Annotated in this window: 53 protein-coding genes (1 of these 53 running past the window's edge); 29 read left to right on the top strand and 24 right to left on the bottom strand. The window is 62.2% G+C overall.

Annotation, left to right across the window (positions count from 1 at the left end; genetic code table 11):
• Positions 1–16, bottom strand: the beginning of a protein-coding gene (locus D769_RS29785; protein WP_008652356.1) for a LysR substrate-binding domain-containing protein. 890 nt of this gene lie to the left of the window's left edge; 16 of the gene's 906 nt are visible here — the first part of the coding sequence; the start codon lies at positions 14–16; its stop codon lies off the left edge, out of view.
• Between the two features lie 248 nt (positions 17–264).
• Here D769_RS29785 and D769_RS29780 point away from each other — a divergent pair, with 248 nt between their 5' ends.
• Both D769_RS29780 and D769_RS29775 read left to right on the top strand, forming a co-directional pair.
• Entirely contained in the window at positions 265–1380 is a 1116-nt protein-coding gene (locus D769_RS29780) for a porin (protein ID WP_008652355.1), read from the top strand.
• Positions 1381–1470: 90 nt separating this feature from the next.
• Positions 1471–1914, top strand: coding sequence for a GFA family protein (locus tag D769_RS29775; protein ID WP_035883328.1), 444 nt, complete (start codon positions 1471–1473; stop codon positions 1912–1914).
• Between the two features lie 247 nt (positions 1915–2161).
• Here the strand turns inward: D769_RS29775 and D769_RS29770 are convergent, their stop codons facing one another.
• The 4 genes from D769_RS29770 to D769_RS29750 all read right to left on the bottom strand — a co-directional run bounded on the left by D769_RS29770 (position 2162) and on the right by D769_RS29750 (position 6147).
• Positions 2162–2716: a DUF3455 domain-containing protein gene (locus D769_RS29770; protein ID WP_008652352.1), complete on the bottom strand. Its 555-nt coding sequence runs from the start codon at positions 2714–2716 to the stop codon at positions 2162–2164.
• 630 nt (positions 2717–3346) lie between these two features.
• The gene (locus D769_RS29765; protein ID WP_008652350.1) at positions 3347–3787 is read right to left on the bottom strand and encodes a hypothetical protein; all 441 of its coding nucleotides are present in this window, start codon (positions 3785–3787) and stop codon (positions 3347–3349) included.
• A gap of 1341 nt (positions 3788–5128) precedes the next feature.
• Complete coding sequence (locus D769_RS29755; RefSeq protein ID WP_008652347.1) at positions 5129–5272, bottom strand: entericidin A/B family lipoprotein; 144 nt, start codon at positions 5270–5272, stop codon at positions 5129–5131.
• 524 nt (positions 5273–5796) lie between these two features.
• Complete coding sequence (locus tag D769_RS29750; protein WP_008652345.1) at positions 5797–6147, bottom strand: VOC family protein; 351 nt, start codon at positions 6145–6147, stop codon at positions 5797–5799.
• Between the two features lie 199 nt (positions 6148–6346).
• On the opposite strand from D769_RS29750, the gene D769_RS29745 reads away from it, so the two are divergent.
• Positions 6347–7336 carry a tripartite tricarboxylate transporter substrate binding protein gene (locus D769_RS29745; RefSeq protein ID WP_008652344.1) on the top strand — a complete coding sequence of 330 codons (990 nt, stop codon included), beginning with the start codon at positions 6347–6349 and terminating at the stop codon, positions 7334–7336.
• Positions 7337–7454: 118 nt separating this feature from the next.
• Here the strand turns inward: D769_RS29745 and D769_RS31560 are convergent, their stop codons facing one another.
• The 5 genes from D769_RS31560 to D769_RS29720 all read right to left on the bottom strand — a co-directional run bounded on the left by D769_RS31560 (position 7455) and on the right by D769_RS29720 (position 12244).
• On the bottom strand, positions 7455–7739 hold the full coding sequence (locus D769_RS31560) for a septal ring lytic transglycosylase RlpA family protein (protein WP_029309492.1): 285 nt from the start codon (positions 7737–7739) through the stop codon (positions 7455–7457).
• A 548-nt stretch (positions 7740–8287) separates the two neighbouring features.
• A complete protein-coding gene (locus D769_RS29735) occupies positions 8288–9151 on the bottom strand; it encodes an oxidoreductase (RefSeq protein ID WP_008652342.1) in 864 nt (287 codons plus the stop codon).
• 172 nt (positions 9152–9323) lie between these two features.
• Positions 9324–9989, bottom strand: coding sequence for an NAD(P)H-binding protein (locus tag D769_RS29730; protein ID WP_008652341.1), 666 nt, complete (start codon positions 9987–9989; stop codon positions 9324–9326).
• Positions 9990–10008: 19 nt separating this feature from the next.
• Entirely contained in the window at positions 10009–11019 is a 1011-nt protein-coding gene (locus D769_RS29725; protein ID WP_040011344.1) for an AraC family transcriptional regulator, read from the bottom strand.
• A 337-nt stretch (positions 11020–11356) separates the two neighbouring features.
• Entirely contained in the window at positions 11357–12244 is an 888-nt protein-coding gene (locus tag D769_RS29720) for an oxaloacetate decarboxylase (protein WP_008652339.1), read from the bottom strand.
• Positions 12245–12426: 182 nt separating this feature from the next.
• Here D769_RS29720 and prpR point away from each other — a divergent pair, with 182 nt between their 5' ends.
• Positions 12427–14364, top strand: coding sequence for a propionate catabolism operon regulatory protein PrpR (gene prpR / locus D769_RS29715; RefSeq protein ID WP_008652337.1), 1938 nt, complete (start codon positions 12427–12429; stop codon positions 14362–14364).
• A gap of 426 nt (positions 14365–14790) precedes the next feature.
• On the opposite strand, the gene D769_RS29710 is transcribed toward prpR, so the two are convergent.
• Positions 14791–15252: a hypothetical protein gene (locus D769_RS29710; RefSeq protein WP_051705426.1), complete on the bottom strand. Its 462-nt coding sequence runs from the start codon at positions 15250–15252 to the stop codon at positions 14791–14793.
• 354 nt (positions 15253–15606) lie between these two features.
• Complete coding sequence (locus tag D769_RS29705) at positions 15607–15999, bottom strand: carboxymuconolactone decarboxylase family protein (protein WP_008652333.1); 393 nt, start codon at positions 15997–15999, stop codon at positions 15607–15609.
• Positions 16000–16181: 182 nt separating this feature from the next.
• Here D769_RS29705 and D769_RS29700 point away from each other — a divergent pair, with 182 nt between their 5' ends.
• Together D769_RS29700 and D769_RS29690 are read left to right on the top strand one after the other, a co-directional pair.
• Positions 16182–16532, top strand: a complete 351-nt coding sequence (locus D769_RS29700; RefSeq protein WP_008652332.1) for a YggL family protein — start codon at positions 16182–16184, stop codon at positions 16530–16532.
• Positions 16533–17746: 1214 nt separating this feature from the next.
• Complete coding sequence (locus D769_RS29690; protein WP_008652329.1) at positions 17747–17932, top strand: hypothetical protein; 186 nt, start codon at positions 17747–17749, stop codon at positions 17930–17932.
• Positions 17933–18074: 142 nt separating this feature from the next.
• On the opposite strand, the gene D769_RS29685 is transcribed toward D769_RS29690, so the two are convergent.
• The 5 genes from D769_RS29685 to D769_RS29665 form a co-directional block, all read right to left on the bottom strand.
• Positions 18075–18452: a DUF427 domain-containing protein gene (locus D769_RS29685; protein ID WP_008652328.1), complete on the bottom strand. Its 378-nt coding sequence runs from the start codon at positions 18450–18452 to the stop codon at positions 18075–18077.
• 308 nt (positions 18453–18760) lie between these two features.
• The gene (locus D769_RS29680; protein WP_008652327.1) at positions 18761–19453 is read right to left on the bottom strand and encodes a GntR family transcriptional regulator; all 693 of its coding nucleotides are present in this window, start codon (positions 19451–19453) and stop codon (positions 18761–18763) included.
• Between the two features lie 247 nt (positions 19454–19700).
• Positions 19701–20303 (bottom strand): PAS domain S-box protein, encoded by a 603-nt coding sequence (locus D769_RS29675; protein ID WP_008652325.1) that lies wholly within the window; start codon positions 20301–20303, stop codon positions 19701–19703.
• A gap of 166 nt (positions 20304–20469) precedes the next feature.
• Complete coding sequence (locus D769_RS29670; RefSeq protein ID WP_008652324.1) at positions 20470–22554, bottom strand: ParB/Srx family N-terminal domain-containing protein; 2085 nt, start codon at positions 22552–22554, stop codon at positions 20470–20472.
• 220 nt (positions 22555–22774) lie between these two features.
• Complete coding sequence (locus D769_RS29665) at positions 22775–23548, bottom strand: SDR family oxidoreductase (RefSeq protein ID WP_008652323.1); 774 nt, start codon at positions 23546–23548, stop codon at positions 22775–22777.
• Between the two features lie 126 nt (positions 23549–23674).
• Here D769_RS29665 and D769_RS29660 point away from each other — a divergent pair, with 126 nt between their 5' ends.
• On the top strand, positions 23675–24574 hold the full coding sequence (locus D769_RS29660) for a LysR family transcriptional regulator (protein ID WP_008652321.1): 900 nt from the start codon (positions 23675–23677) through the stop codon (positions 24572–24574).
• A gap of 61 nt (positions 24575–24635) precedes the next feature.
• Here the strand turns inward: D769_RS29660 and D769_RS29655 are convergent, their stop codons facing one another.
• Complete coding sequence (locus tag D769_RS29655; protein ID WP_008652320.1) at positions 24636–25397, bottom strand: TerC family protein; 762 nt, start codon at positions 25395–25397, stop codon at positions 24636–24638.
• A 195-nt stretch (positions 25398–25592) separates the two neighbouring features.
• Between D769_RS29655 and D769_RS29650 the strand changes: the two genes are divergently transcribed.
• A complete protein-coding gene (locus tag D769_RS29650; protein ID WP_008652316.1) occupies positions 25593–26600 on the top strand; it encodes a 2-dehydropantoate 2-reductase in 1008 nt (335 codons plus the stop codon).
• Positions 26601–26848: 248 nt separating this feature from the next.
• Complete coding sequence (locus D769_RS29645) at positions 26849–27571, top strand: GntR family transcriptional regulator (protein WP_008652314.1); 723 nt, start codon at positions 26849–26851, stop codon at positions 27569–27571.
• A 112-nt stretch (positions 27572–27683) separates the two neighbouring features.
• On the opposite strand, the gene sucD is transcribed toward D769_RS29645, so the two are convergent.
• Together sucD and sucC are read right to left on the bottom strand one after the other, a co-directional pair.
• Complete coding sequence (sucD, locus tag D769_RS29640) at positions 27684–28556, bottom strand: succinate--CoA ligase subunit alpha (RefSeq protein WP_008652312.1); 873 nt, start codon at positions 28554–28556, stop codon at positions 27684–27686.
• A gap of 1 nt (position 28557) precedes the next feature.
• The gene (gene sucC / locus D769_RS29635; protein WP_008652308.1) at positions 28558–29769 is read right to left on the bottom strand and encodes an ADP-forming succinate--CoA ligase subunit beta; all 1212 of its coding nucleotides are present in this window, start codon (positions 29767–29769) and stop codon (positions 28558–28560) included.
• A gap of 395 nt (positions 29770–30164) precedes the next feature.
• On the opposite strand from sucC, the gene D769_RS29630 reads away from it, so the two are divergent.
• The 6 genes from D769_RS29630 (at position 30165) to D769_RS29605 (ending at position 40449) form a co-directional block, all read left to right on the top strand.
• Positions 30165–31919, top strand: coding sequence for a thiamine pyrophosphate-binding protein (locus D769_RS29630; protein ID WP_008652307.1), 1755 nt, complete (start codon positions 30165–30167; stop codon positions 31917–31919).
• Between the two features lie 54 nt (positions 31920–31973).
• Entirely contained in the window at positions 31974–33206 is a 1233-nt protein-coding gene (gene frc, locus D769_RS29625) for a formyl-CoA transferase (protein ID WP_008652305.1), read from the top strand.
• Positions 33207–33373: 167 nt separating this feature from the next.
• Positions 33374–35503, top strand: a complete 2130-nt coding sequence (locus D769_RS29620) for an acetate--CoA ligase family protein (RefSeq protein ID WP_008652304.1) — start codon at positions 33374–33376, stop codon at positions 35501–35503.
• A gap of 139 nt (positions 35504–35642) precedes the next feature.
• Positions 35643–36419, top strand: a complete 777-nt coding sequence (locus D769_RS29615; RefSeq protein WP_008652303.1) for a fumarylacetoacetate hydrolase family protein — start codon at positions 35643–35645, stop codon at positions 36417–36419.
• A 784-nt stretch (positions 36420–37203) separates the two neighbouring features.
• Complete coding sequence (locus tag D769_RS29610; RefSeq protein WP_008652301.1) at positions 37204–39174, top strand: phosphatidylserine/phosphatidylglycerophosphate/cardiolipin synthase family protein; 1971 nt, start codon at positions 37204–37206, stop codon at positions 39172–39174.
• A gap of 3 nt (positions 39175–39177) precedes the next feature.
• Complete coding sequence (locus tag D769_RS29605; RefSeq protein ID WP_081596884.1) at positions 39178–40449, top strand: sel1 repeat family protein; 1272 nt, start codon at positions 39178–39180, stop codon at positions 40447–40449.
• On the opposite strand, the gene D769_RS29600 is transcribed toward D769_RS29605, so the two are convergent.
• Positions 40442–40750, bottom strand: coding sequence for a hypothetical protein (locus D769_RS29600; RefSeq protein ID WP_008652298.1), 309 nt, complete (start codon positions 40748–40750; stop codon positions 40442–40444). The genes D769_RS29605 and D769_RS29600 overlap by 8 nt on opposite strands.
• 112 nt (positions 40751–40862) lie before the next feature.
• Complete coding sequence (locus D769_RS29595; RefSeq protein WP_008652296.1) at positions 40863–41813, bottom strand: LysR family transcriptional regulator; 951 nt, start codon at positions 41811–41813, stop codon at positions 40863–40865.
• A gap of 216 nt (positions 41814–42029) precedes the next feature.
• Here D769_RS29595 and oxlT (D769_RS29590) point away from each other — a divergent pair, with 216 nt between their 5' ends.
• The 5 genes from oxlT (D769_RS29590) (at position 42030) to D769_RS29570 (ending at position 47881) form a co-directional block, all read left to right on the top strand.
• Complete coding sequence (gene oxlT, locus D769_RS29590; RefSeq protein WP_008652295.1) at positions 42030–43373, top strand: oxalate/formate MFS antiporter; 1344 nt, start codon at positions 42030–42032, stop codon at positions 43371–43373.
• Positions 43374–43405: 32 nt separating this feature from the next.
• The gene (locus D769_RS29585) at positions 43406–44335 is read left to right on the top strand and encodes a LysR family transcriptional regulator (protein ID WP_008652294.1); all 930 of its coding nucleotides are present in this window, start codon (positions 43406–43408) and stop codon (positions 44333–44335) included.
• 218 nt (positions 44336–44553) lie between these two features.
• Positions 44554–44772: a hypothetical protein gene (locus D769_RS29580; protein ID WP_008652293.1), complete on the top strand. Its 219-nt coding sequence runs from the start codon at positions 44554–44556 to the stop codon at positions 44770–44772.
• Positions 44773–45383: 611 nt separating this feature from the next.
• Positions 45384–46709, top strand: coding sequence for an oxalate/formate MFS antiporter (gene oxlT / locus D769_RS29575; protein ID WP_008652292.1), 1326 nt, complete (start codon positions 45384–45386; stop codon positions 46707–46709).
• Between the two features lie 155 nt (positions 46710–46864).
• The gene (locus D769_RS29570; protein ID WP_008652291.1) at positions 46865–47881 is read left to right on the top strand and encodes a zinc-binding alcohol dehydrogenase family protein; all 1017 of its coding nucleotides are present in this window, start codon (positions 46865–46867) and stop codon (positions 47879–47881) included.
• A gap of 107 nt (positions 47882–47988) precedes the next feature.
• Here the strand turns inward: D769_RS29570 and D769_RS29565 are convergent, their stop codons facing one another.
• Positions 47989–49020 (bottom strand): alpha/beta fold hydrolase, encoded by a 1032-nt coding sequence (locus D769_RS29565; RefSeq protein WP_040011351.1) that lies wholly within the window; start codon positions 49018–49020, stop codon positions 47989–47991.
• Positions 49021–49217: 197 nt separating this feature from the next.
• Positions 49218–49838 (bottom strand): TetR/AcrR family transcriptional regulator, encoded by a 621-nt coding sequence (locus tag D769_RS29560; RefSeq protein ID WP_008652289.1) that lies wholly within the window; start codon positions 49836–49838, stop codon positions 49218–49220.
• Between the two features lie 282 nt (positions 49839–50120).
• Here D769_RS29560 and D769_RS31550 point away from each other — a divergent pair, with 282 nt between their 5' ends.
• The 9 genes from D769_RS31550 to D769_RS29510 all read left to right on the top strand — a co-directional run.
• Positions 50121–50492, top strand: coding sequence for a helix-turn-helix transcriptional regulator (locus D769_RS31550; RefSeq protein WP_081596883.1), 372 nt, complete (start codon positions 50121–50123; stop codon positions 50490–50492).
• A gap of 455 nt (positions 50493–50947) precedes the next feature.
• Positions 50948–52276: a homogentisate 1,2-dioxygenase gene (gene hmgA / locus D769_RS29545; protein ID WP_008652287.1), complete on the top strand. Its 1329-nt coding sequence runs from the start codon at positions 50948–50950 to the stop codon at positions 52274–52276.
• Between the two features lie 38 nt (positions 52277–52314).
• Positions 52315–53577 (top strand): fumarylacetoacetase, encoded by a 1263-nt coding sequence (fahA, locus tag D769_RS29540; protein ID WP_008652286.1) that lies wholly within the window; start codon positions 52315–52317, stop codon positions 53575–53577.
• Between the two features lie 211 nt (positions 53578–53788).
• Entirely contained in the window at positions 53789–54574 is a 786-nt protein-coding gene (locus D769_RS29535; RefSeq protein WP_008652285.1) for a beta-ketoacyl synthase chain length factor, read from the top strand.
• Positions 54567–55346 (top strand): lysophospholipid acyltransferase family protein, encoded by a 780-nt coding sequence (locus D769_RS29530; protein ID WP_008652284.1) that lies wholly within the window; start codon positions 54567–54569, stop codon positions 55344–55346. Before D769_RS29535 ends, D769_RS29530 begins: the two co-directional genes overlap by 8 nt.
• Positions 55333–55602 (top strand): phosphopantetheine-binding protein, encoded by a 270-nt coding sequence (locus tag D769_RS29525; RefSeq protein ID WP_008652283.1) that lies wholly within the window; start codon positions 55333–55335, stop codon positions 55600–55602. Before D769_RS29530 ends, D769_RS29525 begins: the two co-directional genes overlap by 14 nt.
• Before the next feature lie 52 nt (positions 55603–55654).
• Positions 55655–55912 carry an acyl carrier protein gene (locus tag D769_RS29520; protein WP_008652282.1) on the top strand — a complete coding sequence of 86 codons (258 nt, stop codon included), beginning with the start codon at positions 55655–55657 and terminating at the stop codon, positions 55910–55912.
• A gap of 7 nt (positions 55913–55919) precedes the next feature.
• Entirely contained in the window at positions 55920–56477 is a 558-nt protein-coding gene (locus tag D769_RS29515; protein WP_008652281.1) for a hypothetical protein, read from the top strand.
• The coding region (locus D769_RS29510) for an AMP-binding protein (protein ID WP_008652280.1) at positions 56470–57671 on the top strand (1202 nt) is incomplete at its 3' end. The genes D769_RS29515 and D769_RS29510, both read left to right, overlap by 8 nt.

The raw sequence follows: 57671 nt of genomic DNA, 5'->3' as shown, positions 1-57671 counted from the left end.
GGGGATTCAGTTGCATAGGTAGCTAAGGCGAAGACTGATGCCGTGACTTTTGGGGGCGAGCCTACAACGTAGCACGCTGCCGCGCCCATAAATTTCTCTTATGCGCGTCCAACCGTGGCTGGGGTTGTTCGTCATGAGGGACCAGCGTCAGAATTTTGTCATGGGATTCCAAAGTCCCATCGAGCCATAACAACAATGAATTCACGGCGCGTACGCCGTCCTTCTTTGGGACGGAGCCGTCCCCATTTACGAGGAGACCATTGAATGAAATGCAAGTACCTTGCTATTGCGGTGGCAATGCTGACTGCGAGCAGTGTCCAGGCGCAATCGAGCGTTACCCTGTATGGCGTTGTTGATGCCGGTATCGAGTACCTGAACCATGCTGTCGCATCGACGGGAACCGTTGCACCGGGTGCCAAGGGTTATAGCCTGGTGGCCTTGCAATCAGGCAACCAGTCCGGATCACGCTGGGGGCTGCGTGGCATCGAGGACCTGGGTGGCGGCCTGAAGAGCCTCTTTGTTCTGGAAAGCGGATTCTCCATCGACACCGGCACGAGCACCCAAAGCGGTCGCCTGTTCGGACGCGGTGCCTACGTCGGACTCGAGAATCAATGGGGCAGGCTGACGTTGGGCCGCCACACGGTGCCGTTCTATGACTTTGCGGTGACGTACGATCCGATGGCGATTTCGAGCCGCTACTCCATCGGCGCGCAGGATCCCTTCATGGGAGCGGCGCGTGCCGACAACTCTGTCAAGTACATGGGCACCTTTGGCGGCCTGAGCGTGACGGGACTGTATAGCTTCAACTACAACAACCAGGAAGTTCCGGGCAACTTCACGAACGGCCGCGAGTACTCTCTCGGCGCGAACTATTCTGGCGGCTCGTTCTCGATTGGGGCGGTCTACGATCAGATCAACCAATCGGCCGCCACGGCATTGCAAACAAATAGCCTGACGCAACGGGCAGCGGTGGCCGGTACGTACGCCTACGGCAACGCCAAGGTTTACGCGGGCTACCGTTATGCGCACGCGTTCAACGGTGCCAGCCTGCCTGGGTCCACAGTGGCTAACACTGCGTCGAACCTGGCCTGGGCAGGTGTTGGCTATCAGGTGACACCTGCGCTCTCATTCACTGGCTCGGCCTATTACCAGAACCTTCGCAACTCCCGATCCGGCAACCCATGGCAGTTTGTCATGGTGGCCGACTACGCGCTGTCGAAACGTACCGACCTATATACGGTAGCGTCGTATGTGCTTAACAAGGGCAAATCGAGCCTGGGCGTGAATGGCTTCAACAGCCAGTTGGGGACGACGAGCGAGGCCGTACAACCTGGCGCCAATCAATTTGGGGCTGTAGTCGGTGTTCGACACAAGTTCTGAGCCGACCGGTACGGCGACCTGCCTCTCAAGCGGTGCCACATGCCCGTGCTATATATCTGTCCTTTCGACAGCATGGCGAGGTAGGTCCGCATGGCAAAGAAATCGATTCGGGTACCGTGTTCCGTGCATTGCCTGTGTGGCGCCGTCAATATCAAGCTGAATGGCCAACCTCAGGCAAGGGCTAATTGCCACTGTCGGTCGTGCCAGGATTTCTACGGGACTTCAATGTTGTCGGCGACTGCGTGGCTAGCTGAACAAGTCACCGTCGCCAGTGGTAGCGTGTCGAGCTTTTCGCACCCGTCAAAAGACTTGTCGCGAACATTCTGCTCCGGTTGCGGTGAGACGGTGTTTGGCACGAACCGGCTCGGCATGCGCGTCCTTCCCAATACCATTTTCGCCCGAGCCGCTGGCGGTGAAGTGCCCGACGAAATGCGACCAACGATGCATCTTTTTTACCGGCATCGGATTATCGACATACAGGACGAGTTGCCGAAGTACCTCGACGGATGGGACGGCCCGACTTACCAAGCTTAGTTATGCGTCGAACCTCGACGTGTCTTCGGAACTCGGCGCCGAGTGTGAGCGATTTGCGACACGTTTGCGAGAGACCGCAATGGTCGGCTATCGACGGTCCGGCCTAAGATAGATCCCAGTGCACTGCCTCAGTACTCGTCGATGTGGACTATCGGTCGACCTGCACCGCGAGCGATCCGGCTTTCACGACGGCTGCGCCAGTGGCAGCACAGCGCGGCCACACAGTACACGTGCACTCGCACTACGTTCATTCGAGGAACACGTACTCCGCGAGATAGGGGCTACGCCCTTCCTCGCCCTCGTGCACGCAGGCTTGCGCGGGGGCCGCGCCGCCGTGCGTGGCAAGCCGCTGCACATAGTGCACCGTGCTCAGGAGGCCCGGACCGCCCGCATTGGTGGAAGAGAGGAGCAGCATTGGAATCGCCGCGCTGTCGTCGGGATTGGTGGCGTGCTGCAGCAGCTTGCCAGTGATCCGGCTGCCGTCCAGCGCTTCCCACGACGGCCCAGCGCCGTGCCTGACGACGAGCCGGCCGGAGGCGTCGTAGAGATCGGCTTGTGGCGCCAGAAAGGTCCATGTCAGTTGATTGGCGGCGTCGCGCCTGCAGACGTAGATCTGCACGCCCGATGCCTCGAGCGAGGCCACCACGTGAGTCATGCCGGCGGGCTGCAGCACGCCCGGCACCGGCGACTGGGCCAGGGCCAACGAAAGCGCCACGCTACCGGCCAGCGCCGTCGCGATCGCAAAGGCGCGTCGCGTTGCCAGGCGGACGCCACGGCTGCCTCTACGAATCGATTGGTCCATGCGTGTTGTCCTCGATGAATGTCTCAGCGTGCCAGCCGATCATACCGGGAAACCGCGGCGAGACGCGGGCGCCGCCGTGCACGTCACTTCGGTTCGTGCACAACGGGGCGCGTGCGTAATCCACAACATCGGTCGATCAGGTGTGCAACTTCAAGCTACTGACGCATTCGACCCTTCTCTGTCATTGGCCAATGGTTGGATGAGGGGCAGAGTCCCACCACGAAGCGTCATCCATGTAAGGATCGGGCAATCTGCGCGAGCGTGTCACCTTTGCGCCACCGCTCCCACATCAGTGCCTTTTTGTGTCTCGGTGTAGTAGATCCGCCGTCTTTGTTTCATTTGCAGCACCCCTCAGGCTCGCAAAGCCTTAAGTGTGTTGCATTGACCGGTTGAATCCGCGGCCGGCAAGCGCCCGATTGCCCAGACGGTCGGAGAACCCCGGGGCGACAGGCGGTAGCCAGCCCATTTGAGACGATCGCCGCTAGGCCGCTATCAGGCTGAAGGTTGCGCGAGAACGGCCACTCAAGCCGAGGGAAGCTGATTCAGCGAGCGTTCCTGAAATATGGCTTGCGATCTTAGTTCGCGACTGCGACTGAAGCTTGGGGTTGTGCCGGACGCAATCGCTGACGGTCAATCGTGATGTTTGCCGTTTTTTTTGTGCTTGTGATGGTGCTTGTCGTGGCCACTCTCGCTGGAATGTGAATTGTTGCGGGAGATGTTGCCGCCCAGTGCGGCACCAGCGCCGCCGCCCACTGCGGCACCGACGAGCGAGCCGGTCGTTCCACCCATCGCATTACCGGCCGCAGCGCCAGCACCGCCGCCAATGGCGCCTCCAATCACGGCGCCCGTGCGCTCACGACCATTAGACGTCGCGGCGCCGCCAGCAGCGCCACCCACGGCGCCACCGATAACGGTGCCCGTGCTGCCGCCAATTGCGTTGCCGACGGCCGCGCCGGCAACGCCGCCTAGCGCACCGCCCGCTGCGTTCTTCATGTCGCTAGCCGTGGCAGAGACCGACGCAGCAGCGACAGCGGTAGCAATTGCCATTCGGGTTGCAATCTTCTTGTGCATTGATTTGTCCTAGTTTTTGAATGAGTTCGAACAAGCATAACATGGGATGTAATCCGCACATTTACGTAATTTTGCTTATAAAATGCTAACGCCTGTTATTGCCGGTCATCATCTGTTTTGCCAATTGCGCAATTATGTCTTACAGAAGCAAATAATCGCTGCGAAGTGGTCAATCAGGCTTGTTCCAGCACAAAGTTGTGTTGCGCACGCCGGGACTGTCGGTGCGCAGACGAGGACAAATCTCTCCTCAACAAATGGAAAAGTGGCGGATCGCCAGCAATTGAAGAGTTGCCCGATTACCAGGGAACCGAGTTTTCAGGGCCTTCACAAGTGAGTGATTTGTAAAGAAAAAGTAAGCGACGATGGTGACCTTAGTGGGCTCACGTCCGTCGGATGATGAGCCCGCATCCCTATGGATGGTCATTAGCATCCTGCTGTCCCCTTGTGTCGATGGCTCCTCGGACGAGCAGCCGCGCTCCGTAGCGCTTTGGCGATTGGAGGTATGCGTTCGGAGGAGTGCTTCAGATTGTTCCCGCGAGGATAGGGCGCGTCGCTTCGAGAAATTGTGAAATGCGGTATTCCGCCTGCTGCACTAACGGCAAACACCACAAGGGTATCGGCCATCTGCGAACCTTCGCCAAAGGCTCCACAGTGACATTCAATTGAGGGATCAATCCAGATAGTGGACGTTCCGATTGAATACCGTGCGGTTCGCCAGTAGATGCCGATCGGCACGCAATCGGCGGAGGTCCATTACCGGCGAATTGAAAACCGGCTTCGCCGGGTGATTATTCGCCGGATCCGACCTGGTGCTCACCGTCTGCGCATTAATCTCGCATCAGTTCCTGCGCAAAGGGTCATGCTGATCGCCGCGACCACTCCGAACAGCACATGCGCCTCCGCGCTGGTCGCTGTCCCTTGCTCGTCCGCGACCTGTTTCGTGCGAGCAACTCGCTGTGAACGGCCTTGATGCCGGGGCAGTTGCGAGCCTCGGTTTCCAGGATCGTGCACGTTGCGGCGTCACGTACTGTGTCTCGCAATGTCTCGATGCCGTCGTGCGCCTCTGCACATACCGTATCCGCATCAACCGTCTGCGCGAAGCGTTCGTCGATGACAACAACGAGCTGCGAGTCAGACTGAGGCAGCATCGTGTCGCCGATTGAGTCGTAACGTTTAGTCCCAGCACCGCAGGAACGGGCGCGTGCTCCGGAATGGCGCTGCCGGCGCGCTGCATATCCGAGTGCTCCGGATCACGGCGTATGGCGCTCGTAGACGATCGCGATGGTTCTTCGCTCACGGTGTCTTTCTCCTTGGCGACGAAGCCGCTGACCTGCCAGCACACTACATCTTCTGCTTTGTGCTCTCCGCGGCGCCTTGCACCTTCTCGCCGCCGCGTTCGATGTCCTTGCCCGCGCCTGAAATGGTGTTGCAGCCAGCGATCAACAGCATGCCTGCGAGAGTGATAAGTGCGTACAGTTTCCTCATGACGATCTCCTTGCTTTCTTTCGACGCGGGCACGCCCCGCTGATGGATTAGTCCGGACTGCGTGATTGAGCGTAGCAAGCAAGAGACTGTGCGAGCAGTCAGCATTCGTCCTACATCGGTGTCGGCGGGCAGCGCAATGGGCTATTCATCAATTGGCAGCCCCGCATTGGAACATTCCATATGAGCGATCGCATCGGTTTCGCTCGCGCAGATCATAAGGACGCACGCTCTTCGAGAACCTTATGAACGCCTGCAGCTATCGCAGCGCCGCGAGAGGCGCAGGCGCCGTGCGGCGCTGCGAATTGGTGCTTCAAAGCGACTACTGGCTCTCGCCGCGCTCCGGGATTGGAGGAATTCCGACATTGGTATCGATGGAATCCACCTAGAACGAAACTACGAATATCGAAAGGTGGAGCGTCGAAAGATGGAGCGTTCTGTTTGGCAGACATCTGCACTAAGCGGAAGTCGCGGCCTGCTTCGCCTCACAGTGCATGACCGCTCCACGCTGGCATCTGCACATACGGCTACGTGTGAGCGAGGATGTTGACCAGCTTTCCATAGGGGTCTCGGACGAAGAACCTGCGCACGCCCCAAGGCTCGTCGACTAGCCCACGTTCAATGGAAAAGCCTGCATCTCGCATACGCCGGTGCGCCTCGTCCGCGTCGTCCACTTCAATTGACAGGTCCGGCACAGGCGCGCCGGATCCGCCCTCTGCTGCAAAACTGACTTGAATAGTCATTTCAGATTGCGAGCCGTAGGTTCGAATCCACCCGTGGTCCATCAGGAGCTCAAGGCCAAGAACATCGTGATAGAAGGCGTGAGCACGCGTTAAATCAGCGACTTCAATATTGGCCACTACACGTTTGACTTTCAAATTGCACTCCTTCTGGTTTATTAGGCCTGGCTGCCAATGACCAGAAGCGGGCCCGCAAGTCAAGACGCGGAACTGTTCTCGTGTGGTTGGCATGCCAGTCGGGATGTGGCTCAGGGACTTCACAAATATGTCATATAAACGTCACAATACCGGACCGATCCACGCCTCGCAGAGCGTGGCCGTATCTGGAGAGAGAAAAATGACGATGCCTGTTGCCCGCCGTGTCCTGCACGCCCTTGCCACTCTGGCCCTGACCCCACTGGCGTTTGCCGCGGGCGCCGCGCACGGGGCCTGGCCAGAGAAGCCAATCCGGATGGTGGTGGGCTTTCCGCCGGGCGGGCCGGTCGATACGCACGCGCGCATTCTTGCCGAAAAATTGCAGCCCATTCTCGGGCAGTCGGTCGTGCTCGACTACAAGGCCGGCGCCGCCGGCAATATCGGATCGGACAACGTCGCCAAGTCCGCGCCGGATGGCTACACGTTGCTGATTGCCAATACGGGCCAGATGACGATCAACAATGCGATCTATCCCAAGCTGCCCTACAGCATGCCGAAGGACTTCGCCCCCGTGGCGCGTACCGCGCTGATTCCGCTGGTGATGGTCGTCAACAACAACGTGCCCGCAAAGAATCTGAAGGAATTCATCGCCTATGCGAAGGCGAATCCGGGCAAGCTGAATTTTGCATCGGGCGGCAATGGCGGTATCTCGCATCTGATGCCGGAGATGTTCAAGCAGGCATCGGGCACGTTCATCGTTCATATCCCTTACAAAGGTAGCGCGCCGGCACTGACGGACGTGATGGGTGGCCAGGCGCAGATGATGGCCGACTCCATTCCGTTGTTCACCCAGTACATCAAAGGGGGCAAGGTACGCGCGCTGGCGGTAACGTCGGCCAAACGATCGCCGGCGCTGCCCGATGTGCCGACGATGGAAGAAGCCGGCCTGAAGGGATTCGAGGTGGTGGGCTTCTACGGGGTGCTGGCACCGGCCGGCACGCCGAAGGACATTGTCGACAAGCTGTCGGCCGCGCTGCGTACCGTGCTGGCAGACCCAGATACGAAGGCCAAGCTTGAATTCCAGGGGGCCGAACCAGCGTGGCAGTCGCCGGACGCCTTTGCGGCGACGATCGCCAGCGAGCAGAAGCGGTGGGGACAGGCCGTCAAGGCATCGGGCGCGCGAATCGACTGATATGGCAGGTGGTAAAGCGGTGGTCTCGTGCGTGCCCGACCACCGCATTGCCTCAATCATGTGAGGGCCGCGCGTTTAGTGCGTTGCCTTCGCTGGTTGAATCCGCACGCGAAGCAAATCAACGCTCAATCTGCACCCGCATCGACCGCGCATCTGGCAAGCCCAAAGCTTCCGCCGCAGCATAAGAGAGATCGATAATTCGGCCGTTGACGTATGGTCCGCGATCGTTGATGCGAACGACAACCGATTTTCCGGTAGCCAACGATCTGACGCGCACATGGCTGCCGAGCGGTAATGTTCGATGGGCGGCAGTCAGGGCGCTGCTATCGTAGCGTTCTCCGTTTGCGGTCAGATGCCCCTGGAACGTTGCCGAGTACCATGACGCCTCGCCGGATTGCAGCATCTCGTGCTCGTGCCGAGGGCGACAGGAATCGGCGCCGCACGCGGCATGCCTGGACGGAATCTCTCCGCATGCAGTGAACAAGGCGCAGATTCCCAAGACTCCCAGATAGCGAAGTAATAGCACCATGGACCACCCGTCAGTGATTGAGATGTGGCTCTAACGGTCTCCAGTAGTTTGCGTTGGCGGCGCGGCCGGATTACGCAATACCTTGAGAATATTCTAGGTGACAGGCCGACGCCCCTTAAGGTCGGACCCAACGACAGGCTGGTTTCTGGGCTGTCGGTCAAATGTGGTCCAAAGGGCCCGTATTAGCCCGGAGCCGCTCGGGACTCGGGCTATCGCAGCAGATAGTCGCGAACGCCGATCGCTGGTCCCCGCGTGCTCCGCGCCGTCTCCACACAGCTACGATAGGCGCGCAAAGCGGGTCCCAGATCGTGATTCAGCGCATGCAGGCGCATTAGCGCCATATACGCGGGTTCGTGGAATGGGCCGAGCCGGCAACTGCTGCGCGTGTGTCAACGCCTTGGCGCAATCGCGTCTGTCCTCACTCAACTGGCTGCGCCGCACGAGCGCCGCTGCGTACTGCGGGGCATTCTGGTAGCCATGCGCATGAGACTATCGAACGCGCGATCTGACAGCAGGTGTCGCATGAAAATCATCGGCCGGGCACCGAAGCCGACGGCGTAACGTGTCTTTGGACGAGCGGCATTGACAGCCTTTGCGATAGTCTCTGCGATCAGTTGGGGTGGCGACTGACGATTGCCGTTGGCCTCGTTGATCATCAACGTTGCCACCGCGCTGGCCTGGGGCGCATACGAGCCCGTGCCGGATACCTTCTGCAGGTTTTCCGCTGCAATGCCGGCCCACTCCGTCTTGATCCCGCCCGGCTCAATCACCACCACGTCAATGCCGAAGGGCTCCACTTCCATGCGCACGCAGTCACTGATCGCCTCCAGCGCGAACTTGGTGCCGTGGTACCAGGCACCCATAGGCGTGTGGATCTTGCCGCCCATCGAGGTGATGTTGACGATGGTGCCAGATCGCTGCGCGCGCATATGTGGCAGCGCCAGCTGGATCAAGCGCACGGCACCGAACACGTTGACATCGAACTGGGCGCGCGCTTCGTCCAGCGGCACGTCCTCGATCGCACCATAGGCACCATAGCCGGCGTTATTGACCAACACGTCGAGGCGGCCCGACCTGGCGATGATCTCCGCTATGCCCGCCCGCATCGCGGCGTCGTCCGTCACGTCCATCGCTAGCACGTGGACACCGGCGTCGGCCTGGCTGCGCATCCGCTCCACGCGACGCGCGGCCGCGTAGACCGTGTAGCCCTGGGCGAGAAGCTTGAGTGCGGTGGCTTCGCCAATACCGGAAGAGGCGCCCGTCACGAGAGCAACTTTGGAATTCATGGTGACTTTTCCTGATGGGGTTGAGGTGGAAGGCGACCCGGATTCGGTTCGCCTTCCTTGCCATTGACTGTACGCATCGAGCGGCGTTGGGCCTCTAGCGATCGGCGCCACGATTCAAGCAAAAAGCGCCAAACGCCTCGCGAGCGGCGTCAAGGCATGGTCCCCGCCGTGCTCAGGGCTCGCTGCCAATGCTGGCGAGCATGCTGGAAGACAGAATGACCACTCCCTCGGTTGCAGGCACGCTCTTGACCAGTGACTGCGCGACTGCGCGTGCATGCACTGGCCGATAGGCTCCGGGTAGCAGCGGAGCCAGCAGCTTCGCGATCGGGATGGCAATTTGTTCACCGATGCGCGGCGGTTGCTGCAGGCCATCCCGGGAATCCAGCAGCAGCGAAGGCCGCGCGATCACGAGCGTCGTCAGCCCCAACGACCTGAGGGCGTCCTCCAGTTCACCCTTGACGCGGCTGTAGAACGTGGAGGACTTCGCGTTTGCGCCAACCGCACTGACCAGACCTGCGCGACTGGCCCCCGCGGCAAACGCGGCCTTGGCTACAGCCAGATTGGCCTCCAGGTCGACAGCGCGGAACGCCGCCTGACTGCCCGCCACCTTGATCGTGGTGCCGAGCGCCAGATACACCTCGTCGGCCTGCGGGAGCGCGGGCAGCCGGCTGAAATCCACAATATGGACCTGAAGCCTGGGATGGCGGACGCGCAATGGGCGACGGCTCAGGGCGTGCACCTGAGCGACGGTCGGGTCTGCCAGCAGAGCCTGAAGCATCAGGCCTCCCACGAGTCCGGTGGCGCCGGCCAGCACCACGTTGCGTTGATCGATAGGCATGGACAAGGTGTGCGTTTCCTCAGTTAAGGTGCATGGCATGACGGGCGCTGTCAGGCGTTTGCCCGGTCCATTCCTGGAATGCGCGATAAAAGGAGTTGGGATCCTCGAAGCCGAGAAGGAAGGCGATCTCGCCGCTGGACATCTTGGTATTCCCCAGATAGTGGCGGGCCAGGCGTTCTCGCGTGGCATTGACCAAAGCGCGAAAGTTCTCGCCCTCGTCTTCAAGGCGACGCTGCAGCGTACGCTTGCTCATGCCCAGACGCTCGGCAGCCTTCTCGATGGTGGCGGCGTTGCTCGGCAGCAGTTCCAGCAGGACGGCGCGCACGCGCTCCGCCGTTGCCGCTGTTGCGTCGAGTTCGCTGAGCCGGCGGCGCAGGTCAGGCTCGAACACCCGCCACATGCTTTCGTTCACTGTGAGAAACGGACGCATGGCATCTTCGGCAGAAAATGTGACGCTTGGACTTTCCCCCGGTGTAACAGGTGCGCCGAAAAACTTCTCGAAACGCCGGACGTAGGCGTTCGGCGGCAGTCGGGGAAGTACCACCCGCAATGCCTTGATGGGCTCGCGGGTCCCGAGGCGGGTCAATCGCAGGAAGAACGCGATCTCGGCCACCTGCAAGGAATACGGTACATCGGCCTGAATCGACAGCCAGCGGGGCGAGACTGTTAGCTCGCTCGACGGTCCCACGTCCACCTCCAGGCTCATGGGAGCGACAAGTTGCTTGTATTTGGCAAGGCGCTGTACCGCCTGCATCAGATTGGCGCTGCAAAGGGCTGCGAACAGCGGTGGATCGAAAGACTCCGCCGCAATCACTTCGACGATGCGCAATGGAAACATGGTGTCCGCTGCTTCGGTCTCCAGGGCACGCCAGAAGCGGAACCACTCGTCGGTGGTCAGGCTTCGCTCGCCGCGGGAAAGCATGTCTTCGGGAAGTCCTGCCCTGCGGAGAATCTGATCCGGTCGTAGGCCGAAGTCCTTTAGCAAGGGCTGCCACCCTATGTCCAGGGAAAAAGTTTGGCTGCGCCTCATGGGGTGCTCATCGACAACTCTCGTGGAGCTCGCGCTATGGAATAGGTCGACCCAGTATAGGGCGCCAAGACCCAGTTGGACATGCGAAGCGCGCCAGCCTTCCTTCAATGCGCGCCAAGTCTGGCGACGGTCTGGTGGCGCTCAGACGACGTTCGGCGTTGGGGCCAGGGAGGACTGCTTATGGCCGGTCTCAGTCGCCGGCCTCCCGCGCGTGGGCGCGCTGAGCCGCCAACCATTACCTTGACCCCAACGTGCTGTGCGCTGCGGTGAAATCTACCTGTTCAGTAGTCCGGGAGCCACGATCCTTTTGGAAACTCTTCCGGCGTGGCCCTCCCGTTCAATGATCGTTTGCTGCGTATTCGCGATCGAGCCGGTCGTATAGAGGCTTGTTGACCAAGCGTTGCCGCTCGCTGAATGGCGCCACCAGCGTCGCATCCTCGTCAAGCCGGCCATTCGTGCGCAGCGTGCTGAGCGCCCTCTGCATGCCAAGCACTGCGCCTTGTAGCGTTGCATTCGCATACAGCACAAGTGCGTAGCCAAGGCTGGCTAGCGTTTCGCGCGACTGTACTGGCGTCTTCCCGCCGATCACAATATTGATCAGTTGTGGCGCAGCGATCAGCTTGGGCAAACGCTCGACGTCGGCAAGTGACTCGGTCGCTTCGATGAAGAGAATGTCCGCCCCCGCCTCAATGAAGCGATGGCCGCGCTCAATGGCAGCCTCCATGCCATGCACCGCTGCGGCATCCGTGCGCGCCATGATCAGCAGGTTGGGGTCCTCGCGCGCATCAACGGCAGCGCGGATCTTGCCAAGCATTTCACTCGTCGCGATGACCTCCTTGCCCGAAAAATGTCCGCATTTCTTGGGCATCACCTGATCTTCAATTTGAATCGCATCGGCGCCGCTGCGTTCGAGCGTTCTTACCGTGTGCCGTACGTTGAGCGCATTGCCGAAACCAGTGTCGGCATCGACGATCAATGGTAGCGCGACCGCATCGCGGACCCGCGCAGTGTGTTCGGCAATTTCATGCAGGCCGATGAAACCGAGATCGGGTAGGCCAAGCGACATATTCGTAACGCCGGCTCCCGTCAGGTATAGCGCCTCGAACCCGGTTTCCTCGACGATGCGGGCGCTCATTGCATTGAAGGCGCCAGCCACCAGCAGCCCTTGGCGTTCATTGACCTTGGCGCGGAATGCCGCACGGCGGGCGGCGGATAAGGTAGTCATTTGATGTGTCTCCAGAGTAGGAGACGGTGTTTTTGCACGGATCGTGCCAAGATCCCGCACCTGCCGTTGTTTCTTTCAAAAACAATGACTTACAAGATTTCATACCGCGAACACGCTCATGCGACAATGTTCCACATGTTTCTCGGGGCGTTCCAAAAGCGTTCCACTCAGGAGCCTCCAAGATGTCAACGCTCATTTCACATCCAAACCAGCTCCGCCCGGGCATCGCGCTGGTCAGCATCAGCCGGATGAGTACGCTGTGTGAGACCGTCGCGCCTCGCTACAACGAGCTGGCGCGTTTCTTCTCGATTCGCGCGGGCTACGGGGCTGCCGTGACCGCCCTCCAGGCGTATGTCGACGCAGGCACGGTTGACGTCGTGCTGGCGGCCGGCTCGAACGGCGCGTATCTGCGTGACAATCTCAGTGTGCCCGTGGTGATGGTCAAGGTGAATGGCTTCGACGTGCTGAACGCTATCACGCAGGCCATCACAGCGTGGCCGGGTGAGACCATCGGTTTGGTGCTGCACGAATCGGTGTCGAGGGAACTGGCCAACCTCAGCGGCTGGCTGAATGTTGCATTGAAACAGCGCGCATACCGTTCGATCGACGAGGTGCGTGCGGCCGTGGATACGCTTGCTGCAGAAGGCTGCACCGTCATCATTGGTCCCGGCATGGCATGCGATCTGGCGCTGCAGGCGGGATTGCAATGCGTATTTCTCTATTCCATTGGCGCTGTGGAGGAAGCGTTCGAACGCTCCATTGAGTTGGCACGCATGAGTCGCCAGAAGGAGTCAAAGCGCGTGCGACTCAACACCATCGTCGCGCATCTGCGCGACGGCGTCGCGGCATTTGACGAGGGTGGGCAGCTTGAGGTGGTGAATCCGGCGATGTTGGATCTGCTCGGCCTGAACCGCTCCAGCGACGTGGCGTCACAGCTCCTGGGGGCGGTCGGCCCGCACCTGCGCGAAACACTCGATGCCGATTCGCCGAGTAACGAGCGCATCGAACAGATCGGCGGTCGCTCGCTGATTGTCAACTGCGTGCCAATCGTTGAGCACGGCTCACGCTCCGGAGCGGTGGTCACTGTACAGGACACCCTAATCGCACAACGCATTGACCGCTCGTTGCGAACCAATCAGCGGCCGAAGCATCTGGTGGCGCGGCATAACCTGGCTGATCTGATCGGCGGCTCCCCGGAGCTTGAACGCGTGCGGTGGCTAGCGGGAGCCAGCGCCGCGCACGACGCTACCGTGCTACTCACAGGCGAAAGCGGCACTGGCAAGGAACTGGTTGCTCAAGGTATTCACAATGCCAGCCGTCGGCGTGGCAACCCATTCGTCGCGTTCAATTGTGCGGCACTGCCGGAAGGTTTGATAGAAAGCGAACTGTTTGGCCATGAAGAGGGCGCCTTTACCGGCGCACGGCGTGGTGGAAAGCCGGGCCTCTTCGAGGTCGCGCATACGGGGACCATTTTTCTCGATGAGATCGGTGAGATGCCGGCCGCGTTGCAGAGCCGCCTGCTACGTGTATTACAGGAACGCGAAGTGATGAAGCTCGGCTCTGGGCGCGCAACGCCAATCGACGTCCGTGTCATCGCCGCGACGCATCGTAATCTGCGCGAGTTGGTCAAGCGCGGCACATTTCGCGCCGACCTGTATTTCCGGCTCAATCTGCTACAGATCGAACTGCCGCCCTTGCGTGAGCGGCGCAGCGATATACCTGGCCTTGCGCAGCATCTGCTCGCACGGAGTGCAGCAAAGTACCACCTGCCAGCCACCGTCACGAAGCACATTCTGGAGTTCCTCTCGCCGCTCTTCGAGCTTTACACATGGCCCGGAAACGTACGGGAGCTTGAAAACGTCGTAGCGCGCGCGGCGATCTATCTGAGCGATGGTTCAGGCAGTGCGCGGGAAGACCTGCAGGCCATGTTTCCCGAGTTTGGAGAGATGCAATCGCTGCCTGTTGCAGCGGACAGGCACAAGGTTACCGACGCGCCGTCTGGGACCGTGACTCGGGACGACATCATGCGAGTCCTGCAGGCAAACGGTGGCAATCGTGCCGCTGCGAGTCGTACCTTGGGGATCGGACGAACGACGCTTTGGAGGTTAATGAAGGAGTAAGAAAGAAGATGAGAACGGCCGCTTCAGGGGCCAGGCAACGCCGTTTTCCGCGTACCAGCGGTCGAGGCTCGTGGCAAGCCGCCACCATTCTCGACTTCAGATTCAAAGGTTGTGGGGGGCGGCCGTCGCAGAACGACCCTGAACTGCCCTTCGACGCGGGGTAACCTCTACGGCTGCTTCCAGAGGGATCCGGTCTCCGCGCAGGCTTGTCACGTGCACCGGTTCTGTGGATAGCTGACAAGGTAGCAGGCACGACAAACTCGACGCGAATGACCCAAGGCGGATATCAAAACTGATCAGCGCCGATGGCAAACCGCACATGCGGAGTGAAGGGCATCAGAACTGACCGGTCACGCGAGACAATGGCATTGTGCGGGCATCGGAGTTCGGCAGTTCGCCACCGATTTGGCGGTTGGTTTGGTCGCACTACTTGTAGTAACCGACGCCGCATCCCAGGCCGGCAACCGCAGTAACGAGGCTCGCCTTCGGCACCCACGTCTTGTCAGCGCCGGCCTTGGGAGACATGTAGCCGACCTCGTTGACCTGGCCCTCTTTTGCCGCGTCATAGAGCCTTGGTCCATACACGTCGCCCGTAGGGTCCCTGAATTTCCTGGCATCCTTGCCGAGCAACCCCTTAACGTTGGGATTGCCGACCGCGACGAGGCGTCCGTCGCTGAGGTTGAAGCAGAACGGATAGAGATCGCCAACAAGAAAGCCATTCTCGCCGTTGTTGATCTGGTTGAGCGTCCTGGCCTTATCGGTTGTGATGGCCGCAACCGTCTTTTCAAGCATGGCCCTAGCGTCCGCCGCGGTACCTTGCGCCAATGCCGTAGCCGAGAACAAGGCAGCCATGGCGCCTAGCGTGCCAATCACGAGTTTACGAAACATGGACATTCCTCCTTTCTCTTCGAGCAAGTGGCAGTTGTCATGCACCGCGTGCAGCCAGCAAGGCATCATGTCCAAACATTGCCCCACTTGACCAGTCTACTCGTGCCCGCCGACGAGTTGATAAAAAGAGGTGGGGCGGCTACTTCCGGATTGGGCCCATCGTGTCGATCCCGAGCGTGGTCGAACGGCGTGAAGCGCGCGGCGTGGCGCACTAGATACGCGCCGGCAATATCACGCAGGTAATCAAAGGCGAAGTTACACTTCGCGGACCTGGAGTCACCGCCTATCGCTGAAATCCGCGGCAGCGTTGCCCTGGCCGACGCGAGGATTGTCAATCGGCGGCCGGCGCGATCATCACTTACGTTGGGGCGACCACTCGGTGCCGCCGTCTGAGCCATTCAACATTGTGCTGTTGAAACGGACGAGCGCGGCAGTTGCAATGGCCTCCTTTATTTGGGCATCGGTCGCACCAGCGGCTTTTGCCGCTTTAGTGTGAGCGGAAACGCAATATGCACAAGGAATTTGTGCTGCCACACCGAGGGCAATGAGTTGCTTGGTTTTCGCATCTAAAGCTCCCGTGGGATTCATCACGGCCCGAGATTCGTCCCAGTGCGGCTTCAGTGCCTGGTCGGGAAGTGTCTGTTTCATCCATTCAGGTGCCTCCTGAGCGCTGACGTTTGGTTCCGTTGCCAGGGCCAACAGCAGTGCTAAACCGGCGCTCGCCAGTAGAGTTCTCATGACTGACATGACTGACCTCCCCAAGTAATGTTGAAGCGCTACTGAGCGTGACACTGAGGCGCCAGGACTGTCAATCGGCTCGGTCGGCGTCCCGCAGTTGGATGCCGTCAAAATACGGTCGTCTTGCCGCGACAATCGAGGTACGATGCCGGTCTTTCAGGCCGGCCGACCAGTCCAAAGGAGCGATACCCATGAGCCAAAGACGTAGCCGTCGCCAACGCAAGAAGCTGCGAGTGGCGGAATTTCAGGAACTCGGATTTCTCGTCACAGCGGAGCTTGCCGTAGGACTGGGTGCGGACGCAAAGATTGCTGCCTGCGAAGCCTTTATTGCCGATTGCATCGAAGCGAACCAGCTCACCTATGGTGGTGCAATAGATGACTGCCTGGATGGATTTGTATCCCCGGAGGGGAATCGCAGCTCCTCCACGGAGGAACACCGCCAAATCGTCCTGGACTGGCTGAACGGCCGGGCTGAGTTCGGTGCTGTGCGCGTCGGTCCGCTGATCGACGCGTGGTACGGCAATTTCGCGGAACTTGGCTGAGCCTTCATATGCCACGCATTGAAGGATGCTGCCAGGAGACATTCGTCCGCTCAGCGAGGCCGTGGTGAGTCGGATCGAAAGCGTGCAGGAAGATTCCTTGTGAGGTTCGTTGAAGGGAACTGGCGCAAGCCATCTCGGAATCGCCAGTGGATGAGGTGTCTTCTTTTCCCGCACTGTACGATTTGAGTTCCGAACGGCAGGTCAAGCAGGAACCTTGCCAGTCCGGCGGACGTCTCAGGCAATCTTGCCTTGCGCGAAACTGCCGGTTTTCTTTTGTGTGGAGCCTGACGGGCGGCCGATTCGCCGGTCACCAGCTCGGCGCGCATTGCAGTTCGGTCAAGGCGCAACAATCAGACGTGGACAGACTAAGCGGACTTCGATATGAATAGCAAACAACGCCGCAAAGCCTACCGAAAGAGCCCCTACCAGATCGAAACGACATGGATGTTCAGGGGCGCGCAGGTGATCATCACGCGCATTGCAAGCCCCACCGCCGTCATCGTCGAGTTTGAGGGAGCCGGAGCACGCACGCATGTCCCCACGCGTGCACTGGAGCCACGCGGCCCTAACGGAAGCATGTTCCGCCCGCTGCCGTAGTTTCTCGGCCTTCCCCGCATCGGCACTTGGCGGGACTGGCATCCTCGTCGTGTGCGTCGTTGCAACGTGTGGCTGCCCGACGGGTGGAATGGGTCGGGAGGCTTATCGAAGCACGCTGCTGCCGTAGCTGGTGCGGACGCTCGGTGCGAGTGACGGCGACCGCGCCCTATCTGTGTAGCAATTCTGGCCCTCCGGTGTCGCCGGTACCGGGGAAGGGAAACCAACGGTCATTGCCAGAGGGCCCCTCCATCGGGAAACCCCGGGCGCCTATGCTCCCCGTACGGCCGACCCGACGGTCACGGCGGCTCCAATGCGCGTGGCGCGCGCGGATGCGGGCACGGCGGCTGGCCGCGTGACCATCCTCGCCCCGCGTTTCCTGGTTTTCCATCGATGGCCGGAAGGTCGCACGCGACGCCAGCAGCCCCCAACCTCTGAGTGCGCAAAAGGTAACTTTTGAGTTTGCCTTAGAAATTGGCTGATCTTGATAATTAGCATCAGCGGGATGGCACCTGTCGCATCACAGCCATACGCACTATTACCTAATGCTGCATTGCGACAATCCGTCTGCTACAATTCGGGAAAACCCCATAAGGGTAATCCCTGAAAGGAAGGACGCCATGAACACCCAATCCGATATCAAGCTGACCGATCAACTCGAACGTGACCTCATCGAGCGCGAGCTCGGCGCCCAAAGCATGGGCTTCGGCAACGACGTGAAGCGCGTGATTGCCTCGATCCAGAATGTTTTCACCCGCCTGCAGGCGGAAGCGCGCAAGGCGAAGGTTGCCTACGCGAACGGCTGATTGGCCGGGAAGTCTGAACGTAGTAGCGGGTAGATAGCTGTAGTTGGTACCGAAACGCGGTGCGTTGGCGCCGCGTGGGAATGAGAGCCGACCCGCCACACACGTGCATCGTGTGTGGCGGGTCGGCTTTTTTGTGCGCGATTTACGGTGTGATGTCGATGCTGTCGACGCGATCGGGATAGAACGCGAGGTAGCCTGCAATGGCCGACACGGCCGGGTAGGGGGACTCATAGGTCCAGACGGCATTCTCGGCGCGCGCCCCGCCGGTGGGGATACTGTAGTAGGCGGCATCCCCCTTGTAGGGGCAGTAGCTGCCATGTGAGGTACGCGACAGTTCAGACATGTCCACGTCCTCGCGCGGCACATACTGAACAGCCGGATAGGCTGCTTCCTGAAGTGTCAGCGCGTTTCGGGTATCGGCAATCACTTTGCCCGCGACTGTTACAACCACACGGCTGCCCTGGCGGGTGATGGTGATTGGGTGGTCGGGACCGGGAATCTTGATGGGTTTGTCTGGCATGGGGGCCTCATCTGGCTGGCACAGCGAAAAAACTGGCGCGGCAACGTTGCCGCGCCTTGCGCTGACATCGACATACGGACGAACAGGAACCTCATGCCGCCAGCGCCAATGATGAAAAAACCGCCACGGAGGGTGACGTGAGGCCAGAAGAGAGGGATCCTTGGCCTCGGAGAAAAAGATAGCAAGCGCCATCGTTCCAGGAAAGCGTTCTCACGGAACACACTTTTCGAGGGCGTAAAACAATAGCCCCGTCACGGTTTCGCGACGGGGCTATTGTTTTGCAGTTGCTTTGCGAGGCGGATGCGACGTCAGGCGCCAGACTGCTCTTCGATCCAGAGCGACAGCCGGACCTTGTAGGCTTGCTGGATATGGCGCCGCGCGATCTGCTCGGCCCGCTCGGGGTCGCGGGCTTCCAGTGCCTGGACCAGCGCCATGTGTTCCTCATACGAGCCACGCGCGCGGCCTGGAACGGCCAGCGTGGAGCGCCCCAGCAGTGCCATGGATTCGTGCAGCGAGCGCAGCGTCTTCAGCAGATAGCGGTTGTGGGCGCAGCGGTGCAGCGTCTCGTGGAACAGGCGGTTGTTCATTGCCAGCTTGTCGGGATCCTCGGCGAACGAGAGGTCGCGTTCGACGATATCGCGCAGCAGCGAGATCTCCACGTCGGTGGCGTGGCGTGCGGCCAGCGCAGCGGCGGTGGACTCGAGCACCTCTCGCATGACGTAGAGTTCACTGACCATGCTGGCGTCGAGGCGCGTCACGATCATGCCCCGATTGGGTTCATTGACAACAAGCCCTTCTGACTCGAGCCGCGACAGCGCCTCGCGCACTGGCGTGCGCGACAGGCCCAGGGATTCCGCGAGTTCGACTTCTCTCAGGCGGGTGCCGGGCGGCAGTTGACCTGCCTGGATGGCCGATCGCAACTGTTGATAGGCGCGCTCGGAGCGTGGCAGCGAGGCGTTCTGATCGCCGTCGGCGCCGGCGACGAGGTCCGTAGGAAGCATGGAGTCGTGAAGTGGGGATCTGCAACTTCGCCACAGGCAGCGAAGTTCGCTATTCAATCAACTGGTTAATGATGCGAGACAACCCAGGGCCATCCGGTGGCCGTCGCGCGTTCCTGCCAGCATGGCTGGAACGGGAATGGACAGAGACGGCACCGGGAAGAGGGAGATTCTACCTCGCATGCCGGCCCTCGGACCTCCAGGCGCAATATACGCCCCATCACGCCGCGGTTAATCCTGCTTTGCCCGACTAGGGCGTCAGCGGTGTCTGAAGCACGCTCATGCCGAGACTGGTCAGTCCCAGGCGCCCGCGCACGCCCAACTTGCGATAGACGCTGGCGACCCGGCGGCGAATGTCGTCGGCCGCCACGCCAAGGCGTCTGGCAATCTGCATCTCGGTGGCGGATGTCAGCAGCAGCAGGAATACCTCCTGCTCGTAGGGATCGAGCAGCCCCAGCAGGTCCGGCGGCAGGAGATATGCGCACGCTGGCTGCCGAAGGATCGTGACATCGCGCGCGGTGCCGAGTCGCAATTGATGTGATTCCAGCCAGCGTGCCGACCACGAGAAGTGGATGTCACTTCCATCCCGGTGCCGGTAACGGTTCTCGAAGCCGGTGCGTTTGTGGCCGGCCAGCACCTCGCTGGCTTCCTTGATGGTGCGATCGCGGTCGCGCTGGACCACAAGTTCGAGCATGGTTTGTCCGATGAGGTCGGACTGCGCAAAGCCCAGCGAATCGTGACATCGGGGGTTTACGTACCGGATGATGCCGGTCTTGTCGACGAGGAAGACGGCGTCTGGCTGGGCATCTGCCAAGGCATGGATGGTGTCTTCCGACAGGATGGGCTTTGCCATGGGGCGATCAACCGGGCACGGAGAAATCACCGCAAGGCAGGTTGCATGTCGCCATGGACTAGCGTCCCAGAGGAATGTCGATGTGCGGATCGTAGCGCAAATGGATGCGGATCGAAACGAAAAAGCCGGCCTTCGGGCCGGCTTTCTCCGTTCCGCGACAAGTCGCTCAGTGCGTGAGCTTCAAGCGATAGTCCACCGCGTACGGCAGTTTGCCCGGCTTTGCCGATCCAAGCGGTTGTGACAGCGCCGTGAATTCCGTTTCGTTCAGCGCATCGAGCCGGCCCAGTGAAGCTGCCGTCTTGCCATTGCTGACCACGGTGTCCGGCGTCAGGGCAACCATTGCCTCCGCGGCCGCGTGGACGGCGGTCAGGTAGCTGGGGGTGTCATTCAGGTTCACCTTCTTCAGGTCCACCACCGTGCGCAGCCAGTCGCCCCAATAAAACTCGGTGAACTCGGTGGCGTCCGCCAGTTGCTGATAGCCGATGTCGCGCGCGAAGTAGACCAGTGCGCGGTACGGGTCGTCATTGAGCCCGTTGCCAAGGCCGAGGGAACGCGGAAGGTCGGCCGGGTACGACGGGCGGTCACCATCCTTCGACCAGACCAGCTTGCGCTCCCGCAGCGTGCGGAAGAACGCGGCGCGGCTCAGGGTCGACAGGTTGTCTTGCACGCGCACGTAGATCTTGGTTTGCGGACCACCGCTGACGGCTTCCCACAGCGAGGTGAACGTGTGATGGCCATCGGTCAGGTAAGGCTCGCCGTAAGGGCCGACCACCAGTGTTTTCATATCGGCCGGCTTATCGCCAATCGCCTTCGTGCAGGTGAACGAGGCCAGCGTATCGATGCGGGAGTTGGCATCCGACGTCTTGGTCTTGTTCTGGCCGTTGGCCTCGCAAACGTCGTCAAATCGCTTCACGGGGTCGGCGGCGTAGCGGCCCAGCTTGTAATAGATCTGGTCGCGGCCGATGGCGGGTTGCGTCGGGCGCAGATCGGCCAGTGTGACGAGGATGACGTCGTTGGCCTTGGCCGAAAGGTAGGTCGAGACCGGTGCGGCGGCGGGCAGGGGGGCGCAGACACCAGGCAGCAGTTGCTGGGAGCCCGGGACCTGGCGCAACTGGTAGGCCAGTTTGTTGCTGACCGGCAGCCACGCCAGGCCTGCGCTTTGCGACAGGCCGTTGACCGTTTCCTGCCACGAGCCAGACACCAGGCCGTTGGTCGTGCTGCCGGCAAGGCTGTTGTAGGTGAGCGTGACGTCCGACGGGATGTTGTCCGCAGCCAGCGTATTGCCCGCGATCGAGACAATGTTCCGGCGCGTGCGGCCTGTACCGACGTTCTTGCTGTCGAGTTCGGGCTCTGCGCAGAGCCAGTCGCCATTGATGCCGTTGGCTGTCACGGGCGCGGCGGAACGCACGACCCAGCTACCTGGGATGCTGCTGGAGCCGGCTCCGGTTTCATCGACGAACAATGCGACGCTGCCTTGCTGCCGACCGACGAACAGGCGGCCCACCTTGGCGCCGGCAACCGTCAGGGAAAATGCGCCCGGATAGCGGACCTGGTCGGCGTCGGGAGAGAGTTGGCCGGATTGACCACCCGCGCAGGTCGCGCTGTAGCTCTGTCCCGCGCAGACGCGCACCGAGCCATCCGATTGGATGCCAAGCTGGCCCGCGATTGCGGTGCCCCCGGCCTGGCGCATATAACTGTAGGTACCGGCGATGTCGGCCAGTTGCGCGCCACGGTTGGCGGCCGATACATAGCCTTGCAACAGCGCGCCATTGCCAGCGACGAGGTTCGGTACCTGGCCGAGCGCGCCGGACAACACGCTGTCATCGAGCGTGAAGCTGAAGGTCACGGTCGACGCGGCCGTGGCCAGGGCGGCAGGGACATCGTTCGAGCTGGCCGCGAGGTTTTTCACGCGGTAAGTATTGCCGTCGACCGAATACTGGCCGACCAGTGTGCCGGCCAGACCGAAACGGGAGTCGAGGAAGCGTAGCGTCAGTTGCCCGGCCGCCGGCTGGTCGAGTTCGATGGATACGGTATCGCCAAAGCTCACCGCCCCAACGTAGAGCGAGCCGCCCGCCAGCGGCTTGACCACCGCAGGCTGCGTCGTGCCGCCGTTGCCATTGCCGTTACCCGAGCCCGTGCCGCCGGTGCCGCTGTTGCCGCTACCCGCGCCGTTGTTGCTGCTGCCGGTGTTCGCCGTGCCATTGTCATCGCCGCCGCACGCGCTCAGCGCCGCCGCCGCGAGTACCAGCATCGTTGCGCCAATACCCTGCCGAACCCAAAGTCCCGGTGTCCTCGCCCTGCTTCCCATGTCCGATTCCCTTTTTTGACTTGTTGTTGAACGTGTGCGCTTGGCGACACGTGGTCGCGCGCCAGTCTAGGGAGCGGGAATGACAGACTCGTGACAGCCTGCCAATCGGACAGGACATGGGGTGTGCAACACGCGGCGGACGCGGGTCCGCCGCGTCACTCGATTACTTGGTGGTGTATCCGCCGTTGATGAGGATCGTCTGGCCCGTGATCCACCAGCCATCGCTCACGAGATGCCGAATGAAGGGCACGACGTCCTCGATGTCGGTCAGGCCGGTCTTGCTGAACGGCGAGAGCGCAGCGGCGGTCTTGTGATAGGCCACGGCTTCCGGGCCTTCTGCGGGATAGAAGAACGGCGTATCCATTGGGCCGGGGCCAACGGCTGTCACCGAGATGCCACGCTCGCCGAACTCCTTCGCTGCCGCCCGCGTGAAGTGTTCGACGGGTGCCTTGGTGCCGGCGTACGACGCATAGAACGGCGTGAAGGCGCCCAGCAGCGATGTGACCAGCGTGACGATCTTGCCGTTGTCGTTGACGTGCTTGCCGGCCTCCTTGAGGAAGAAGAACGCCGACTTGCTGTTGATGGCCGTCATCTCGTCGTATTCCGCTTCGGTGACCTCGGCGATCGGCTTCTTGAGGACCTTGCCGACGGTATTGATGGCGATATCGGGCCGACCTATCGCGGCGACCGTGTCGGCGAAGAGCTTCTCCACGGCCGCAGCCGTGGTCAGGTCGGCTTGCAGCGTGATTGTCCTGGCGCCGGCTTTTTCGATCGCGGCCGCCGTGGCTTCGGCCTCGGGTTTGGTCGCCGCGCTGTTGTAGTGAATCGCGACGGCCTTGGCGCCCTGGGACGCGAGGTCGCGGGCAATCAGCCCGCCGAGATTCTTGGCGCCGCCTGCGATGAGTACAACCTTGCCCTGGATGCTGTGCTTGGACATTTCAGACCTCCGATAAGGGATGAGGGTGAGGGGGTATCCAGCACTGTAATAAGCAACCTTTCATGGATAAACTTGCCTGTAGCGAATGAACTATCCATGTTTTCTTACCAATATCCATAGCACCCCATGGACCGGATCGAGCAACTTCGGATTTTCCTCCGCGTGGCACACAGCGGCGGCTTCACACTGGCGGCGGATCAACTGGGACTGCCGCGGCCGACCGTGTCGCTGGCCGTCCAGCAGTTGGAGGCCCGCCTGGGTGTCAGGGTGTTCAACCGCACGACGCGGCGGGTGAGCCTGACCCGGGACGGCGAGGCATTGCTCGACCGCGCCATGGCGCTGGTGGCGGATAGCGAGGAACTGGAGCAGCAATTCCGGCCACATGGCGCGGTCCTCAGCGGGCGCTTGCGCGTCGATATGCCCAGCCGTATCGCGCGGCGGCTAGTCGCGCCAGCCTTGCCGGACTTTCTTGCACGGCATCCCGGCCTGACGCTCGAGTTGGGCTCGAGCGATCGGGCTATTGATCTGGTGCGGGAGGGCGTCGACTGCGCGCTGAGGGTGGGAGAGATGACGTCGAGCAGCCTGGTGGCCCGGCCGCTCGGGGTATTGCGAATGATCCACTGCGCCAGCCCTGCGTATCTGGCGCGCCACGGTGTGCCGCTGAAGCCTGAGGACCTGGACCAGCATCAGGCGGTGAACTACGCGTCGCCAGCCAGCGGACGCATTGCGCCCTGGGAGTGGAGGGACGCAGGCGAGGTGCGGACGCTGAAGATGAACGGGCCGGTAGCGGTCAACAATGTGGAAACTTACATCGCCTGCTGCCTGGCCGGTCTGGGCTTGATCCAGATTCCAGCCTTCGATGTCCGGGATCATCTGGTGGCAGGCGAACTAGTGGAGGTCCTGTCGGATTGGCCCGTGCCGCCCATGCCGGTGCAACTGGTCTATCCGCATCGACGCTTGCTGTCCCGCCGAACGCAGGTATTCAGTGAATGGCTGGCGAGGGTGCTGGCGCAGCATATCGAGTAGGCGGGGCCCGCATTCCTCCGCAGCATCCCCGCCCGGCCGTGCGTTTGACGCGTTTCGGCGGCTAGTGCGCTGGTGGTTCGATCCCCGCCGCGCGGGCACGCCGTCGCCGCGACAGCATATTCAATCCCTCGACCGCGCTCGAGAACGCCATCGCCGTATAGATATAGCCCTTGGGCACGTGGTGGCCGAGGCCATCGGCGATCAGCGTCATGCCGATCATGATCAGGAACGCCAGCGCCAGCATGACGATGGTTGGGTTCTGATTAATGAAGTTCGCCAGCGGCGTGGCGGCCACCAGCATCACCACCACTGCGGCAATTACGGCCACGAACATGATCGGCACATGGTCGGTCATGCCGACCGCCGTGATGATGCTGTCGATCGAGAAGACCAGGTCCAGCACCAGAATTTGCCCGATCGCGGCGGCGAAACCGGGAGCGGTGCTCCGGGCGCTCTCGGCATTCTCGTGCTCGTCCTCGGGCGACACGTGCTGGTGAATCTCGCGTGTGGCCTTCCAGACCAGGAAAGCGCCGCCGGCGATCAGGATGATGTCGCGCCAGGAAATCCCCTTGCCGAGCACCGTGAACACCGGCTCGGTCAACGCCACGATGACCGCGATCGTGGCCAGCAGCGCCAGTCGCATGATCAGCGCCAGGCCGATGCCGATACGTCGTGCCTTTTCGCGGATCTGCTCGGGAAGCTTGTTGGTGAGGATCGAGATGAAGATCAGGTTGTCGATGCCAAGCACGATCTCCATGGCCACCAGGGTGGCCAATGCGGCCCAGGCGGCCGGATCGCGCAGCAGTGCGAGCAGCGTTTCCATGCGAACTCCTTGAAGGGGTGGGCTTGGGCCGCTGGCCCGCAAGCGGACGACTGTCGACATGGTAGCGCACAGCTTGAGGCTGGCGTAGCCGATACAGCAAAGATTGAGGTTGTCGAACGGCGATTGTGAAATATAGTATGTGATATATCAAAACTAACCATCACTCAGCAATCACAACCATCGAGGAGACAACCGATGAAAATTTGTATCTACGGCGCGGGCGCCATCGGCGGCTATATGGGCGCGCAACTGGCGCTGGCCGGGGCGGACGTCAGTTTCATCGCCCGTGGGCCCCATCTGGCGGCGATGCAGGCAAACGGCGTGCGGTTGCTGATCGAAGGCGAGGAACGGGTGGCCAAGGTCCGTTGCGCCAGCGACCCGCGTGAACTCGGCCCGCAGGACTATGTGTTCATCACGCTCAAGGCGCACCAGGTGCCTGGGGTGGTGGACCTGATGCAGCCGCTGCTCGGGTCGGACACTGCGGTGGTGACCGGCGTCAACGGCATCCCGTATTGGTACTTCCATCAGCACGGCGGCGAGTTCGCGGGGCGCACGCTGGAAAGCGTCGACCCTGGCGCCCGCCAATGGAATGGGCTGGGCCCCGAGCGAGCCATCGGCTGTGTGCTGTATCCAGCCGCCGAAATCATCGCGCCGGGCGTGATCAAGCATGTCTATGGCAAGAAATTCCCGATCGGGGAGCCGGACGGCACCCGCTCCGAGCGCGTGACCCGTCTGGCAGAGATGATGGCGCGGGCGGATATGGACGCCCCGGTGCGCGACAACATCCGCGACGAGATCTGGCTCAAGCTCTGGGGCAACCTCTGCTTCAACCCGATCAGCGCCTTGACGCATGCGACGCTCGACATCATTACGTCGGACCCGGCCACGCGGGCGCTGTCGCGCCAGATGATGCTCGAAGCGAAGCACATCGCCGAGAGCTTCGGCGTGCATTTCCGGGTAGACGTCGAACGTCGCATCGACGGTGCCGGTGCGGTTGGCGCCCACAAGACATCGATGCTGCAGGATCTGGAGGCGGGCAGGGCGATGGAGATCGACCCGCTGCTGACGGTGGTGCAGGAGATGGGCCGAATGATCGGGCAGCCGACACCGATGATCGACGCGGTGCTCGGACTGATCAAGCAACGTGACCGGATGGCCCTGGCAGCGCCTTCAGGCGCGGCGCCAATGGCCAAGGCAGCCTGAAACGCGGACGGTCTGCCGGAAATCGGCGACAATCGGCATTGTGGTCAATGTGATATACGATATACGAAAGGTCGGATTCGCCCCTTTCCGGGCCAGAACTCGCCGCATGCGGCGGGATTGATGCGCGAAACGCATGGCGTCATGCCAAACTTGACGTCATGCGCCACGCGCCAACCTGGTCCTGAATCGGCGAGTGCCATCGGCGGCCATCTGGGTCGCCGGGGCACCGGCCATTTACGAGTGCACTCATGTCTGCCCAAAGCCAAACCGACGTCCAGCCGACTTCCGGCCTTACCCTTTCACTGCAGCCGATCAATGCGGGTGCCAGCCTGCGTGACCAGGCCTACGCGATGCTGCGGCAGGCTATTGCCGATGCCGACATCTACCAGTCGCGCGACGAAGTCCGTCTGGACGAGCGCGTGCTGTCCGAAGCGCTCGGCGTTAGTCGCACGCCGATTCGCGAAGCCATGACCCTTTTGGAGCAGGAAGGCTTCCTGCGCACGGTGCCGCGCCGCGGCATCTACATCACGCGCAAGACCAAGCGCGAGATCGTCGAGATGATCCAGGTCTGGGGCGCGCTGGAAAGCATGGCCGCGCGGCTAGCCACGCTGCACGCCAGCGACGAGGAAATCGGCAAGCTGCGCCATATGTTCGACAGCTTCCGCGATGCCACGCCGGCCGAGCATATCGAGGAATATTCCGACGCCAACATCGCCTTCCATCAGGCGATCGTGCAGTTGTCGAAGTCGCAGATCATCATGGACTCGATCAAGAATATCTTTGTCCATGTGCGCGCGATCCGGAAGATGACGATTTCGCAGAGCGACCGCGCCGCGCGCTCGATCGTCGATCACCTGCGGATCATCGAGGCGCTGGAGAAGCGCGATACGGAGTTGGCCGAGCGGCTGGTACGCCAGCACTCGCTGGATCTGGCGGACTACGTCGAGAAGCACTGCGATTTTCTGGATTGAAAGGGGACAGGGCGCGGAGGTTCAAATCGCGACTTGTCGGTGATCGAGCCGCTGTCCCTCTCCCCTGGCCCCGCTCCCGCAGCGCGGGAGCGGGGATAACTGCCAGACCAACCTACCGCATCGCCGCCGCCATCGTATTGCCTAGCTCCGCTGGAGACGCGGCCACGTGGATACCCGCCTCGCGCATTGCTTCGATCTTCGCCTCCGCCGTGCCCGTGCCGCCCGAGATGATGGCGCCAGCATGGCCCATGCGGCGGCCCGGTGGCGCCGTGGTGCCGGCGATGAATCCGACCACGGGTTTGCGGGTGCGCGCGTCGCGCAGGAATTGCGCGGCTTCCTCTTCGGCTGACCCCCCAATCTCGCCGATCATGATGATGCCTTCGGTCTGGTCATCGGCAAGGAACAGTTCCAGGCTGTCAATGAAGTTCGTGCCGTTGACGGGATCTCCGCCAATGCCGATGCAGGTCGATTGTCCAAGCCCCGCTGCCGTGGTTTGCGCCACCGCTTCGTAGGTCAGCGTGCCCGAGCGCGATACCACGCCGATCCGTCCCGGCTTGTGGATGTGCCCCGGCATGATGCCGATCTTGCACTGGCCAGGCGTGATGACGCCCGGGCAGTTGGGCCCGACCAGCCGGCTGGCGGAGCCGCTCAGCGCCCGCTTGACGCGCACCATGTCGATGACGGGGATTCCTTCGGTGATGCAGACGATCAGTCCGATGCCGGCATCCACGGCTTCGAGGATCGCATCGGCGGCGAACGGCGGCGGGACGTAGATGACCGACGCATCGGCGCCGGTGGCATGGGCGGCGGCCGATACGGTGTCGAACACCGGTAGCCCCAGATGCGTCTCTCCGCCCTTGCCGGGCGTGACGCCGCCAACCATCTTCGTGCCATAGGCCAATGCCTGCTCCGAGTGGAAGGTGCCTTGGGCGCCCGTGAAACCCTGGCAGATCACGCGCGTATGTTGGTCGATTAGCACGGCCATTTCACTTGCCTCCTTTCTTCTGATGGGCCCGGACCGCGGCCACGACTTTCTCTGCCGCGTCGGCGAGATGATTGGCCGATAGGATCGGCAGTCCCGAATCGCGCAGGATGGTCTTGCCCAGTTCGACATTGGTGCCTTCCAGGCGCACCACCAGCGGCACCGTCAGGTCGACATCGCGCGCGGCGGCGATCACGCCTTCGGCGATGACATCGCAGCGCATGATGCCGCCGAAGATGTTGACCAGGATGCCTTCCACCTTGGGGTCGGCCAGGATGAGCCGGAACGCCGCCGTCACGCGCTCCTTGGTGGCGCCACCGCCTACGTCGAGGAAGTTGGCCGGCTCGCCGCCGTAAAGCTTGATGATGTCCATCGTGGCCATCGCCAGCCCCGCGCCATTGACCATGCAGCCGATGTTGCCGTCGAGCCGCACGTAGTTCAGCGCGTGCCTGGCGGCTTCGGTTTCGGCCGGGTCTTCCTCGCTTTCGTCGCGCATCGCTTCGATATCGGGATGCCGGAAAAGGGCGTTGTCGTCGAAGTTGAACTTGGCGTCGAGCGCGATCACGTCGCCGCTGCCTGTCACCACGAGCGGATTGATCTCGACAATCGAGGCATCGAGTTCCGTAAATGCGCGATAGGCGGACAGGATGAAGCGCGTGGCCGCCGCTACCTGCTTGCCGGACAGGCCCAGCCCGAACGCCAGGCGCCGGGCATGGAACGGCTGGATACCACTGGCCGGATCGATCGCCACTTTCAGGATCTTCTCCGGGGTATGCGCGGCAACCTCCTCGATTTCCATGCCGCCTTCCGTGGATGCCATGACGGTGATGCGTGATGTGGCGCGGTCGATCAGCATGCCGAGATAGAGCTCGCGCGCGATGTCGCAGCCTTCCTCGATATATAGCCGCCGTACTTCGCGCCCGGCCGGCCCGGTCTGCTTGGTCACCAGCGTGGCGCCCAGCATCTGCGAGGCGTTTGCCTGCACCTCGTCGATGGACTTCACCACGCGCACGCCGCCCTTGCCGGATGGATCGCCGGCAAACCGGCCCGCGCCGCGTCCACCGGCGTGGATCTGCGACTTCACCACCCAGATGGGGCCGCCCAGCTTGCGTGCGGCCTGCGCAGCTTCTTCGGGGGTAAATGCCACGCAGCCGTTTGGCACGGCGACGTCGTAGCGCCGCAGCAGCTCCTTGGCCTGATATTCGTGAATGTTCACGTGTCTCCTCGCTTGTCTGTCACCGTGGCCGCAGGTCGGGGCCCGCCTGTCCGGTTTTGCACGGCGTGAAATATGGTATGTGATATATCAAAAAGAAAATCAAGCTGGATTTGATGCTCAGGGCCGGTGGAGGAGGCTGTCCGGGTGGCAGACAGGCTTCAGAAGACGATCGCATCAATGCCTTGTCATTGATCGGAAAGCGGCATTTTTTGCGGGTTAACGCCGAAGAGAGTGGTCCTGCATGCTGCGGTGCGTCGTTGAAAGTCGGCAGCCGCCAGCATTTTGTTCTTGTCGTTTGGTGGTATATCACATACCGTATGTCATCAAGATCGGCTGCTTTCCGAAGCGCAACGATCTGCGATCCGACGATCCAGTCCAAACGAGGAGACAAAGACATGTCCGCTGTCGTATCCACCCGGCCCGAGACCACCACGGCTGAAGACACGCTGAAGCAAAAGTCCCGCGACGCGGGCGTCATATCCGGCGGCCATCTGGTGGCTCGCGCCCTCAAGAACGAGGGGGTGGATACGATCTTCACGCTGTGCGGCGGGCACATCATCGACATCTACGACGGTTGTGTGGATGAAGGCATTCGCATCATCGACGTGCGCCACGAGCAGGTGGCCGCGCACGCAGCAGATGGTTACGCGCGCCAGACCGGCAAGCTGGGCTGCGTTGTGACCACGGCAGGTCCTGGCTGCACGAACGCCGTCACGGGCGTGGCCACCGCCTTCCGTTCGGAAAGCCCGATCATCCATATCGGCGGCCAAGGTGCGCTGTCCCAGCACAAGATGGGATCGCTGCAGGATCTGCCGCACGTGGACATGATGGCGCCGATCACGAAGTTCGCGGCCACCATTCCCAGCACCGAGCGCGTGGCCGACATGATCTCGATGGCTGCCCGCGAGTGCTTCAACGGCGCGCCGGGGCCGGCCTATCTGGAAATCCCGCGCGATGTGCTGGATCGTGAAGTCGATGTATCGCGTGCCGTGATTCCGCGCCCGGGCCACTATCGCGCCTCGACGAAGTCGATCGGCGATCCGCGCGACATCGAAAAACTGGCCGACATCCTCGTCAACGCCGAACGTCCGGCAATTCTCTATGGCCAGCAGGTCTGGACCGCGCGCGGGCATGAGGAAGCTGTCGACCTGCTGCGCGGTCTCGATATCCCCGGCTATTTCAACGGCGCCGCACGTGGCCTGCTGCCTCCGGGCGATCCGCATCACTTCGACCGCACCCGTTCGCAGGCATTCGCCAATGCCGATGTGCTGGTGATCGTCGGCACGCCGTTCGACTTCCGCATGGGCTACGGCAAGCGCATAAGCAAGGAAATCACGCTGGTGCAGATCGACATGGACTACCGCACGGTGGGCAAGAACCGCGAGATCGATCTGGGCCTGGTGGGCGATCCGGGCGCGATTCTTGGCGCGGTGCTGCAGGCGGCCAGTGGCCGGATCAAGAACGATAAGCGCCTGGCGCGCAAGAAGTGGATGGGTCAGTTGACGGAAGCCGAAGCCGTTGCCACGGAAAAGCTGATGCCGCTGTTCAAGTCGGAGAACAAGCCGATTCACCCGTATCGCGTGGCCTACGAACTCAACGAGTTCCTGGCCGACAACACGATCTATATCGGCGACGGTGGCGACGTGGTCACGATTTCCGCGCAGGCGGTGCGTCCGCGCCGTCCGGGCCAGTGGATGGACCCGGGCGCGCTCGGGTCCCTCGGTGTCGGTACCGGCTTTGCGATCGCAGCAGGCGTGGCCAATCCGGGCAAGGAAGTCCTTTGCTACTACGGCGACGGATCGTTCGGCATGACCGCGTTCGACATGGAAACGGCCAACCGCTTCGGCGTGCCGTACCTGGCCGTGATCGGCAATAACTCGGCGATGAACCAGATCCGCTACGGCCAGCTTGCCAAGTACGGCGACGACCGTGGCAATGTCGGCAACCTGCTGTCCGACGTGCCGTTCTCCAAGTTCGCCGAGATGCTGGGCGGATATGGCGAGGAGGTGCGCGAGCCGGGCCAGATTGCAGGTGCGCTGCAGCGCGGCCGCGAGTCGATCGCGAAGACCGGCAAGTCCGCCGTCATCAACATCTGGGTGGACCCGCGCGAGTACGCGCCGGGCACCAAGAACCAGACCATGTACAAGTAAAGGCCGGTCGCCAGCACGACATTGCCTCAAGAGAATCCTCAAGGAGACAACGCCATGAACAACAAGGCACTGGAAGGGGTCCGCATTCTGGACATGACGCATGTGCAGGCCGGCCCGTCGGCCACCCAGCTGATGGCCTGGCTGGGTGCCGATGTCATCAAGGTGGAACTGCCTGGTCGCGGCGACATCACGCGTAGCCAGCTGCGCGATGTTCCGAACGCGGACAGCCTCTACTTCACGATGCTGAACTCGAACAAGCGCAGCCTGACCTTGAACATGAAGACGCCGGAGGGCAAGGCGCTGCTCGAAGACCTGGTGCAGCGCTGCGACGTGCTGGTGGAGAACTTCGGGCCGGGCGTGCTGGATCGCGCCGGGTTCGACTGGGACCGCCTGCAGTCGCTGAATCCGCGCCTGATCTACGCGTCGATCAAGGGCTTCGGCCCCGGCCCGTACGCCGATTGCAAGGCTTACGAGAACGTGGCGCAGTGCATGGGCGGCTCGGCCAGCACGACTGGCAACGAAGACGGCGTGCCGACGGTGACCGGCGCGCAGATCGGCGATTCGGGCACGGGTGTGCATTGCGTGGTCGGCATCCTGGCCGCGTTGCTGCACCGTGAGCAGAGCGGGCGCGGGCAGCGGGTGGAAGTTGCCATGCAGGACTCGGTGCTGAACCTGTGCCGCGTGAAGCTGCGCGATCAGCAACGGTTGTCGGCCGGGCCGCTCAAGGAGTATCCGAACGACGATTTCCAGGACTACGTGCCGCGCGCCGGCAATGCGTCGGGTGGCGGACAGCCGGGTGCGGCGTTGCGCTGCTCGCCCGGTGGCGCCAACGACTTCGTCTACGTCATCATCCAGCCGCAGGGCTGGGAGCCGCTGATGCGCCTGTGCGGTCGCGAGGATCTGATCACGCATCCGCAGTTCGCCACGCCGGAGGCTCGCCTCAAGTGCCTGGCCGAGTGCTTCTCGATCATCGAGAAATGGACGCGGACCAAGAGCAAGTTCGAGGTGATGGCGGCGCTCAATGACGTCGACGTGCCGTGCGGCCCGATCCTGTCGATGAAGGACCTGATCGAGGACCGATCGCTCTACGAGCGCGGCTATATGGTCGAACTCGACCATCCGGAGCGTGGCAGGTACGTGCAACTCGGCTGCCCGATCTCGCTGTCAGAATCGCCGGTGGAAGTCGAGCGTTCGCCGTTGCTTGGCGAGCATACCGAAGAGATCCTCGAGTGGCTCGGCCGCACGCCGTCGCAGATCGTCGCGCTCAAGGCCGCCGGCGCGGTGTAGCCCCCACACCCTCAACGCACACTCTCTCAACCGATCCCGGCGAAGTCCGCAGGCCGCCCGCATCTCCAATGCGTGGCGGGTGGGCCTGCTTTCGCCTTGCGCAGCCCATTCGGGCCGCGTTTTTCGCCTGCCCCCCTCATTCATGCCTGAACAGATGGAGACCTGACATGGCACATGACAAGGATGCTGTACGCAAGATTCTCGCAATCGCCAAAAAGGAAGGCCGCAATGCGCTGACCGCCCCCGAAGGCAAGCTGGTTTGCGATGCCTATGGCATCTCTGTGCCGGGGGAGGGCGTCGCCAGGTCGCCCACGGGCGCGGTGGAACTGGCCAGCAAGATGGGATACCCGGTGGTGCTCAAGATCGTGTCGCCGGACATCCTGCACAAGACCGAAGCCGGTGGTGTGCTGGTGGGTGTGAACTCGGCCGCGGACGTGGAGCGCGGCTATCTGACGATTATCGAGAACGCGAAGAAGTACAACACGAACGCGCAGATTGTTGGCGTGCAGGTCCAGCAGATGATCGGCGGCGGGCAGGAGGTGATCATCGGCGCGGTGACCGACCCATCATTCGGCAAGCTGGTGGCATTCGGCCTGGGCGGTGTGCTGGTGGAGGTGCTCAAGGACGTGACGTTCCGCATGGCGCCGGCAACCTATGACGATGCGCTGTCGATGCTCGATGGCATCGCCGCGGCGGACGTGCTCAAGGGCGTGCGCGGCGCGGACCCGGCCAATCGCGAGGCGCTGGCCGGGATGATCCAGCGCGTGTCCGAACTCGTGAGCGATTTCCCCGAAATCTCCGAGCTTGACCTGAATCCGGTGTTCGCCAGCAAGGATGGCGCGATTGCCGCCGACGTGCGCATCGTGATCGACGACTCGCCGCAGCCGGAGAAATACCGCCCGAGCCAGGAAGAGATCGTCCGGCAGATGAACCGGATCATGCGTCCCGACACGGTGGCGGTGATCGGCGCATCGGCCGAGGACGGCAAGATCGGCAACTCGGTCATGAAGAACCTGATCAATGGCGGCTATCAGGGCAAGATCTACCCGATCCACCCGAAGGCCGACGAGATCATGGGCATGACGGCCTACAAGAGCGTGCTCGACGTACCGGGTGATGTCGATGTCGCGGTCTTCGCCATTCCGGCCAAGTTCGTCGCGCAGGCATTGGAGGAAGTCGGCAAGAAGGGTATTCCGGGCGCCGTGCTGATTCCGTCCGGATTCGCCGAGACCGGCAATGTGGAGGGCCAGGACGAGATCGTCGCCATCGCCCGCAAACACAATATCCGACTGATGGGGCCGAACATCTACGGCTTCTACTACACACCGAAGAACCTGTGCGCGACGTTCTGCACGCCGTACGACGTCAAGGGCAAGGCCGCGCTGTCGTCGCAGTCGGGTGGTATTGGCATGGCGATCATTGGGTTCTCGCGCTCGGCCAAGATGGGGGTGTCCGCGATTGTCGGGCTCGGCAACAAGTCCGATATCGACGAGGACGATCTGCTCACGTTCTTCGAGCAGGACGACAACACCGAGATCATCGCCCAGCATTGCGAGGACCTGAAGGATGGCCGGTCGTTCGCCGAAGTGGCTCGTCGCGTCTCGAAGAAGAAGCCGGTGGTGGTGCTGAAGGCAGGCCGCACCAGCCTTGGCGCGCGTGCCGCAAGCTCGCATACGGGCGCGCTGGCAGGTAATGACAAGATCTACGAGGACGTCTTCAAGCAAGCAGGCGTGATCCGCGCCCGCTCGCTGCGCGACCTGCTCGAGTTCGCGCGCGGCATTCCGAAGCTGCCGACGCCGACGGGCGAGAACGTGGTCATCATTACCGGCGCGGGTGGCTCGGGCGTGCTGCTGTCCGATGCGTGCGTGGACAACGGACTGTCGTTGATGACGATGCCCGATGACCTCGACGCGGCGTTCCGCAAGTTCATCCCGCCGTTCGGCGCGGCCGGCAACCCGGTCGACATCACCGGCGGCGAGCCGCCCTCCACGTACAAGAACACGATCAAGCTCGGCCTGGAAGATCCGCGTATCCACGCGATCATCCTGGGCTACTGGCACACGATCATCACGCCGCCGATGGTCTTTGCCAAGCTCGTGGTCGAGGTGAAGGAAGAAATGCGCGCGAAGGGCATCGAGAAGCCGATCGTCGCGTCTCTGGCCGGTGACGTGCAGGTCGAGGAGGCTGCGGAATACCTGTACGAGCACGGCGTGCCGGCCTATGCGTACTCGACGGAGATTCCGGTGGCGGTGCTCGGCGCAAAGTACAAGTGGGCGCGAGGGGCGGGCAAGATCTGACGCGTTCGGTTGTTCGTACGGCTGCCTCTTTCCCTCTCGCGCCGGCGTGAGAGGGGAAGAGGGCCAGCGCTTCCATTGCCAAGGCCCTCGACATGACAGCCCACGTCGAGGGCTTCTTCTTTTTTCGTAAGGAGCCCCCATGCAGCAAACCTGGATTCGCTTCCGCAGCCCACGCGGAGACACTGGCTTCGGCCTCGTCGATGGCGATCGCGTCATCGTGTACGACGGCCCCGGCTACACCGGCTCGAAGCCCACCGGCGCCGTGCTGCCCGGCGACGAAGTGCAGCTGCTGGCGCCGTGCGAGCCGGGGAAGATCGTCGCGCTATGGAACAACTTCCACGCGCTGGCGCGCAAGCTCGAGAAGCCCGTGCCGCTGCATCCGTTGTTCCTGATGAAGCCGGCCAGTTCGCTGGCCGGGCCAGGCGACGCCATCGAGCGGCCCGCCAGCTATCGCGGCAAGATCGTCTATGAAGGCGAACTCGGGATCGTTATCGGACGCAAATGCCGCAATGTGGGCGTGTCGGAGGCGGGCTCGCACATCTTCGGCTACACGGTGGTCAACGATGTCACCGCGGCCGAATTGATCACCGAAGACCCGAACTTCCCGCAGTGGACACGGGCCAAGGGTTACGACACGTTCGGCTGCCTGGGGCCGGGCATCGTCACCGGCTTCGACTGGCGCGCAGCCAGCGTCGTAACGCGGCTCGATGGCGTGGAGCGGCAGAACTATCCGCTCGCCGACATGGTCTTCTCGCCCGAAGAACAGGTCAGCCGGATCTCACAGGATCTGACGCTGATGCCCGGCGACGTGATTGCCTGCGGTACGTCGCTCGGCGTCGGATCGATGAAGGACGGCGCCGTGGTCGAGGTGTCGATCGCCGGGATCGGCGCTCTGGTCAATCACGTGAAGGGATAGCCGAGGAACGACAAAAGGCCCCGCGCGGGGTAAGGCCGTTTCGCTGATGGTCTGTCTGAAGAATCGGACGTTGTAGCGCTTAGGCAGGGCTTTGACCACACGGGGGCATTTATGCCCCCGTCGCTTTTGGATGATCGCCAACTGAAGTTTGACGCGCATGCGCTGCAGATAGGCCGGCAGCTTGCCTGAGCCATGCTGGCTGTCCAGATCAGTTCGCTCTGTATCAGGCGCAAGGCCAGAACAAAGCTCGGGTCCGTGGGCTCGATGCGGTCCTCCAGCGCAGCCTTGGCCATTTTCAGATGCCCCCTTTTCTACGCAATCAGTGCCCCCCAGAGTTTTCCTGAAGCACGCACTTACGCAGTTGGATACGCAAAGCCAGTGCGGCCCCGAGCATGGCTTGCTTCAGTTCCCGATAGTTGGTTTCGAATTCCCAATGGCAGTAGTAACACGCGAACGAACCCGTCGGGCACGCGGCTCACGATTGCGATCCGGCGGGCAGGGTAGTGGAAACCAATTGGCGGCGATATCGCATTTCTCTGATTCTGCGCGAGACCTTGCTTTGCACTCAACTGACGCCGGAATCGCATTCCCGGCACCACAGTTTGCGGGTAGCGTTCGATGCTCGGGAGCGCATATCGTCGCTAGATGTTGGCTCCTCGCAGCCCCGGTTCGATCACGCTGGCATTCATTTTCACGAGGCAGCGCAAGGCAGCGATGCTGCTGCAGCCGACCGGGCAGCCCATCGGCGGGCTTACCACGCGACGTTCCATCCGGAATCGGAAGCATGACACAACCATTCATTACCGTACCTATTGCCTTGTCATGCACGCGCAGTGCAACGATCACCCTGCCGTGGTTCGTCCAGCGCACCGAATACAACCCAGCGCCCGCCACCTTCAAGCCGCTGGTGAACGGCGAGACGGCATTTCGCGACATCTACGACGCGATTTTCCGTGCCGAGAAAAGCGTGGACATCATCTGCTGGGGCTTCCAGCCGTCTATGTTCTTCAAGCGTGGCGCAGGCGGAGAGGGAACAAGGTGCATTGGCGAATTGCTGGAAGACGTAGGCAAGCGCGGCGTTAAGGTGCGCTTGCTGTGTTGGGGTGGGCAGGTGCTCGGCCTACCGGAAATCAACAACAGATTCGGCCCCGAGCCAAACATGCCACACCGGCCCGCCGCTCACATGAGGCCAAGACCGCACCCGAGCAGGCATGCCGAGGACTTCGATCGCTGGTGGTACTGGTCGGTCGCGCAGAAAGATCCGAGAAGGCTGACGTTTCGCAATGTGGTCATGGACCCATCGGTCATCGCCAGACACATCCCCTCGGTCTGGCAAGTGGCGGCGCTGAAGAATGTCGAGTTCATGACGCGGGACTTCGATTTGCCGAGCCGGCTGGAGATTGCCTTCAGGACCAGCCTGTTCGGTGCGGACAAGCAGCGCGGCGCGGGCAACAAGGTTGCCGGAGGGGCGGCCATGGGCCTTGCGGCGCCGACGCATCACCAGAAGATGGTGTTGGTCGATTACGAAGTCCCGAACAAGGCGGTTGGATACGTTATGGGACACAACATGCTGGACGCGTACTGGGACACCGACGACCACAGTGCGGCCAAGATGCCGTGGGGGTATCTTGGCCGCAATGGCGCGACACCGAGGCACGACATCTCAAGCCGGGTGACTGGGCCGATTCTCCAATACCTCAACGATAACTTCTGCGAGGCGTGGGATCGGGAAACCGGCACCGGTCTGGGTAAGGCGCGCAAGCCAGCCGCAGCCGGTCTCAGAATGCTTCCGTCGCTAGGCGACAAGGTGATGGCCCAGGTGCTGCGCACACACTCTCAGAACGGCAAGCAGGACATCGAAGAAATGTATCTCCAGGCGGTGAACAATGCGACGCAGTTCATCTATATCGAGAACCAGTACTTTCGGTTCAAGCCCCTGGCGGACAAGATCAATGAAGCGGTCAAGAAGCAAATCCAGTGGGGGCGCGACCACGGTCAACACGGGGCCATCCATCTCTTTGTGATCACGAACTCCAGCGACGAGGGTATGGGCGATGGTACGGTCAACACCTACCGCATGCTCAACGCGCTGGGACGGGCCGAAGTCATTCCGGGCGTGGCAAAGCTGGAGCAGGAGGATGCTCGTCAGGCCGATCTGCAGCGCCAGTATGACGCGGCCAGAACACAAGCGAGGGAAGCCCAGAGAGCGATTGCCGGGGTATATCAGTTCACCCATCTGGGCGATGCATATGTGCAGAAGTTGCTGGCTCGAGCCGAAGAGAAGCTCCAGCAGGCCCGCGCGAAACAAGCGGAGGCAAAAGCGCAGATGAAGGAGCCACCAAAGGCTGTCTTGCCCGCGCCGATTGACGGATTGAAGGTCCACATCTGCACCCTCGTAGCACCCGACTCACCGCCAGACAAGTGGCAGGACGTGTATATCCACGCCAAGCTAATGATCGTGGACGATGTCTTCATGACGCTGGGATCGGCCAATATCAACACGCGCAGCATGGAGGGCGACAGCGAGCTGAACATCTGCCACGAGAACGAGGCAGTGACACGGCCATTGCGCCGGAAGCTTTGGCACGACCATACGAGGGGGATGGGCGATCAGGATGATCCGGCGAAGGCATTTGAGCAGTGGACAGAAATCATAGAAGAAAACAAGAGTCGACAAGAAGACGGCGGAAAATCTCCCCATGCCTCTCTGATCGAATTCCGCCGCGATGACCCGAAGCGGACTTACAAGGACTGACCGATGCATATCGCACTGGCCGCGTTGCTAACAGCCGTTACCCTGACCGCCTGCTCCAAGGAAAACTCTATGCCGACCGTCCCCGATCTGGCCACCGTTCGCACCAATCTGGCCTTTACCTGTGTCTACGAGGCGAACCATCTGCCTCCGCTTGATCCGGAGGCCGATGTGTTGTTCAAGTACGCCCGCTATCTGCAGAAGCTTGAGGGACCCAAGGACTTCGATGACGTAGCGCGCTACTACCGGATCGCGGCGGCGCATGGGCATTACAAGGCCAACAGCAACCTGCAGAAGCTGGTCTCGGAGGGCCATGCGTCATCGCCGCTCCCGCAGCGGGAGAGCGTCGCGCTGGCCAGTCAGTTGATCGACGCGGGCGTGCCGTCGGGCTACTACGACATCGGCTATTACCTGAACCTCGGCTATGGTCTGAAGCAGGACAAGGAAATGGCACTGCGTTATTTCCGCAAGGCTGCCGATCTGGGCAACGCGGATGCGCAGTTTTATGTCGGGAAGCTGCTAGCTCCCCGGGATAAGGCGCCGGAAATCGCTAGGCAAATGCGACAGTGCGCCGCCGATCAAGGGCATGGGAAGGCCGCGAGTACATTGGGATTTGTTCTCAAGAATCGATCCAATTATGCGGAAGCGTTAGAGGCCTTTCAGAAGGGAGTGCAAGCTGGGAATAGCATGTCGGCCTTCTTTCTTGCCGATTCCTTTAAGGGGCCACCGCCAGCCGAGGAGCTGCATTACCTCTCCCTTTCCCAAGATTCCGAGCGTTCAAGGCGCTACGAACTGATCTGGCAGTTCATCAAACGTAACGACGGCCGCAACCCCAAGGTGCCGGACACTGACCAGATCGTGCCACTGCCTCCTGCGAAGCTGCCGCCCTGGGACGGCACCTTCCAGTGGCAGAAGGAACAGGATGCCGCGGTTCCGCCCGACAAGCCATCGGACGAACTCATCAACCGCCTGAGCCAGGCCAAAAATCTCGACCCGGCCACCGGCCTGCCGCTGACCACTTCAGTAAGGACCGCGCAGACGACCACCTCTGCGCCGGAGCAGAAGGCGCTGCCACTCGGTACTGAGGCGAGCACGGGCGAGCAGTGTCCGCAACGTGGACTGTGGTGCGTCAGAGGTGCCGCCAGCATCTCGGGCTCCAGGCGCGAGTTCGAGAAGGGGGACATTCTGCCTCCACTGACGGTCTACGATCCGCGCCCCTTTGCGTGGATGGATTCCCTGCTGGGAATGCGTGAGCAGTCCGCTGACGTGATCAGTTGACGCCGGCGCCTGCCATCGCCCGCATGTACTCGCTCTTCTTGTCGAAGATGAGTTCGCTCAGGAACGATGCTTCGTAGGCCTTCAGCAGGTGCGCGTGGAAGTCTTCGATATAGCGCGCGACGCGGGTCTTCTCGCATTCGATGCCGCAGAGCCAGTCGAACATCTGCATGTCCCAGCGGAAGCGCAGCCCGAGTTCGGCGAACGCGGCGTTGTACGCGGCGAGCTGCATTTCGCGATCAGGCTGGCTCGTCTCGCTGGCTGCCGGGGCGGTAATCGGTGCGGCGGGCTGGAGTTGGTTCATGATCGTCTCCTTGCATGGCTGGTGGGGCGGCTTGATGCCGGTTTGATGCCTGCAGCTTAGATGGGACGATCAATTTACGATAATTAAAGTTTCATCGCAAAATCATAAGCAATCATTTATGGATGGCACGCGGGCGAATCAGCCCCTCCACGCCAGTGATCTGCTGGATCAGCGTGGCGCCTTCTTCCATGAGGAAATGCTTGAATGCCAGGGCCACGGGTGGCAGGCGCTTGTTCTTGCGGTGCACCACGTACCAGTTGAGCATTACCGGGAAGCCCTGAATGTCGAGCACAGCCAGCTTGCCGGCCTGAAGTTCCAGCCCCACCGTGTGGGCTGACAGGAAGGCGATGCCCATGTTCGCGATCACCGCCTGCTTGATGGTCTCGGTGCTCTTGATCTCCATCGCGATGCGCAGGTTAGACAAGCGCCCCGCGAAGCCTTCCTGCATCGAGTTCCAGGTGTCCGAGCCTTTCTCGCGCGAGACGAATGCTTCCTCGGCCAGGTCAGACAGCGGAATATTGCGCTGGCCCACCAGCGGATGGTTCGGCGCGGCGACGATCACGTAAGGGTGGGGGGCGAATGCTTCGGCGATGGTATCCATGCCTTCCGGCGGGCGAACCATTACCGCCAGATCGGTCAGGTTGCCGGCTAGCTGATGCAGCAGTTCTTCGCGATTGTGCACAGCAAGATTGAGCGTGACCGATTCATGCCGGTTCATGAACTCGGCCAGCAGGCGGGGAAAGAAGTAGTCACCGGCACTGATGACGGCGACGTTGAGGCGCCCCCCGGATATACCCTTAAGCTGCGCCATCGCGTCTTCGGCCTCGCGGAACTGCTGGATGATGCATCGGCTGTAATGCAGCATCTCGGTGCCGGCCGGCGTCAGGTAGATGCGTTTGCCAAGCTGCTCGAAGAGGGGCAGGCCGACATGGAGTTCGAGCTGTCGAACCTGTGTGGAAACAGCAGGTTGCGTGAGATGAAGCTCCTCCGCCGCACGTGAGAAGCTCAGATGGCGGGCCACCGTTTCGAACACTTTCAGCTGGCGAAGCGTCGCGTTCTTCATCGCACGATATCCTGCAATCTATAAATGATCGTCAATGATCATAATAAAAAACTTTATGCTGTGCTGATCTAAGTTTGAAGTAGCATCAATCCACAGATGCAACGTGCCGCAATGTCAGGCGCGCTCATTCAGTAGTGAAAAAGTCGGGCGTCCACAAGGCCAGCCCAGCAGTCGCGCCACCAGAGCGCGAAAGACACTAATGCAAGGAGACACGACATGGCGCACACCAACGCGGCAGGCTCCGCCGTGGGCAATTTCAATGGCGGGCTGCTTCGCAACCGCTGGTTCCAGCTCTTCATCGGCGTGATCTGCATGGGGCTGGTGGCCAACCTCCAGTATGGCTGGACATTGTTCGTCACCCCCATGAACGCCCGGCACCACTGGGGCGAATCGGCGATCCAGGTTGCGTTTTCCATTTTCATCGTCACCGAAACCTGGCTCGTGCCGCTGGAAGGCTGGCTCGTCGACAAGTTCGGGCCCCGCCCCGTGGTGGCCGGCGGCGCGATCTGTGCCGGACTGGCGTGGGTGATGAACTCTTACGCCACGACCCTGCCGATGCTGTACACGGCTGCCGTGATCGCGGGGATTGGCGCGGGCGGTGTCTATGGCACGTGCGTCGGCAATGCGCTGAAGTGGTTCCCGGACAAGCGCGGCCTGGCGGCAGGACTGACCGCTGCGGGCTTCGGCGCAGGCTCGGCGCTGACGGTGATTCCCATCGCCAACATGATCCAGAAGTCCGGCTATGAGCATGCCTTCTTCACGTTCGGCATCCTGCAGGGTGTGCTGATCTTCGCGATGGCGCTGCTGCTGGTAAAGCCGCAGCCGCCCAAGGGCGTGGTGGCGAACAAGGCCATCCTGACCAACCCGGTTGAGTTCACGCCGGGCCAGATGGTGCGCACGCCGGTTTTCTGGGTGATCTATGCCTCGTTCGTGGCGGTGGCCGCGGGCGGCATCATGGCTACCGCGCAGCTTGGGCCGATTGCAAAGGACTTCGGGTTTGCCTCGATGCCGGTCACGATGCTTGGCATGACACTGCCGCTGCTGACGATGACGCTGTCGATCGACAACCTTTGCAACGGGCTCACGCGTCCTCTGTGCGGCTTTATCTCCGACCGCATCGGCCGCGAGAACACGATGTTCGTGATCTTCATTGGTGAAGGGCTGTCGCTGATCGGGCTGCTCGAACTGGGCCATGACCCCTACTGGTTCATGCTCTTCGCCGCGCTGACCTTCCTGTTCTGGGGCGAGATCTTCTCGATCTTCCCCGCCCTCTGCGCCGATACGTTTGGCAGCAAGTTCGCCGCGGCCAACGCCGGCACGCTCTACACGGCGAAGGGTACCGCCGCGCTGCTGGTGCCGCTGGCGTCCGTGCTGTCCCACCACGGTGGCTGGAACCTGGTGTTCACAGTGGCGGCCGTGATGACCGTGGCAGCGGGGCTTTCTGCCAAGTTCGTGTTGCAGCCGATGCGTCGCCGCTTCATCACCGGCCACGCGATGGCGCAGCCCGTCAGCGATCACGCGACATACATGGCCGGGTTCTCGACCGGCAAGGGTGAATAACCGGTCCGGCGAATGCGGAAAGGAGCGGCAGCATGAATGTATCGCTTCCCCAGTTGAAGGCTTTCGCTGCGGTGGCTCGCCAAAAGAGCTTCACACGTGCTGCGGCCGAGCTTGGGCTGACACAGTCGGCCATCAGCCGAAGCGTGCGCGAACTGGAAGAGGAGATCGACCAGCGGCTGTTCGATCGCACCACGCGCCAGGTGGAGTTGACCGATGCGGGCGAGATGCTGTCGCAACGGATCTGCCATCTGGTCGAGGAAGTCGAACAGACACTGCGCGATAGCCACGGCACCGGCAAACCGTGTGAAGGCACGGTGCAGATCGCCACCGATCCGGTGTTGTCATCGATGACGTTGCCGATGTGGGTGGCTGGCTGCCGCAAGGCATGGCCCGGCATCGGCATCACGCTGCGCGACTGCTCGCATGAATGCGTGCTGCAGCGTGTGCGTAGCGGAGAGGTCGATTTCGGCATCGCCAGCAATCCAGCGCCTTGCGACGATCTTTACTGTGAACCCCTGTGCGTGGATCCTTTCCAGGCCGTGCTGCCGGCGGGGCACCCTCTGGCCGCGCGTGAATCACTGGGGTGGGGCGAACTGGGCGATGCGTCGGTGCTGACGCTCGATCAGAGTTCCGGCATCCAGCCCGCGGTGGAGCGCGCGCTGGCCGCCTATCGCGTACGACCGGGCTCATTGCAGGTACTGGGCCACTTTGCCGCGGTCTTCGGCATGGTGGCGATGGGGCTGGGGATCGGTGTGGTGCCATCGCGGGCGCAGGCCGCTGGCATTGCGCCCTCGGCAGTGCTGCGCCCGTTGCGTCCGCAGGTGACCTCGAACGTCATGCTCGTGCGCCGCAAGGCCCGGTCGCTCAAGCCAAATGCGGCGGCGGTGTGGGACAACCTGCGTGCCCAGGAATATGAGCGTGGCGATTACGCCAATCAGGGGCTGCTGAAGAAAGTGGGGTAGGGCATTGAATCGAATTCACGTGCGGCACTGCCGCAGGCGTATTGCGATCAACTTTTGATGCAACGGACGTTCAATTTGAGATGCGCAACGCACCCTACGGGGTGCGTTGTTGCTTTTAGAGCGACGCGTCTATTGATATATCACATACAAAATATTTACAGACGCCGCAGTGCAGCATATACTGAGGACTCCTTGATCTATCTCACTTAGGAGTTTTCATGAACGCCGTACTGCTTTCCGCCATCGCCCTCGGTTTGATCGCGACGGGTGTCGCCGTGACCTACCTGCTGGCAACGCGCCTGCCGATGCGCCTGCTGGCCACGGCGCAAGACCATGGTCGTTTCGCCGGACTCGGGTCCACGCAGGAAATTGACGGTGCGGGCCGCGCAACGCCGAGCACCTCCACATCGGTGCAGCCGCAATTCGCGCACGCCTGATACTCCCAGGCGAGTTTTACCAGCAGGAGCCTTGTGACGGCCGGCAACTCCTGATGTCCAGCAGTACCGAGCAGTTTCACCACGGCCGTTCCTTCCTTGTTTTTCCCTTCGTTTCGCGCAGACGGTTCCACGCAAGCCTGTCGAGGCGGTCTCCGATAGTCCCGATGCCCTTTCGGGTTCATGCGGTGGTGTTCTGAACCACCCGCCACTCATCCGTTGCCTGTCTGATTCGCCGCTTGGGACTTTCCCTAGGGCGGTCGATTCACGACGTGCGCCGCAACATTTCGCGCCGGCTTTTTCCGGTTGGGCATTGATGCCGGATCCGTACCTAAGTCCTTGATCCGGAATGAGGCTTGCCGGGGCAGGGCTGTGAGTTTGATGCACCTTGCGCACCATTGATCCAGCCCCTCGAAAACCGTCGTCAAGAATGTCTGCACGATAGGTCAGGCAGGCATCCAAATTGCCTTGACACTGTTGATATATCACATACCGTATAGCACTAGAACGGCTCAGCTGTTCGAGATCAGCAGGGTGAAGCGACGCGATAGACCAGAGGCATCTCCGCAGATGCCCATCCACAACGGCGACCACGGTTGCCAGAAGGAGACACCATGGAACCTCAGCAGAACGGAAGCGCGCCGACGTCATGGTTTGCATCGCCATGGACGCAGCTCGTATTCGGTGTGATCTGCATGGCGATGATCGCCAACATGCAGTACGGCTGGACGCTGTTCGTCAATCCGATTGACGAGAAGTACCACTGGGGTCGCACCGCGATCCAGGTGGCATTCACGATCTTCGTGGTCACGGAGACCTGGCTGGTACCCATCGAAGGGTATCTGGTCGACAAGTACGGGCCACGCCCGGTGGTCATTGGTGGTGGCCTGCTTTGCGCGGTGGCCTGGGCGTTGAACTCGGTGGCCTCATCGTTGCCGATGCTGTACTTCGCGGCAGCGGTGGGTGGCGTCGGGGCCGGGGCGGTCTACGGGACCTGCGTGGGCAATGCCCTCAAGTGGTTCCCGAATCGTCGAGGGCTGGCGGCGGGACTGACGGCCGCGGGTTTCGGTGCAGGTTCGGCCGCGACCGTGGTGCCAATTGCCAACATGATCAAGTCCAGCGGCTACGAGGCTACGTTCCTGTGGTTTGGGCTCGGGCAGGGGATCGTCGTGGTGTTGCTCGGCATGTTGCTCTATCCGCCGTCGGCCAAGATCCTCTCGGACGTGAAGAGCACGCTGAAGGCAGCGGCCACCTACAACGCCACGCCACGCCAGGTGCTGTCGTCGCCGATTTTCTGGGTCATGTACGCCATGTTCGTGATGATGGCGGCAGGCGGACTGATGGCAACGGCGCAGCTTGGGCCCATCGCCAAGGACTTCGGCCTGCACGACTCGCCAGTCTCCATCCTTGGCCTGACCCTGCCGGCGTTGACCTTCGCGCTGACCATCGACCGCGTGCTAAATGGTCTGACACGTCCGTTCTTCGGCTGGATTTCCGACAACATTGGTCGCGAGAACACCATGTTCCTGGCGTTCGCGGTCGAAGCCGTTGGCATCCTGCTGCTGGCCAAGTACGGGCAGAACCCAACGGCATTCGTAATCCTGACCGGCATCGTGTTCTTCGCCTGGGGCGAGATCTACAGCCTGTTCCCGGCGACATGCGGTGATACCTTCGGGCCGAAGTTCGCGGCGACCAATGCGGGGATGCTCTACACAGCGAAAGGCACCGCCGCACTGCTGGTGCCGTTCTCCAGCGTTATCACGGCGGCAACAGGCGACTGGTACGCGGTGTTTATGCTGGCGTCCGGTATGGCAGCGGTATCGGCCCTGATGGCGATCTTCGTGCTCAAGCCGATGCGCGAAGCCCATGCAAGGAGATTCGTCCAGGATAGTGCTGGCACGCCGATGGGATACCGTCCTGTTCCGGAGGACCTGACCTGAGTGAGTGCGCTGTAAAACCTTGGCCCGCCTCGCGCGGGCTTTTTTGTCGTTCTATTTTCCCGATATACGGGAAAGTGATTGCAGGATCTTCCGGCTAATCATCGGGATCGTTTGCGACTAGCATCCACTTATCTCTCCCTTCAAAGGATGCCGCCATGAAAGCCATTGGTCTGACCCGTTACCTGCCCATCAGCGATCCGCAGTCGCTCGTCGATGTCGAGATCGCCCGGCCCGAGGCCAGCGGCCATGACCTGCTGGTCAAGGTGGAGGCGATCGCGGTGAATCCCGTGGACACCAAGGTCCGGGCGCCGAAAGACAAGGTCGAGGATGCGCCGCGCGTGCTGGGCTGGGACGCCGCTGGCACCGTCGTGGCTGTCGGCGCGGATGTCACGCTGTTCAAGGTAGGCGATCCCGTGTTCTACGCCGGCAGCATTACGCGCCCCGGCGCGAATAGCGAGTACCACCTGGTAGACGAGCGGATCGTCGGCCACAAGCCGGCTTCGCTCGATTTCCCACAAGCGGCAGCGCTGCCGCTGACGGCCATCACGGCCTGGGAAGCGATGTTCGATCGCCTGCGTATCTCGCCGAAGGGCGAGGATGCCGGCAAGTCGGTGCTGATTATCGGTGGTGCGGGTGGGGTAGGGTCGATCGGCATTCAGCTTGCCAAGGTTCTGGCTGGCTTGACGGTGATTGCCACAGCGTCCAGGCCGGAATCCGAAGCCTGGTGCCGCGGCCTTGGGGCCGACCATACGATTGATCATCACGGCGACATCCCGGCCCAACTGCGCGCGCTGGGTTTTGCGCATGTGGACTTCGTCCTCTGCTTCAACGACACCGATCGCCATTTCAACGCCATGGCCGAGGCTATCGCCCCGCAGGGAACGATCTGCACGATCGTGGAGAATACCGGCCCCCTGGCCATTTCGGCGCTCAAGAACAAGAGCGCCGGCTTTGTCTGGGAATTAATGTTCACGCGGGCGATGTTCCAGACGCCGGACATGATCGCGCAGCATCGGCTGCTGAACGAGGTGGCGCGGTTGATCGATGCCGGCAAGCTGCGGACTACGGTGGGTGACAACCTCGGCACCATCAATGCAGCCAATCTGCGTCGCGCCCATGCGCTGCTGGAAGGCGGGCGAACGATCGGCAAGCTGGTGCTCTCCGGCTTCTGATAGCGGTATATGTGCAATTAACTGCCAAGCAGCGCGCGATACCAATATGAAGGGGCGGGCCTCTCGCGAGGCCCGCCCCTTTTACTTGGCTTGCAGTCGGGACGAGATTAGATGGTGGTGACCGGTGACGTCCGCGCGCTTGTCATCCGATGCACGGGCGGTATCGCCTGCAGATCGTTCACGAAGCCGGAAATATGGCCAATCACGGTAGCGTCACGCAGGATGCGGCGATGCCCGAGGCCCTGGGTTGTTACCAGCCGCGCGGCTGGCCACGCGCCGGCGATTGCCGCACCGTCTTCCCAGCGGACTTCCTTGTCCTCGCGATCATGAATCACCAGCGCGGGTGGTACCGGGCGCGTGCGTCCCACGTCGGGTACGTTGAACGTGGACCACTGCGTGCCCAGCCACTGTTCACTGCGACGCTCCATGCGGGTCTGCACGTGTGGCGCCACGCCAAGTTGCCACGCGAGGGTGGAGCAGGCGGTGTGCATGTCGGCGGGAGAACCGAGCATGACCACGCCGCGCACGGGCAAGCCTTCGCGGATTGCGTGGGCCGTGGCCGCGCCGCCCATCGAGTGGGCCACCACCGCATGGACCGGGCCGACGTGCCAGGCAACGGCCAGAAGCGATCGGGCCATCTCGATGATCGAGCTTTGATCCTGCCCGCGCGCGCCTGCGTCCGAGGCGCCATGCGATAGCGCATCGAATGCCACCACCCGCATGCCTGCCGCGAGCAAGCCGCTGACCACGGCGTGCCACTGGCCGGCTTCGCCGCCCCAGCCGTGCGCAAGCAGAATCACGGGTCCCTTGCTGCCCCAGCGATAGACGCGCACGCGCCGGCTGGCGCCCTGGCCGGTGACCAGTGCCCATTCTGTGCGGGCGGTGTCGAGCAAGCGCAGACCGTCGGGCGTGGATCGCGCACGCGGCGGGCTGAACCACAGGTGCTCCAGCGCCCGGGAAGTCGCCTCGGGGAAAAGCAGGCTGCCGGCCTGCCAGCTCAGACGTCGGCTGGCATGACTTATCGCACCGGCCAAACGGGAAAGTGTGGCGCCGGCGCGTCGGCGATTGGAGGCCGTCTCGCCGGGTGCGGATGCACGGGCGGGGCGGGTTTGGGTTGACGATGACAGCACTTGCGACACGACAAACTCCTCCTGCGGATGCTTCAACCGGTCAGGCCGGCAGTAAGACCCAGTGAATCCTGAAGTTTTTTGTACGTCACGACCGACCAGTCGTGCTATTTTTTGGGCAAGAAAAAGTGGCAAAAATGCCGTTGGATACACCGCGCTGCCGTCACCGATACTTATCGTGCGGATGCTCGAACGCTGCTATTTCCGTCTTAGCGTGCCGCAACGAGCGGTTCGGCGCGATTCTCTTTCAGGTCATTGACCAGTCTTGCAAAGGCGCGCCGTGCCATCGTTTCGGCACTGGCGCGGCCCATCAGCTTGAATGACGACTGGAAGGACATGCCGATGCCTTCCATTTCGAACGCAAACTGGTGCGCGTCGGTATCGGCGCGCAATACACCTTCATCCACTGCATCGCCAATCACGCGCACGATCGTGCTGTGCCAATCCTTGAATGCCTGCACAACCTTGTCGCGTATGACTCCGGGGCGATTTGCGTATTCCTGGGAGAGGGCCATGAAAATGCATCGACCCTCCACGACCGTGCCGCCCAGCCATGCCAGGTAGCCATCGAACAGCGCCAGCAATCGAGGCGCGCCACGGCGCTGCCGCATGGCAGGGTTGATCACGATCTCGCCAAATCGCTCCATCGCGTGTTCGAGCACGGCTTCCTGCAGCGCCTCCTTTGATTTGAAGTGCGCGTATAGCCCGCTCTTGGACATGTTCGTGTCCGCCGCCAGGGTCGCGAGCGACAACTGTTCGAACCCGACCTGCGTCGCGGATCGGAATGCCTGCTCGATGATGGCGGTGCGAGTGAGTTGGCCTTTTTGCATGGGTTTGAGAATAGCACGACCGGTCGGTTTGTCAACTTGCCTTGTGCCACACATTGACGATACTGATGTGACGTCAACGCAAAACAGGCGGTCCCGTTATGTGTGTGGCGGGAGGAGGAAGTTGTGCTCTATCCGTCTTTTGGATGAGAGTCTGGAAGAACGGAGCGAGCCATCATAGGAAATCTGCAAAAGTGTTCCAGAAGACCTTACGGAACGCTTTACGTGCTCTATACTCGAATGCACGTCCGCGCACTTTTTTTTCACTGGTGACTGGAGACCGACATGAACAGTACAGCCGTGCCAAGAGGCGCTAGCGAACCGTTCCGGCAACTGCGGGCGTTGCGTCGAGCGCGCAAGCTCAAGCAGGAGGACGTCGCCCGTAAGGCCGGGATATCCCGGGAAGCTTATCTACGGGCGGAATCGGGACAAGCCGATCCGCGTATGTCCACGTTCCTCGCGGCCTGCGAGGCACTGGGCCTCGAGGTGGTACTTGCTCCGCAGCATCTTGCGGCAGACGTGAACGCATTCATTGCCAGCCGCAATGGCGGCGTAACAGCCGCATCGATGGCGGGCCCGGCAACCGCCGCGCCTTCCGCGCCGGCCCCTGGCGGGTTCGGTTCGGGCTCGACGCCCGAAGGTCACAAGCCCGTCTGAGCCCGGTAGGGCTCCGGATTTCTCGGCACGGCGAATGTTCGTTCGCCGTGCCGAGGTCCAGTCGCCCCTGCATTCGGGCGCGATGACCCTTTCCTCCTGGCTGGCCTGGGCGCAGCCATCGCCGCTGTCGTCCATGCAGCCAGCATCCTGCCTCGCCGATTCTCCGGCGTGACTGGCAGCTCCTTTCCGAAAGACTTTCCTCCCTGTCCGTCCTGCTTTCGCAGCACATCCGTGCATCTGCGCGTTTGCTCGCGCGCTGTCGCCTATCGTAATTGTGGTTTGACATTGCGCAAGACGATGATTACGATTTGGTAAATCGATTTCACAATACGTAAATCGAAGAAAAAGCGGAGACATCGTCATAAGACGGGCCTGGCGGTCGCCAGCAGCCGGTCTCCTTGCCGCCCAGGATGCTCGCCGCGTCGCAGGTACGAGCAAAGTGAGAGGAAGACTTCATGACCCAGACCCAACTCAATGTGGCTGACACCGCCGTGGCGCAGTACATGTCCGGTTTTGCCAATGAGTTCGCCACGGAGGCGTTGCCCGGTGCGTTGCCGGTAGGACGCAACTCGCCGCAGCGGGCGCCGTATGGCCTGTATGCCGAACAGCTATCGGGCACCGCGTTCACCGCGCCGCGCGCCCACAATCGCCGTTCGTGGCTGTATCGCATTCGCCCGGCAGCCATGCACAAGCCGTTCACGCTGATCGAGCAAGATCGTTGGCTGAGCCGGTTCGACGAAGTGGCGCCATCGCCAAATCAGATGCGCTGGAGTGCGCCGGCCATGCCGACCGTTCCCACCGACTTCGTCGATGGCATCGTCACGATGGCTGGTAACGGCGGTCCGGAAGCGCTGTCCGGGTGCGGGATCCATCTGTATCTGGCCAACGCGTCGATGCGGGACCGCTTCTTCTACAACGCCGATGGCGAGATGCTGATCGTGCCGCAAGAGGGCCGTCTGCTGATCATCACCGAGATGGGGCGCTTGGCCGTGGAGCCGCAGGAGATCGTGGTGATCCCGCGCGGCGTGCGTTTCCGTGTGGAACTGCCCGACGGCGCCGCGCGTGGCTATATCTGCGAGAACTACGGCGCGATGTTCAAGCTGCCCGACCTCGGCGTGATCGGCTCCAACGGGCTGGCCAATCCGCGTGATTTCCTGACGCCGGTCGCCAGCTACGAGGATCGCGAAGGCGATTTCGAACTGGTCGCCCGTTTCCAGGGCAATCTGTGGCGTGCCGACATTGGCCACTCGCCGCTCGATGTGGTGGCGTGGCACGGCAACTATGTGCCGTACAAGTACGATCTGCGTCTCTTCAACACGATCGGCTCGATCAGCTACGACCATCCGGACCCGTCGATCTTCCTGGTGCTGCAATCGCCGTCGGATACACCAGGCGTGGACACGATCGACTTCGTGATCTTCGGCCCGCGCTGGCTGGCCGCGGAAGACACGTTCCGTCCGCCCTGGTTCCACCGCAATATCGCCAGCGAATTCATGGGGCTGATCGCGGGCGAGTATGACGCCAAGGCCGAAGGCTTCGTGCCGGGCGGGGCGAGCCTGCACAACTGCATGAGCGGTCACGGCCCTGATGCGGAGACCTTCGAGCGTGCCTCCGCCTCTGACACCAGCAAGCCGCACCACATCACGGACACGATGGCGTTCATGTTCGAAACCCCGGGCGTGATCCGTCCGACGCGGCACGCTGCCGAGTCGGCGCTGCTCCAGCACGATTACTACACCTGCTGGCAAGGCCTGAAGAAGCATTTCAACCCGAACGTGCGTTGATCTGACGCGACTCTCGCACCAATAGGAGTATCAAGATAATGACTGCCCCCAAGACTAGCTGGGTCGATTCCGCGAACGACGGCCAGACCCATTTCCCGCTGCAGAACCTGCCGTATGGCATCTTTTCGACCACGGGCGGCGCGGCGCGCGTGGGCGTGGCGATCGGCAACCAGATCGTCGATCTGGCTGCGCTGGACGATGCCGGCCTGATGCCGACGGCGGCCAAGGGCGCGTTTGCAGCGTCGAGCCTCAACCGCTTTATCGCGCTGGGCAAGCCGGTCTGGACCGACTTGCGCGCGCGCCTGACCGCGTTGCTGTCCGCCGATGACCAGCGGCTCTCTGGCAATGCAGCGCTGCGCGACAAGGCACTCGTGCCGATGTCGGCCGCCACGCTGCACTTGCCGGTAGATATTCCCGGCTATACGGACTTCTATTCGTCGCGCGAACACGCCACCAACGTTGGCCGCATGTTCCGCGATCCCGACAACGCGCTGCTGCCGAACTGGCTCGAAATCCCGATCGGCTATAACGGTCGTGCGAGTTCGGTGGTCGTCAGCGGCACCGCGCTGCATCGTCCCAATGGCCAGATCAAGCTGCCGAACGAGGCGCGCCCGATCTTCAGTCCCTGCCGCAAGCTCGATTACGAGCTCGAGATGGCCTTTATTGTCGGCAAGCCCTCGAACCTCGGCGAGCCGGTGAGCACGGGCGATGCCCCGGCCCATATGTTCGGTCTGGTGATTCTCAACGACTGGAGCGCCCGCGATATCCAGCAGTGGGAGTACGTGCCGCTCGGTCCGTTCAACAGCAAGTCCTTCGGCACCTCAATTTCGCCGTGGGTGGTGACGATGGACGCGCTGGAGCCGTTCCGCCGCGAAAACCCGGCGCAATCGCCGGAGCCGTTGCCGTATCTGCAGCAGCAAGGGCAGAACGCCTACGACATCGACCTGGAAGTGGCGCTGCAACCAGCCGGCGCCGCGGCGGCCAGCACGGTGTGCCGCACCAACTTCAAGGCGATGTACTGGACCATGGCGCAGCAACTGGCCCACCACACGGTATCGGGCTGCAATGTGCGCATTGGCGACCTGATGGGCTCTGGCACGATCAGCGGCACTACGTCGGATTCGTGCGGCAGCCTGCTGGAAACCACGCGCAATGGTGCGGAACCCGTCACCTTGGCCGATGGCGCGAAGCGCGGTTTCCTCGAGGATGGCGATACCGTGACCATGACGGGCTGGTGTCAGGGCGAGGGGTATCGCGTCGGCTTCGGCGAGGTAACAGGTAAAATCCTGCCGGCGCGCTAAGTACCGCGACGGCCGCTACGGCGGCCACGGCAAGTCAACAGGGCGGAGCGGCAAAAAAGTGCTGCATCCGCCCTGTTACATTTCCGAGATTCCGTTACTTTTCTGGCACAGCCAGTGCGCGCAGGAGCATGAGAGAATGCGCCGCCGACCAGATATCCAACCTATCAGAATCTGGTGGCGGACCGGGTCACAATCCTCCCACGCGCAAGGCATGACACTTGAATTCGAGATCCGCGCATGGGCGGCATGTGCGCCGGCGTTGCAGACACACGCCGACTGGCTGGCATGGAGCCGAGCCCCATGGCTGCCGGAAGGTGCTGATCTGCCCGCGCTTGCCGCGATGGCGCCGATGTTGCGTCGCCGTGTCAATGCCACAGGACGTGCCGCGCTACATCCCGCCTACGAGATCGCCGCCAATGACGCAGGCGTAATGCCGGCCGTCTTCGCCTCGCGTCACGGGGATTCGCGCCGCGCTTTTTCGATGCTGAGCGAGCTTGCCGCCGGCGAACCGCTGTCGCCCACGGCGTTCGGTCTGTCCGTACACAACGCGATTGGGGCGATGTTTTCCATTGACCGGAGCGCGGCATCCAATATCCAGGCGTTGTCCGGTGGGAAGGACACCGTAGAGGCCGCCATCGTCGAGGCCTGCAGCTTGCTGGCCGATGGTGCCGCCGAGGTCCTGCTGGTCTGCTACGACACGCCGCTTCCCGAGCCGTACCTGACGTATGCCGACGAACCGCAGTGCCTGTATGGATGGGCGTGGCGCGTGGGCTTGCCGCGTGCCGGCGCGCCAGTGTGGCGGCTCGAGTTGACCGATCCCGCGACCGAGGTGACCGACAAGTCGGGGAACGGCCCCGTGGACGGTCAGGGCCAGCCGCTGCTGCCACACGGCCTGGAGGTATTGCATTTCGTCCTGTCCAATGACGCAGGGGCCGGCAAGTCGCAATTGTTGCATCGCGCGGATCATGCGATCTGGAAGTGGGGTCGCCATGTTTGACCGCCTCGGCCGCGCGTGGCGCGTTGTCGCCACGGCATTCTGCTTCGCGATCTTCGGCATCGGGGGCCTGGTGCTGGGCGTTCTGGTATTCCCGCTGCTCTCGCTGATGCTCTGGGCGCGTGCCAGGGCGCAGCGGGCCTGTCGCCGCGTGATTCATTCCACGCTGTGGGGATTCCTGTGGCTGATGCGCACCCTGGGCGTGCTGGACTACGAAATCCGCAATGCGGATCGGCTGCGCCGGCCCGGCCTGCTGATCGTGGCCAATCATCCGTCGCTGATCGACGCGGTCTTCCTGCTGGCGCTGACACCCAACGCGAACTGCGTTGTGAAGGGGGCGCTGGCGCGGAATCCGTTCACGCGGGGGGCCGTGCAGGCCACCGGCTGGGTACGCAACGACAGCGGTGGCGTGGCGATGGTCGACGACTGCATCGCATCACTCCGCGCCGGCAGCAGCCTGATCATCTTTCCGGAAGGCACCCGCACGCGGCCCGGCGCGCCGCTGCAATTGCAGCGCGGCGCGGCCAACGTGGCCGTACGCGGTGATATTGCGCTGACACCGGTGGTGATCCGCTGCGTACCGCCTACGCTGACTAAAGGCGAGAAGTGGTACCACGTTCCACGGCGGCGGCCGCGCTTTGTCATCGACGTTCATGCCGATGTCAGCGTCGCCCAGTGGGTGCCGCAAGGCCTGGAGCCCGTAAAGGCCGTACGCCGGCTGAATCATTCACTATCTGACTATTTTTCTCGGGAGATCCGTCGTGAAGTCGCTTGAGCAGGAAATCAAGGAACTCATTATTACCTCGCTGTCTCTGGAAGATATCAAGGCGGAAGATATCGAGACCGACGCGCCGCTCTTCGTGGAAGGGCTGGGGCTCGATTCCATCGACGCGCTGGAGCTCGGCCTGGCGCTGCAGAAGCGCTATGGCGTCACCATGAAGGGCGAGAAGGAGGAAGTCCGCGCCCGGTTTGCCAGCGTCGCCACGCTGGCCGCCTATATTGCGTCGCAGCGCGGGCAGGCCACCGCCTGACGCGCGGATCATGGTCTGGATGGTTTGAATCGGGGAACACGGAGCCACAAGCATGACGCACGACGAAATCTTCACACGCGTGGCCGGGGTGCTCGAACAGATGTTCGAGATCGACCCCGCCCGCATCACGCTCGATGCGCGCCTGTATGACGATCTCGATATCGACAGCATCGACGCCGTGGACCTGCTGGTGAAAATGAAGCCGCTGATGAGCCGTCCGATCCGGGCGGAGCAGTTCAAATCGGTGAAGACGGTGGGCGACGTGGTGCGGACCCTGGCATCGCTGATCGACTCGCCGGCCACCGCCTGACAAGCACATGGCATGGCGCAAATGGGGGCTGGGGCTGCTGACGATGGCTTACCCGCTCGTGATCTACTTCGGCTTGCAGCACTACTCGCCGCGCGTGATGGCGCTGGCGCTGGTCGCGCTCGCGCTGCTGCGCGCCGCCACCAGCCGCCAGACCGGCTGGCGCGTCACGGCGCTGCTGGCGGCCGCGCTGGCAATTGCGGTGCTGGCCTCGGATCATGAACTGCCGCTGAAGCTCTACCCCGTCCTTGTCAACGCGGCCATGCTCGCCGTCTTTGGCTGGAGCCTGCGCCATCCTCCCACGCTGATCGAGCGCCTTGCGCGCCTGCGCGAGCCGGATTTGCCGCCGAGCGGCGTGGCCTATACGCGCCGGGTCACACAGGCATGGTGCGTGTTCTTTGTCGTCAACGGCACGATTGCCGCGATCACGGCCCTGGCCGGTAGCGACCGTGCCTGGGCGATCTACAACGGCGGCATTGCCTACGGATTGATCGGCGCGATGTTCGCGGTGGAGTGGCTGGTGCGCCAGCGCGTGAAGCGCCGTCATGCGGAGGGCCATCATGGATGACCGTCTGAACGGCGTCAGTGCAACGATGGCGGCGCTGGCTGCCCGAGACGATGCTCGCGCCTTGGTCGCACGGGCAACGGCATGGCGACACGCATTCCTGGCGGCGCCCGGTACGCGCTGGGCGTTGTTTGTCGACAGCCCGGCCGAGTTTGCCGCCGCGCTCTTCGGTGCCTGGCACGCGGGCAAGCATGTGTTGCTGCCCGGCGATGCGAGGCCCGATACGCTTGCCGCGCTGCGCGAGCATGTCGATGGCATGGCCGGCGATCTTCCGCAGGGCCTGCAACCGTCGGCCACGGAGTCTCCGCTGCAATGGCCCCGCCTGGACGCGCGCGAAACCTGGATCACGTTGTTCACGTCCGGCTCCACCGGTGCGCCGGAGGCAGCGCCCAAGCGGCTGGCGCAGCTAGAGGCCGAGGTCCATGCGCTCGAACAGGCGTTTGGACCGACGATGCCGCGAGAAAGCCGTCTGCTGACTACGGTTTCGCATCAACATATCTACGGCCTGCTGTTCACGGTCCTGTGGCCGCTGGCGGTGGGCCGGCCGATGCCGGCGGCACGCATGGCGTTCCACGAAGAGCTGGTCGCGGCCTGTGCCGAAGACCGGAGACCGGTGGTCCTGGTCAGCAGCCCGGCGCATCTGAAGCGGATGCCGGAAGCGCTGGACTGGGCCGCCACGCGCGGCGTGGTGCGGGCGGTGTTTTCGTCTGGTGGTCCGTTGCCACCCGAGGGTGCGTCGGATGTGCTGCGCCATATCGGTGTCTCGCCGATCGAAGTATTTGGAAGTTCCGAGACCGGTGGCATCGCGTGGCGTCAGCGCGCGGCAGGGGACGACCACTGGACGCCGTTGCCAGGTGTGGCGTGGCGGCTGCAGGAGGGGTTCCTCGCGGTGCGCTCGGCCCACCTCGCAGACGATGGCTGGCAGGTGTGCGCCGACCGGGTGCTGCCGACTGGAGATGGCGGATTCGCGCTGGCCGGTCGGGCGGACCGCATCGTCAAGATCGAGGAAAAACGGGTGTCGCTGAGCGCGATCGAGCAGCGGTTGCTGGCGTCGCCGCTGGTGCGCGAAGCCCGCGCGCTGCTGATCGAGACCGCCATCGGCACGCGCGTGGGCGCGGCCATCGTGCTGCAGGAGGCCGGCCAGTCGATGCTCGACGGCAAGGGCCGTCATGCGCTGATTGCCGCGCTGCGCCGTGC

Origin of the sequence: Cupriavidus sp. HMR-1, assembly GCF_000319775.1 — a bacterium.
In the GTDB taxonomy this organism is placed as follows: Bacteria; Pseudomonadota; Gammaproteobacteria; order Burkholderiales; family Burkholderiaceae; genus Cupriavidus; species Cupriavidus metallidurans.
The sequence above is the reverse complement of the archived record's forward strand: the minus strand, read 5'-3'. Positions and strand labels throughout refer to the sequence as shown.

Bases quoted from the DNA above. Each gene is read 5' to 3' on its own strand.
- D769_RS29665 (WP_008652323.1), bottom strand. From the start codon at position 23,548: ATGTCCAAGCACAGCATCCAGGGCAAGGTTGTACTCATCGCAGGCGGC.
- D769_RS29780 (WP_008652355.1), top strand. From the start codon at position 265: ATGAAATGCAAGTACCTTGCTATTGCGGTGGCAATGCTGACTGCGAGC.
- sucD (WP_008652312.1), bottom strand. From the start codon at position 28,556: ATGGCCGTGCTAATCGACCAACATACGCGCGTGATCTGCCAGGGTTTC.
- D769_RS29730 (WP_008652341.1), bottom strand. From the start codon at position 9,989: ATGCCTATCGATCAACGCAACGTGGTGCTGGCCGGCGCCACCGGACTC.
- D769_RS29630 (WP_008652307.1), top strand. From the start codon at position 30,165: ATGTCCGCTGTCGTATCCACCCGGCCCGAGACCACCACGGCTGAAGAC.
- D769_RS29535 (WP_008652285.1), top strand. From the start codon at position 53,789: ATGACACTTGAATTCGAGATCCGCGCATGGGCGGCATGTGCGCCGGCG.
- frc (WP_008652305.1), top strand. From the start codon at position 31,974: ATGAACAACAAGGCACTGGAAGGGGTCCGCATTCTGGACATGACGCAT.
- D769_RS29585 (WP_008652294.1), top strand. From the start codon at position 43,406: ATGAATGTATCGCTTCCCCAGTTGAAGGCTTTCGCTGCGGTGGCTCGC.
- D769_RS29560 (WP_008652289.1), bottom strand. From the start codon at position 49,838: ATGCAAAAAGGCCAACTCACTCGCACCGCCATCATCGAGCAGGCATTC.
- D769_RS29620 (WP_008652304.1), top strand. From the start codon at position 33,374: ATGGCACATGACAAGGATGCTGTACGCAAGATTCTCGCAATCGCCAAA.
- D769_RS29690 (WP_008652329.1), top strand. From the start codon at position 17,747: ATGAACACCCAATCCGATATCAAGCTGACCGATCAACTCGAACGTGAC.
- D769_RS29580 (WP_008652293.1), top strand. From the start codon at position 44,554: ATGAACGCCGTACTGCTTTCCGCCATCGCCCTCGGTTTGATCGCGACG.
- D769_RS29610 (WP_008652301.1), top strand. From the start codon at position 37,204: ATGACACAACCATTCATTACCGTACCTATTGCCTTGTCATGCACGCGC.
- D769_RS29700 (WP_008652332.1), top strand. From the start codon at position 16,182: ATGAGCCAAAGACGTAGCCGTCGCCAACGCAAGAAGCTGCGAGTGGCG.
- D769_RS29680 (WP_008652327.1), bottom strand. From the start codon at position 19,453: ATGCTTCCTACGGACCTCGTCGCCGGCGCCGACGGCGATCAGAACGCC.
- D769_RS29725 (WP_040011344.1), bottom strand. From the start codon at position 11,019: ATGAGGCGCAGCCAAACTTTTTCCCTGGACATAGGGTGGCAGCCCTTG.
- prpR (WP_008652337.1), top strand. From the start codon at position 12,427: ATGTCAACGCTCATTTCACATCCAAACCAGCTCCGCCCGGGCATCGCG.
- D769_RS29600 (WP_008652298.1), bottom strand. From the start codon at position 40,750: ATGAACCAACTCCAGCCCGCCGCACCGATTACCGCCCCGGCAGCCAGC.
- D769_RS29645 (WP_008652314.1), top strand. From the start codon at position 26,849: ATGTCTGCCCAAAGCCAAACCGACGTCCAGCCGACTTCCGGCCTTACC.
- D769_RS29755 (WP_008652347.1), bottom strand. From the start codon at position 5,272: ATGAGGAAACTGTACGCACTTATCACTCTCGCAGGCATGCTGTTGATC.
- D769_RS29705 (WP_008652333.1), bottom strand. From the start codon at position 15,999: ATGTCAGTCATGAGAACTCTACTGGCGAGCGCCGGTTTAGCACTGCTG.
- oxlT (WP_008652292.1), top strand. From the start codon at position 45,384: ATGGAACCTCAGCAGAACGGAAGCGCGCCGACGTCATGGTTTGCATCG.
- D769_RS29520 (WP_008652282.1), top strand. From the start codon at position 55,655: ATGACGCACGACGAAATCTTCACACGCGTGGCCGGGGTGCTCGAACAG.
- oxlT (WP_008652295.1), top strand. From the start codon at position 42,030: ATGGCGCACACCAACGCGGCAGGCTCCGCCGTGGGCAATTTCAATGGC.
- D769_RS29515 (WP_008652281.1), top strand. From the start codon at position 55,920: ATGGCATGGCGCAAATGGGGGCTGGGGCTGCTGACGATGGCTTACCCG.
- D769_RS29685 (WP_008652328.1), bottom strand. From the start codon at position 18,452: ATGCCAGACAAACCCATCAAGATTCCCGGTCCCGACCACCCAATCACC.
- D769_RS29670 (WP_008652324.1), bottom strand. From the start codon at position 22,554: ATGCTGGTACTCGCGGCGGCGGCGCTGAGCGCGTGCGGCGGCGATGAC.
- D769_RS29765 (WP_008652350.1), bottom strand. From the start codon at position 3,787: ATGCACAAGAAGATTGCAACCCGAATGGCAATTGCTACCGCTGTCGCT.
- D769_RS29530 (WP_008652284.1), top strand. From the start codon at position 54,567: ATGTTTGACCGCCTCGGCCGCGCGTGGCGCGTTGTCGCCACGGCATTC.
- D769_RS29675 (WP_008652325.1), bottom strand. From the start codon at position 20,303: ATGGCAAAGCCCATCCTGTCGGAAGACACCATCCATGCCTTGGCAGAT.
- D769_RS29595 (WP_008652296.1), bottom strand. From the start codon at position 41,813: ATGAAGAACGCGACGCTTCGCCAGCTGAAAGTGTTCGAAACGGTGGCC.
- fahA (WP_008652286.1), top strand. From the start codon at position 52,315: ATGACTGCCCCCAAGACTAGCTGGGTCGATTCCGCGAACGACGGCCAG.
- D769_RS29735 (WP_008652342.1), bottom strand. From the start codon at position 9,151: ATGAATTCCAAAGTTGCTCTCGTGACGGGCGCCTCTTCCGGTATTGGC.
- D769_RS29650 (WP_008652316.1), top strand. From the start codon at position 25,593: ATGAAAATTTGTATCTACGGCGCGGGCGCCATCGGCGGCTATATGGGC.
- D769_RS29720 (WP_008652339.1), bottom strand. From the start codon at position 12,244: ATGACTACCTTATCCGCCGCCCGCCGTGCGGCATTCCGCGCCAAGGTC.
- D769_RS29615 (WP_008652303.1), top strand. From the start codon at position 35,643: ATGCAGCAAACCTGGATTCGCTTCCGCAGCCCACGCGGAGACACTGGC.
- D769_RS29710 (WP_051705426.1), bottom strand. From the start codon at position 15,252: ATGTTTCGTAAACTCGTGATTGGCACGCTAGGCGCCATGGCTGCCTTG.
- D769_RS29655 (WP_008652320.1), bottom strand. From the start codon at position 25,397: ATGGAAACGCTGCTCGCACTGCTGCGCGATCCGGCCGCCTGGGCCGCA.
- D769_RS29770 (WP_008652352.1), bottom strand. From the start codon at position 2,716: ATGGACCAATCGATTCGTAGAGGCAGCCGTGGCGTCCGCCTGGCAACG.
- D769_RS29745 (WP_008652344.1), top strand. From the start codon at position 6,347: ATGACGATGCCTGTTGCCCGCCGTGTCCTGCACGCCCTTGCCACTCTG.
- D769_RS29570 (WP_008652291.1), top strand. From the start codon at position 46,865: ATGAAAGCCATTGGTCTGACCCGTTACCTGCCCATCAGCGATCCGCAG.
- D769_RS31550 (WP_081596883.1), top strand. From the start codon at position 50,121: ATGAACAGTACAGCCGTGCCAAGAGGCGCTAGCGAACCGTTCCGGCAA.
- D769_RS31560 (WP_029309492.1), bottom strand. From the start codon at position 7,739: ATGCTGCAATCCGGCGAGGCGTCATGGTACTCGGCAACGTTCCAGGGG.
- D769_RS29605 (WP_081596884.1), top strand. From the start codon at position 39,178: ATGCATATCGCACTGGCCGCGTTGCTAACAGCCGTTACCCTGACCGCC.
- D769_RS29775 (WP_035883328.1), top strand. From the start codon at position 1,471: ATGGCAAAGAAATCGATTCGGGTACCGTGTTCCGTGCATTGCCTGTGT.
- D769_RS29660 (WP_008652321.1), top strand. From the start codon at position 23,675: ATGGACCGGATCGAGCAACTTCGGATTTTCCTCCGCGTGGCACACAGC.
- hmgA (WP_008652287.1), top strand. From the start codon at position 50,948: ATGACCCAGACCCAACTCAATGTGGCTGACACCGCCGTGGCGCAGTAC.